The sequence below is a fragment of the Lunatimonas salinarum genome (assembly GCF_017811155.1).
Taxonomy (GTDB): Bacteria; Bacteroidota; Bacteroidia; order Cytophagales; family Cyclobacteriaceae; genus Lunatimonas; species Lunatimonas salinarum.
Genome location: NZ_JACVCV010000001.1, coordinates 115,343 through 173,013 on the forward strand (window position 1 = coordinate 115,343; position 57,671 = coordinate 173,013).

The following is a 57,671-nucleotide window of genomic DNA, read 5'->3' on the forward strand; positions in this document are numbered from 1 at the left end:
TCAGCTGGGCGTTCGCGTAAGGTGGCTACCCACCGACCCTCTCCCCCATCGCCCATTTCAGTTCCTTTGTCATAAATTGCATCAAAGTCCTTTCTAATCCCATCACCCAAATGCCATTTTCCCGCTTGGGCCGTATAATAACCAGCACTATCTAAACGCCGCACAAAAGTGACAATTTGCTCAGGCAATGGTGTATGAAGTTCTGCCGCGCCGGTGTTGTGTGGATACCTACCGGAAATAATGCTCGCTCTACTGGGACTACAGGAACTTGTGGTTAGATAAAAGTGATCAAATACCAGCCCCTCCTTAGCTAACCGGTCTATCGTAGGGCTTTTAACCAATGGATGCCCATAGCAGCCCAGGTCATCCCAGCCTATATCATCCGCAATAATCAACACAAAATTCGGCCTATCCGCAACCGTTACAGGAATTGCAGGTGCACTGATGTTTTCCAACAGTAAAAATAGGACCGAAAAAAGGTAGCTACCCATTTTACTCACTAATTGGGTTGGGTTCAAAATCAGTTTCATTCACCCATCCTGCGCGTAATTTTTCGCCCTGACGAAACCTTTCATAAAAGTTAGCTGTGGCTGACTCGGCATAGGGGTATTCATCAAAAACATGGCCCTTTCCAAACATTCTTGGGTCGTTTTCCGCCCTCAATTGATCAAAAAGTTGCGCTTTCAACGTTTCCTTCAGGGATTGATATGCTGGGTTTTCTGCAAGATTGTTGACACATTGCGGATCAGAAGCGCGAAGATACAGCTCCTCCTGCGGCCGTTTGCCAAAAGATTGGTACCAATACTCTTTACTTTGATTGGCCCGCATACGCTCCAAGATGACCGTTTTAGTCGGACTTCCATCCGTATTCAGGTAGCCCGTTTCCGGATTTCCGGCCGGCCAACGGTCTGTTTCAAAGTTGTGCAAATACAGGTATTGCTCGGTCACAATGCCGCGCACCGGATAGCCCTGATCGCGGGGTCTACCCACATCATGGCGTTCCTGACCAATGATTACCCTGTCCCGGTCTGTCGAAACCAATCCTTCTTTCTCAGAAAAAAGGATATCTGTGAAACTCCTCCCAGTAATCGGCTCCATTCCGTCTGCGTGATCGACACCGGCCAGTTCCAATATCGTTGGTGCGATGTCTATAAAGCTGATAAAATCATCTACCACCCGACCAGGGTTCCTAATGCCTTTTGGCCACATGACCGCAAAAGGCATGTGATGCGACATTTCATAGGGATTCCCCTTTACTCTAGGAAAAGGCATCCCATTGTCAGAGGTGATGATAATGACCGTCCGATCCAGCTCTCCACGCTCTTCCAGTATAGCAATGATTTGTTCTAGGTGCTTGTCAAAATACTCTATCTCAAAAGCGTAATCCAGCATGTCATGCCGAACGGTATCGATATCCGGCCAAAAGGACGGCACCTGGTCCAAATCTGAGAGCTGCTTCCCCCCTTTTTCCACGCCCGACTGATAGGCGTAGGCCCGATGGGGCTCTGTGGATCCATACCAGAAAAAGAATGGCTTGCCTGGCTCTATTTCTTTTAGGAAATCCTCGAAATTGGCTGTATAATCATTCTTACTAATGAAAGCGGTTGGTGATTCCAATTTTCTACGTTGATACCCTTTACCCGTCAAAAGCCGGGGCACTCCATCCCGCATACCAGGATTGCCCGGAGCCCAACCTTTGCCGGTAAACCCTGTATGATACCCATGGTCACCGAGAGCCTCGATGAAGGAGCCGAACTTCTGGGGAAAAAACGGTACATGGTTGGCTGCTTCTTCCAGCTGCCAGGAATTTCTACCGGTAAGAATAGAGGACCTGGAAGGTGCGCACTTCGCATTCGGAGTGTAGGCCCTTGTAAATAAAATCCCTTCCCTTGCCACCCTGTCAAAAGCTGGAGTGACCACCCATTCAGTACCATAAGCCCCCATATGAGGGAAGGAAGCGTCATCTGCGATGGCAAATACAAAGTTAGGAGCCAATTCCGCCTCCTGCTCCGTCGTTCCAGAACAAGCAAGAAAAAAAGCCGCACCCAAGACGGCAAGAAGCAGGGAATAAGGATGGGGCTTATGCATACGTAGGTTACATTGGTTTTTTTAGCGAACTAAAGACTGGAGACGCAGCGAAAACCGGTATGCTCCAAGCCTGTATCAGGCGAGGATTTCATCTTGGCACTCACCCGATACCCTTCACAATAGGATACGTTGCAGAGAAAAGAGCCTCCTTTGACCACCCGCTTGGGCACGGTAGGTTCCATCGGGTCAAAGCTGCTCTTGGGACCTTGAGGATTAACCAATAAAGGATCCGAAATACTCCCATAGTAATCTTCGTGGTACCAATCGGCCGTCCATTCCCAAACATTACCTGCCATATCATATAGTCCGTACGGATTTGGTTCAAAAGACTTCACAGGCGCCAAACCCAAAAAACCGTCGGCTCCGGTATCCTTTAATGGAAATTCACCCTGCCAGATATTTGCCCTGAACCCATTGCTTTCCACAGGAGCAGCCCCCCATGGAAAGGACTCCTTTGACAGTCCACCTCTTGCGGCAAATTCCCATTCGGCTTCCGTGGGGAGCCGTTTTCCAGCCCATTCGGCGTAAGCCACTGCATCGTCCCATGCGATATGTACCACTGGATAGTCTTCTTTTCCAACAATGGTACTCCCTGGCCCTTGAGGGTGTCGCCAATTGGCCCCTTCTGTCCATGACCACCATTGGGCTGCATTGTTCATGGATACTCGCTGACTAGGTGGGTTGAAAGTCAATGAAGCAGCCACTAGGACTTCCTCAGGTGGTTTTGGTGTACCCGGAGGTAATTGCTTTTTAATTTCTTCCCAATCTGGCTTTTTCTCCGCAACTGTCACGTAGCCGGTGGCTTCCACGAATTCAGCAAATTGCCGGTTCGTGACCTCGGTTAAGTCCATCCAAAAACCATCTACTTTAACCTTATGCGCAGGCAGTTCGTCCTTCCTGCCTCGTCCGTCATGAGCACCCATTAGGTATTCTCCCCCTTCTATCCATATCATACCCTCGTGACTTACGTCCCCGGGGGAGTCTGGGGCACTAGCTGCGGAAGCAGTATTGGGGACAGAAAATCTGCCCGGTATATTATCGTGGCAGGAGGTTAAATCCTCCCCAATTACTTGATTAGATTCATTTTTCTCGCTTCCACAGGCTACCCATATCCAACAGATAAAGCAGCAAAGGAAACCACGGTTGACATTCATTCGCATGGAATAGTATTTCAGTTTTTGTTTCGAATTTAAATAACTCATCTCAATTAGTCTATGGAATCCCTGTTTTTTTGAATAATGAAATCGGAGAAAGAAGTTGGAGTAAGGTTCATTGAGGTTGTTATCTGCCTATACCATCTTTCTATACATCGTTATAGAAACGAAGAAAGACCAGCTTCATTGGTCTTCCAAATTGATACAAGCATACCTTTAAATATATATTCATAATTGTCAACATCATATGAAATTACTAGGAATAGTCTATTTAATTAATAATAAAAATCTATAAATACCAAATAATCAGAAAAGCCTATTCCAGCTGGATCGCACTTTTTGTTTGCTACTATTGTAAATCCTCCGTCACCGCTACCGCTATTTTCGAATCGGCCGTGCCATAGTAGAGATACCAGCGACCCTGATAGGGTACCATGCCCTCGATAAAACACACCCTGTTGATCTGACCATTGATTTCATAGTCTTCCTCAGGGGTGAGAAAATACGCTTCGCTACGGTCTATCACCTTATCAGGTGCTGTCAAATCAAACAAGGCCTGCCCTGCCGAATAGGTGCCTGGGGATAGATTTGGATCGCCACCCTCGTCTAGATTCATCCCGTTGTACAGAAGTAAAATACCGGCATCACGAATCAATGCATAGGGACCAGGTTCCACCAAACGACTGTCAAAATAGCCTGGACGGGGTTTTAAAACGGACTTCAGCTCCCCATCTTCTAATAAAGGCTCCCAATTGACCAAATCCAGCGATTTGGCCAGAAAGAGATCCGTATCCCCAAAGTACATCCAGTAATACCCATTGATTTTTTCGGCAATGATCTCTTCCCCCACCTGTCTAGCCACAATCGCACCGGACTTACTCCAGGTATCGGCAAAATCACCGATAAGTACACGCCCATATTTGTCCCACTTATGCAGGTCAGCAGACATGGCCAACATCAATCTCGCCGTCGTTCCATCATAGGAGGTGTACGTCATGAAATATTGACCGTCCGGCCCCTTTACGATACGAGGATCTTCCACACCCCCGTCCCACTCCAACTGTTTTAAACTATCATTTTCGGGATAAAATACCGGCTCGGGAAATTTCTCAAATCGTAAACCGTCACCGCTCGTTGCCAGACCGATACGGGAAGTCCCATTGTTTGACCCAATCAAATCCTCTGCACGAAACAGCAAAATTACCTTACCGTCCATCACTACCGCTGCCGGATTGAAAACGTCCTTCTCTTCCCACGCTACTTCCTCATCCAAAACCGGACAGACGAAAGTCAGCTTACCCGGTAATAATATGGGGTTGAGACTGTCAATTTTGACAAACGGTCCAAGTTGCCATTCACCTGGATCAATATGGGATTCTACTTGCTTTGACCCGGAACAACCGATAACGGCTACCGCAATAAAGAAGACCAAAGGTGGGTAATGGGCCCTAGAGAATCTAAAATAGGCGGAGAGATTGCGGTATATCATAGGAAACAAGGCTTGTAAGCAAAGGCTAATCTTCCAAAATTACCATTTCCACCCTTCTATTCAAAGTGCGACCTTCCTCACTTTGATTGTCGGCAAGGGGCTTGCTACCTCCATAACCGGCCACACGGATCCGGTCAAAGGCGATCCCATTTGCAACAAGTTGATCTCTGATACTACTAGCCCTATCCAAAGACAGCTTTTTGTTGAGTTCCACATTGCCAAAGCTATCCGTATGCCCCTCCAGGGAAATCTTCAACGTCGGATTTTGCGTAAGAAAGATCGTAATCACTTCTACCGCTTCGGCTGACTCGGAATCCAAAAAACGTACTCCGCCACGTTGAAACTGAATATTATCCAGAATCAGCCGATTTCCTGTTTGCGCAGGAATCAAATTTGGCATATCCCATTCACTTCCTGTGTTCTTCAGTTTTCCGGGCAAGTAGCCCTCTACCAATAGAACGGCCTGGCTAAGGTCCCCTTGGAATTGCGAGGACGGACTATCGATACCAAGATTTGCTATTCGACCACCACCCATAACAAGCAATTGGAAATTTGGGTAGACCTGGCCTATTCGCTGCTTCAAAGATACCCCGTCGGGCAAGTTTTTGGGCATGACATCCCTTTGCTCCTTATTTATGGGCTCTTCTTCATTTGCTACCACCATCGTATCCTTCTCAAAAAGCTGTTGTTGGACGGGCTGTGAACCCACTTCTGTAGCCTGCCCGATCGCCAACAAGAGATTGGCCTCCAATTGTTCGTCAATTAAAGCCTGTAGCCCATCGCCGATTTGAAAAATGTCGCCGTATCCCTCACTACTGCTGGTACTGGTCAGGTAAGACGTACCATTCCCAGAATCGGTAAAATAGGAAAGGGTAACCCCGAAGGTTTGCAGCTGAGCTACCGGCGAGGGATCGGTCCATCTCACAAATGAGTCGTCTAGGCGAATGGAAAAATAAATCTTTTGAAGGCTTTTTTCACCGTGCCCGTTAGATGAAAAATACAGCACACGCTGATCGGCACTCAAAAACGGTGTAAGCTCCTGATAAGCCGTATTGACCTCTGGACCCAAGTGCAGAAGCCGAGACCATGCTCCTGATTTGGTTTTTCGGGTGATGTACAAGTCTTCGTTTCCATAGGAATCAAAGGACTCCATGGACAGCACGAGGGTACTTCCGTCCGTACTTAAGCGTCCTGTTACTTGCTGTCCGGTAGGTCTGAAACCCGGAATTTCCACCCTTTTGGAGTCTCCCCAGCTACCATCTACCCACCGGTACAGGTAAATGCCTGGGGAATAGCGGTGTATACCGTGATAAACGTAAAGTTCATCTGATTGTGAAAACCCAAGCACTGCATCCATCCCATCCAAGGATAATTCCTGGTTACGACTGGCCACTTGGTATTCCCCAGAAGCACGCATTTTGCTTACCCAAATATCCCCTAAGTTTGCAGAACCCGGCGTATTTTCCGGGTGAAATGCCCGGGTAAAATACAAATCACCGGACGGAGAAAGAACAGGGTGAATTTCGTCGTAGGGTGAGTTGGCGCCGGTTATTGGAGTCATTTTTTGCGCCAGGATATTGGTGAAGACAAAAAAAGCAAAGACTATCGCTAGTTTTGCTTTTTTTAAATGCTGTATTCTGGATAAACTCATTTACTTTCCTAAAATTATCGCAAAAATCAAAGGGGCCACAATGGTGGCATCTGATTCGATGATATATTTGGGTGTATCCAATCCTAGTTTTCCCCAGGTAATCTTTTCATTGGGTACGGCACCTGAGTAGGAACCATAGGAAGTGGTAGAATCCGAAATCTGGCAGAAATATCCCCAAAGAGGCACATTATCCCGCTGAAGATCCTGATGCAGCATGGGCACCACGCAGATGGGGAAATCTCCCGCTATACCTCCTCCAATCTGAAAGAAGCCAACCGTGCTATCCTCTTGCGCATTTTCCGTATACCATTCTGCCAGAAACATCATGTATTCAATACCACTCCGAACGGTATGCACATGATGGATATCCTTGGAGATACAGTGGCCCGCATACATGTTTCCCAAGGTGGAATCCTCCCATCCGGGTACAATGATAGGCAGGTTCTTTTTAGCCGCTTCCAGTAGCCAGCTGTTTTTTGGATCAATCTGGAAAGAAGCATCGAGTTTTCCTGAAAGAAGGATCTTATAAAAAAATTCATGCGGAAAATAGCGTTCTCCGGCCTTATCCGCCTTTTGCCATTCCTCTAAAATTACATGCTCAATGCGTCGCATGGCCTCCATCTCTGGAATACAAGTATCGGTCACCCGGTTCATGTGGCGTTCGAGAAGCGCTTGCTCTTGTTCCGGAGACAAATCCCGGTATCCTGGAATTCGTTCGTAATAATCATGCGCTACAAGATTAAACACGTCTTCTTCCAAATTGGCACCCGTACAAGTGATAATCTGCACCTTGTCCTCGCGGATCATTTCTGCCAAAGAAATGCCAAGCTCTGCGGTAGACATGGCACCGGCTAGGGTGATCATCATTTTTCCGTTTCCGTCTAGGTGAGCGCGGTATCCTTCTGCCGCGTCAATGAGCGCCGCCGCATTAAAATGTCTGTAATGGTGCTTTAAAAACGTTGTAATCTCCATGGTCTCTTTAGTTGTTTCAATTGTTGTCACAAAAATACTCAGGCAGGCACTAACAAAAAAGCCCGGCGTTCCCGGGCTCTTTCCTAGTAACAAGGCAATTAATTAGCTTCCGGCTCCGCAGGCGCTGCCTCGGTGGCAGCTGGGGCAGGAGTGGCAGTAGCTGCGTCAGATTTGCTTTTGAAGTCGTCGTTTATTCCTTTGATTACCGATTCGGTCACATCCAATGCTTTATCCGCGTACCAGACACCCCCTCCACGCGTATAAGAAAGGATCATCTCCAAATCATTCTCCTTGGCGTATTTTGCCAAATACTCCTGTATCATGTCGTACACCTCATTGTAAAGACGTGTTTCGTCTGCAGACAGTTCCTGCATCAAGTTATCCCTAAAAGTAACCAAGTTTCTTTCTTTGGTTACCAACTCCTCTTCCTTCGCCCTCGCTTGGTTAATGGTCATTGTATTGGCAGATTGCTGAAAGTTGGTTACCTCACGCTCAAACCCTCTCGCCCTGGATGCCAGTTCCTCCTCAAATTTTTTGCCCTTATCGGAAATCTCCTTGGACTTGTTTATAAAAAAATCAAATTTATTGATCACACTGTCCGTATGAACGTAGGCGACGTTCAAATCCGTCATATTTATTTCTCCTGTTGACCCTTCTCCGGAGTCGCCGGAAGGAGCACTTGAATTGCAGCCTCCCATTAAAAGGCCTGCAAGGGATAGGATCCCTACTGCGTTGATGATTCTTTTCACTTGTTTTTACTTTTTTACGATTCGGGGCAAATATAAACAATCTTGGCTATCTACAAATTTAAAATTCGGGATAAACTGTTAAAATGCTTCCAAGCTTGTCTTGAAACCGACCTTTAAACCAAAAAAAAAGGATTCATTCTATTACCGTTAGTATCACTAGAAAAAAATTTCCTGCGCCAAGCGAAAGGTGTTTGCATGCGCTTCTACGATATCCCGAATACGTTCTGAATAACCTCCACCCATGCAGCACATAATGGGGATATGGTTTGTTTTTGCCAGTTGCAGTACCATCCGGTCTCTTTCCATACAGCCCTGCAATGAAAGGCCCAATCGGCCCAATTTATCCGTCTTCAGCACGTCTACACCACTCTGATAGATCATAAATTCAGGCTGAAAACTATCTATTAACGGCAACATATACTTCCTTAGCCTTTTGAGGTATTGGGCATCTTCTATACCATCCGGCAAACCAACATCCAAGTCTGAGACTTCTTTGTGCATCGGGTAATTGGATTCGCCATGCATGCTAAATGTAAACACCTCCTTCACATCCGTGAAGATTTCGGCGGTACCGTTTCCCTGATGCACATCTAAATCTACGATCAAAACCCTCGAAACCGACTTTGATTGCAGCAGGTAGTTGGCTGTAATGGCTATATCGTTTAACAAGCAAAAGCCCTCTCCCCTGTCCGAAAATGCGTGATGGGTGCCCCCGGCGACGTTCATTGCGATCCCATGTTCCAATGCATAGACTGCAGCTTGCACAGAACCATCCATGATATGAATTTCGCGATCCACGAGGGCTTTGCTCATTGGAAATCCGGTCCTACGTATCTCTGCCTTGGAAAGCTCAAGGGCAAAAAGTCGCTCTACGTAGTCACTACGATGGGAAGCCAATACCCACTCCATGCCCAATCTTCCCGGTTGAAAAAAATTCGAGGAAGTGACCGTACCCTCGTAAACAAGCTGCTCTGGAAGCAACTCATATTTTTCCATCGGGAAGCGGTGTCCTTTCGGTAAGGGATGCGCATAACAATCTGACCAAGCTATTTTCAACATGAGGATACCTTTTGACAAACAAACCTAGGATGCCCGCATTTGTTGGAAAAAAAGGGCAAATCAATCCTCCTCGGCCTCTTCTTCCTCTTCCGACTGGAATGAATAAAAGGTTTCGTCTAAAGTAATCGTATCGTTATTAAAATCTCGGACAAAATCAGCAATAACCGTCTCATCGATAGCCTCTATGTTGAGAGCTGCATCCAACCCTATCCCAAAATCATGGTGCGTATCCAAGTCGACAAATTCCTGTACTTTGACAGTCTCGTCCTCTTCCATCTCCATGATCATTTCTGTGATGAACCAGCCAATCTCTTCCTCCTCGTTCTTTAGGGGCTTGAGGTTCCCATTTTCATCCTCTTCGTAATGAATACCTTTGAAGTTGGGGAATTTTTTGGCGGCCTCGTGCTCGGCTATTTCGTACAATTCGCTTGCGTGATGAAGCCTAAGCGTATAGAGCGCTGCATCGTAAATTACTTCCTTGCCTTCGTATACGCCCAGGAAATAAAAATTTACAAACTCTTCTGAGTTATCTTCACTTGGTACTATCTTGAACGTCTTACCTGCGGACGTTAGTTCTTCTTTAAGGACTGCAATGGTTTCTGGGTCAAATCCTTTGTTTACTGCTTGCATGCTGGGGCCTTCGTTTAGCTAAAAGAAAAAGGGACTGAAAGGTTGAAAACACAAATCATCTAGTTTATTCAGCCCTATGGGTGTATAATTTAGTAACTTTTATCATTTGATGAAATGGAATCGCCGAAAAAAGACAACGAATTAATAAAAAAAATAATTTCGAGATGCGAAGGAATAAATCTGGATTTTAAACAAAGCATTAGTAATCAGCTAAAAATTGCCAAGACCATCGTCGCCTTTGCCAATACCATCGGAGGGACAATCGTGGTAGGCGTCTCTGATCAACGAAAAATTACCGGCATAGACCCGGAGGAAGAAAAGTTTATGCTCGACGCTGCGATTGCGCATTACTGCACGCCGCCTATCAACTACCACTTCCAAACCTATGAAATCTCCCAGTGGGGGGATGAAATGCTGGAGGAGGAAAAGTACATTCTGCTGTTGCACATTCCCGAAAGCTTAGCCAAGCCACATTACGTGGTGGACGCCGAAGGCAAGCGTACCTATTACCTGCGAAAGGAAGACCGAAGTGTGCCGGTAACGCCAGAAGGCTAAGGGAAATGAACTTGATTTAGTGGGATTAGGCTCCGCTCAGCCTTCGGAATTGGGGCCTTGAGCCTGGTCGAAGGGACGGTTCTTGCCGCTATCTGCCGAAGTGCTGCGAGTCCATCGCCTTGAATAGCTGACCCAAACTATTCAAGACGTTTTCAACCACTTCCTCATTTTCTACCGGTAATTTGAAAAAGGTTTGACCCGTTTCTTCATTCCTTTCGGTAAACGTCTGGGCAAGTTTTTTTGTCGTAGCAGGGTCTGCAAATGCCTTTGCCAACTGCGTCATCCAGTCAGGTGCGCCACTTCCCTGCACTGGTATTTCCTCAGGAGCACTTTTTTTCGAAGTCCTTGGTTTTTCCTCATCAAACAGCCCCATTTGTCTGCCATCAAACCCAAGATCACCGGGAGTATCCTGCGATTTCTGGTAGGTTTCCTTTATTTCCTCGGAGTCATTCAGTTCCGGTGAAAAAGTCTCCTTAGGGATCTCATCTACCACAGATTCCACACTATTCATGAACTGGCGGAACCTGTCCTCCTGCATCATAATCGCATCGTCTCCCCCATCTAGTACCCCTTCGGCCATTGTGGATTTAAACTTCAACACATCCAACATGCGGTGCTCTATTGTGCCATTTGAGACAAGGTTGATGATATTGACTTTCCTTTTTTGCCCCAGGCGGAAAATTCGTGCTATCCGCTGTTCCAAAACGGCCGGATTCCACGGAATATCCAGGTTAATCAAGTAAGCGGCAGATTGAAGGTTCAGGCCAACCCCTCCGGCATCAGTACTGAGAAACACCCTGGATTCGGGATCTTTTATAAAATTGTCCAAAAGGCTTTTTCGATCTTGGGAAGGAATACCACCGTGAAGATTTTCAAACCGGACACCCAAACCCTCCAGTTCCTTGGCAACCAGCCTCGTCATCCGCTCCCACTGACTAAAGATGACAACCTTCTCTCCGGGCATTTCAAATATTTCATCCAAAATCCCCATGAGTTCCGAAATCTTGGTATCGTGCCGGGTCTTTTGATCCAAGACGAAGGTGCTATCACAAACCATACGCATCATGTTGAGATTGATCATCAGCATTTGCCGATCCTTTTCCGGAAGAAACCCAATCTTTCGCCACCTATTCACCAACCGGCAAACGGTATCATAACATTCGTTGTGGACGGCTTGCTGTTCGTCGGTCATCGGTACGAAGAGGTTTTTGTCCTGCCGAAGGGGTAATTGGCTAAGTACCTTTTTCTTCGTTCTCCGTATCATCAAATCCCCCAAGATCTCACCGACTTTATTCAGATCCTTGTATCCAATTACCTTCGTAGTCACCGTATCAGTAACCTGGTGGTTGTATAGAAATCGAAATAGCGCACCCAATCGAAAAGGATCAATAAATTGCACAATGGAATAGAGCTCTTCCAGTTTGTTTTCAAGGGGGGTGCCCGTGAGGACTATGGCGTACTCAGAAGATAACCTCTTGATATTTTGTGAAATTTTAGTCTTCCAATTCTTTATCCGTTGGGCTTCATCGAGAATAATCAGATCAAAACCAGCGGCATTGAGCTCCTCTAAATCATAGCCGACAAGGTGGTGGCTTACGATATGATACAGGGCATTTTCGTTTGTGTACTGTTCCAAGCGTTTAAGCCTATTCCCTTCTATGACCTGTACTGCACTATCGGTGAACTTTTCAATTTCAGACTTCCATTGGTACTTCAGCGAAGTAGGACAAACTATCAATACGTTCTGAACATGAAACTCCTTATGAAATACCTCGGCCGCAGCAATGGCCTGTATCGTTTTACCGAGTCCCATCTCATCGGCGATCAACACCCTACCAGCTTCTAACGCAAAGCAAACCCCTTCCCGTTGATAGGGATGCAGTGTGGCCTTGATGTATTTAGCAAGCATACCTTGATCAATCGCCTCCTTTTGGCTGGCCAGCCAAGCCTTTCTTCTGGCCCTTTCCCGCAACGCAATGATATGCGACATGGCATCCTCGTAGCAGCGAAAGTCTGGATCCAATCGTTTGACCTCCTGAAGAAATACATCAAGTGCATGCAGCCTTGCCAATTTTACACGTCCGTCCGGGTAAAAATACGCTTTGCTTAAGGCGTTGATTTTTTGAAAATTAAATGACCCAATCCGAAGCATGACGGTCCTTCCCTCAGTGCCGTATTTCAGAAAAACGGAGCTATAGGGTGGCTCAAATTGCGCTGTTTTATAACGTCTTTTGAGATCTTTCTTCTTGGATATCTGCAGGATAACTGCCTCTATATGTTTGCACGTACCCAATCCATTGGTTTTAAAATCATAACAGGCACAGAAATTATTGTTTTGGCCAGCGTTCACCTGATCGGGATTGCTGCGGATTGCAACTTTGTAACTGGTACCTGAATCGAGGTTTTTTACCTCATAATCCGAAAAGACCGGATCCGAACCTAGATTGGCAATCTCAAAGGATTGCATGCCGGCATACTGCTTTCGCAACCCTATCTGCCACTGTTCTAGGGTGAGATCCTCAGGCTTGCGGTGATAGGGAATGGACGGCCTTTTCTTCTTTCGGTTTGTTGCAGAATTTTTGGACTTCAATTTGGATGAGTTGGCCATTGGTTAGGGTGAAATTAGTAGCAGAAAATCGATCAGCTAAAGCTAAGTAATAGTTTTTGTAAGCGCAACGCAATCTAACAATCCCCAAAAAAACACCCAAAACCTGCCTTTTAGGCTCAACGTCTTAAGCGACCCTCACCCAAGGAGATACCAAGTATTGAATTTACCAAGGAAAGAATCAAACTGAATAGCAGGGCCCACCAAAAACTGTCTACCGTAAACCCCCTGACAATGGAGGCCGCAATCAATACCAAAACGGCATTAATCACCAGCAAAAACAGCCCCAGAGTAACCAAGGTAATCGGAATGGTCAGGAAAATCAGAATCGGCTTAATCGTCATGTTCAACAAAGCCAACAAAGCCGCAATGATTATGCCGGTCAAAAAATCATCCACCTCTATCCCCGGTAAAATATAAGCGGTAAAAATGACGGCGAGACCGGCCACTACCAGCTGAAAGAGAATCCCAAGTATTTCCTTTGGCTTACCCATACGATTGACAGATTTTGGATGTAGATAATTTTCTTTGGTTGTGGGAGCAATGGCTCCCCTCAACCTCTAAAATATGAGATATATCACTTTATACGAAAAAAACCTTGAGTTTTTTCTTCTGGAATGCTCAAAGGGCTTAACTTTACAGAGTTTATTAATAACCGTAATAATTTAGTAAAGTGATTCTAGTCGTTCTATTTCTCCTTCATTGGTATTTCTCTCTCTTTTGTCAAAGTTTCTTTCTCCACCGATACGCCGCCCATCAGATGTTTCTGATGAACAAATACTGGGAGCGATTTTTTTACGTATTTACCTGGATCTGCCAAGGTTCTTCGTACCTTTCGCCTCGCGCATATGCCATACTCCACCGTATGCACCACGCCTACAGCGATACACCCAAAGACCCTCACAGCCCGCATCACACCGAAAATTTATTTACGATGATGTGGAAGACAAAGAAAATATACAACGACCACTTTACTTTCCGCGTCAAGCCAGAAGAACGGTTTTCAAAAGATGTTCCGGACTGGAATAAGTTTGATCTCTTTGCCGATACCATGGTGGTTCGTGTAGGATGGGCACTAGTCTATGTGCTTATTTATGTGCTGAGCATTAGCGTATTTGAGCTTGCAGGCACTCACTGGTGGATGTATTTCTTGCTCCCATTGCATTTTATGATGGGGCCTGTCCACGGTGCGATAGTTAATTGGAGCGGGCACAAGTACGGCTATGCGAACTTTGACAACAACGACAAATCCAAAAATTCCCTGTTTCTCGATTTTCTAATGCTCGGTGAATTATTTCAAAACAATCACCACAAACTTCCCAAAAGACCAAACTTTGCGGTTAAGTGGTATGAATTTGACCCAACCTATCCGATTGTCAAGCTGCTGCATGCTTCTGGTATCATAAAATTAAAGACAGCCTAACATCTAGGCCGACAAAATAAACCACCAAATCGGTGGTTTATTTATTTATAGGGATTATTGATTTAAAAATCACTCACTTTTTAGCATTTCACTGTATTTATTGATAAATATAGTCTATTTTTGAACCAACAAAAGTCCGGTATGTAACCTTCGATAAAGTACGCTGTCGTTGTTTTGTACTCACCGCCTATCGGTAGAGTTCCCAACTTGTAACCACTGAAAAACACCTAAACCACAAACAAAGATGAAAGAGCTAACTAGAGCAGAAGAACAGGTGATGCAGATCCTATGGGAAGTCGAAAAAGGATTTGTCAAAGATTTGCTTGCCAAAATGAAGGAACCAAAACCAGCCTACAACACGGTTTCCACCATTATCCGCATTCTGGAAAAAAAAGGCTTTGTAAGCCATACCGCTTACGGTAAGTCGCACGAATACTTTCCAATTGTATCGAAAGATGAATATCGGCGGTTTTCTATTGAAAATTTACTTTCAGGCTATTTCAACGGCTCGTTTGCCAAGCTGGCATCCTTTTTTGCCAAAGATGGCAACATGGATTCGCTCGAGATGGAGCGGCTTCTAAAGGAAGTCAAAGGAGAAGTTTTAGAAAGTGAAAAGTAACCTATCATCCACATCTTTTATCAGATAGTATGTTAGTCTAGGAAGATAATCGAACAAAAAAGGCCGTCGTGATCGATGGCCTTTTTTTCTTGAAGCGCATGCATCGCTTAAACCAAAAGCTCCTTTACGACCCTTCCCGCGACATCTGTCAATCTAAATCGTCTGCCTAGGTGCTTATAGACAAGCTTTTCATGATCTAGACCCAGCTGATGCAATACCGTAGCCTGAAAATCGTGGACATGAACCGGGTCTTTCACGATATTATAACCGAAGTCATCCGTTTCGCCAAAGACAAATCCAGGCTTGACGCCTCCACCTGCCATCCAGATGGAAAAACACCTAGGGTGATGATCTCTTCCATAATTTTCTTTGGTTAATTTCCCCTGCGAGTAATTGGTCCTACCAAACTCCCCCCCCCAGATCACCAAGGTCTCATCCAATAAACCACGCTGCTTTAAATCTGTAACCAGCGCGGCGGTTGCTTGATCGGTGTCTTTGGCCTGTGCCTTCATTTCCTTAGGCAGGTTACCATGCTGATCCCATCCTTGATGATAAAGCTGTACAAAACGGACTCCGTTCTCCGAAAGCTTTCTGGCAAGTAGGCAGTTTGCGGCATAGGTTCCCGGCTTACGGCTATCTTCGCCATATAAGTCAAAAATCATATCCGGCTCCGTGGATAGGTCTGTGGCTTCTGGTACAGCGGTTTGCATACGGTAGGCCATTTCATACTGTGCGATTTTCGCGTGGATTTCCGGGTCCCCCAAGCGTTCGAAAGAAAGGTGATTCAATTCCGCTAGACGATCCAGCATCTTACGCCTTTGCGCACCCGTCATCCCCTCTTGATTGCTAAGGTATAAAACGGGATCTTCACCACTGCTAAACTGCACACCTTGATGGATGGACTCTAGAAAGCCATTGCTCCATAACTTGGAATAAACGCCCTGACCATTTCCGCTCCCTTTGGAAAGCAATACGGTAAATGCAGGAAGGTTGCTGTTTTCACTCCCCAAACCATAACTAAGCCAAGCCCCTATGCTGGGACGATTGCCCTGTTGGGCACCTGTCTGAAAAAACGTCAGTGCGGGGTCATGGTTGATTGCCTCCGTATGCATAGATTTAACGATGCAAAGGTCATCCACGATTTTGGCCGTATGGGGGAATAGCTCGCTGACCCAAGCCCTAGCCTGGCCGTATTGTTGAAAATCAAATAACGAACCGACCAAGGGAAACGAAGTCTGACTGGAGGTCATTCCAGTAAGCCGTTGGCCTTGACGAATGGAATCCGGCAGTTCCTCTCCCCACATTTCCCGAAGCTTTGGCTTAAAGTCAAAGCTCTCCAACTGGGAAGGCGCTCCGTTCTGAAAAAGGTAGATCACCCGCTTGGCCTTGGGTGCAAAATGGGGAATCCCGGCAAGGAGATCCTCTTGTTGCCTTTCCGAACTGCCGTTTAAAAGGTCTGGAATCAGCAGTGAACCCAAAGCAACCGAGCCAAGGCCAAGGCTTAACTTGGAAAGAAAATGCCTTCGGTTGGTATTCAAGCCATGTTCAATAATTTCTTTTTCCTTAGTCATGATTTTGTAATCGCTTCTTCTAAATTATAAATTAAGCAAATCACCTGCATCAGCGCCGCTTGATCTACGTGATCTAGGGAGCCGTTTTGGGGAAATTCTCCCACATTCAGTATTTTTTGGGCTACCTCTGAATGATCGCGAAAATAGGTAAGCTGCTCTTCGTGGTAAGCTTCCAAAACCTTACGCTCACTATCGGATGGATGTCGGTTTACAATTAGCCGAAACGCCATTGCGAGCTTATCGGTACTACCAACTGTGGAGTCGCCCAGTAGGTTTGCCGCCAGTACCCTTGCACCTTCCAATACCATGGGATCATTCATCATCACCAATGCTTGCAGTGGCGTATTGGTTGTGGTTCGCTCGGGTTCGCATACGTCCCTGTTGCTAGCATCAAAAATGATCATACTTGGGGGAGGCAAGGTTCGTTTGATAAAGGTATACAACCCCCTGCGGTAAAGCTTATCTCCCTTATCTTGAATATAGGTACCCAAGAGACCAACCTTTGCACCCGTAGAAGCTGCCGCTTCCCAAAGTCCCTCCGGTTGATAAGGCTTTACACTGGGACCACCGATTTCCCCATTCAGTAAACCGCTGCTGGCCATCACCAAATCTTTGACAAACTCGGCCTTGATCCGTTCTCTCGGAGCACGGGTATACCATCGATTGGCGGGATCGGCATATAAGTCACTTTCATTTACCTCGGAAGACTGCCGATAGGTGGCGGTATGAACCAACTGCGTGACCAAACGTTTGATATCCCATCCATTTTCCACAAAGTCTGCGGCGAGCCAATCTAGCAATTCGGGATGCGTAGGTAATTTTCCCTGCATTCCAAAATCCCCCACTGTTTCTACCAAGCCTTTCCCAAAAATCTCCGCCCAAATGCGATTGACAAATACCCGTGCGGTCAGCGGATTATTAGGGTCAGTAAGCCATTTGGCAAGTCCGAGACGATTACGGGGATACCGATCCGAAAACGCCAAAATTGCAGCAGGCGTCCCGGGTTCCACCCGCTCACCGGGCGCATCGTAAACTCCTCGTTCCAATACATGCGTATTCCTAACGCTATCCCTCTCCCCCATGACCGACACAATAAGTCCGAGGGTATTTTTTTTGTTCACAAAAGATAAGATTCCGTCAATATCCTCATCGGTGATGTCGATTTTGGGGTGCTTTGCGTAAGTATCCGGCCCCCCAATATTGGATTCATGGCCCACCTCCCGAATATTATTGAAAAAGGCATATAGTTGAAAATACTCCTTTTGCGAAATGGGATCATACTTGTGGTCATGACATTGGGCGCATTCCATCGTTATGCCTATCATCGCTTTGCCAAACGTATTGGTCCGGTCTACCACATACTCCACCCGGTATTCCTCATCTATCACACCACCTTCCTCTGTAATTTTGTGGTTCCGATTGAATCCTGTTGCCAGAATTTGTTCCTTGGTCGGATTGGGGAGCAAATCTCCGGCAAGCTGCCAAGTCAAAAACTCATCATAAGGCAGGTTTTTATTAAACGCATGTATTACCCAATCTCTCCACGGCCACTGACTGCGATAATTATCGTCCTGATAGCCATGGGAATCAGCATACCGGGCGATATCCATCCAATGAACCGCCATGCGTTCTCCAAACCGATCGCTTGCCAACAACTCTTCAACCAACCGTGTATAGGCCTCCGGACGGTCATCAGCCAAAAATCGATCCTGCAGCTCCACGGAAGGTGGCAACCCCGTCAGATCAAACGACAATCGGCGAAGAATCATCTCTTTTGAGGCTTGTGCATTGGGCTTTAAACCACGTTGCTCTTGGGCTTCCTGTATGAAAAAATCAATTTCATTGTACGGCCAACTGCTTTCCTTCACGGTGGGAAGCGCTGCTTTGGCAGGAGATACAAAAGCCCAATGTGGCTCGTACCTTGCCCCCTGCTTGATCCACTTTTCAATAAGTGCCACTTCTCTATCGGATAGTGCCAGATTCGACGTTGGCGGGGGCATCTTCTCGAGGGGATCTGTCGAGACAATCCGATGGAACAGTTCCGAATCATCGGGGTTGCCCGCCACAATCGCATAACGGGAGGGATTGTCCTTAAGCACCTTGAAAGCATCGTCTTCGGTATCCAGCCTAAGGCCAGCCTCCCGCTTGTTCGCATCTGGACCATGGCAAGCGAAGCAATTGTCTGACAGGATCGGTCGGATATGTAGGTTATAGCTCACCTGATCGGGCATTCCGCTTTCCGCATTTTCCGGCCTTCCGCAGCCTTGCGCCAAAATAAAGGAAAATACGGCAAAAGCAGCGCTAGCATACAGCAACCTGCTTTTACGGAAATAATTCGGCAAACGACTGATAGGACAAATCATCAATTACGATTTTGTAATGGTTTCCTCCATATTGTACAGGGTATGTATTACCTGCATGAGCGCAGCCATATCCTGCACAGGCAGATCGGTGGGAACAGGTGAATCCCCTACCTCAAGCATCTTGGAAGCCATTGTGTTATCTTCTTCGTAGGCATGTAACAGTTCCCTGTGAAAATCGACCAATATCCCTAATTCACGATCATCGGGAAATCGCCCTACAATCCGGGCATAGGCCTCTCTAAGAGCCCTTTCGGTTTCCATCCCTTCCCTGAGAAGTGTTGCTGCAAGTACCCTAGAAGCCTCCAGTACCGTCGGGTCGTTTAACATCAACAAAGCCTGTAGGGGCGTATTGGTTCGCGTGCGTTCTACTTCACATACATCTCGATTGCTGGCATCAAACAGGATCATTGAAGGTGGGGGAACGGTTCTCTTGATGAAGGTATACAACCCTCTTCGATATAAACTTTTTAAGGAGTCTTGTCTATAGGATGCCAAATTACCCCTACCCGAAGTAGCAAGTTCCCATAACCCCGGCGGTTGGTAGGGTTTCACACTTGGGCCACCAATTTCCGGTACCAACAAGCCACTACTTGCCAATACCACATCCCGAATGTGCTCGGCAGGAAGACGCATTCTCGGAAATCGGGATACGAGTTTATTGTCGGGATCCCTACGCAACTTTTCTTCTGTAACGTAAGAGCTTTGACGATAGGTAGCCGACGTCACCAATGTCTTCACCAATGCCTTAATATCCCACCCGGACTCCATAAAATCTACAGCCAGCCAATCCAATAGCTCAGGATGTGTGGGCAAAGACCCTTGCATGCCAAAATCACCCGGGGTATCCACGATTCCTTCGCCAAAAAACTGCATCCATAACCGGTTTACAAATACCCTGGCAGTTAGTGGATTTTGTCTGTCGAATAACCACTTTGCCAATCCCAATCGATTGGCCGGATAGGTTTCTCCAAAAGATAAAACAGCGGACGGTGTACCAGGCTCCACGCGCTCTCCATGCGCTTCGTAGTCACCCCTTTCCAATACAAACGTTTCTCTCAAAGTATCCAAATCGCCCATAACGGAAACGCGTAAAAAACCCGTCTCTGACTCTAGGGCTCGGAAATTGGCCCCTGATTTTACATCCCCTATCAGGGATACTGCCAACGTGGTGGAGTCTGGTCTGTTGACAAAGGAAAGTATGTCCGATATATCCTCTTCCGTTATTTCCATCATGGGATGTTTGGCAGGACTTTTTCTGGAAAATCCCGGACTGGACTCCTCGATGCCGTATTCGGCCACCTGATTGAAAAAGGCGTAGAGCTGAAAGTACTCCTTTTGGGATATGGGATCGTATTTGTGGTCATGGCACTGGGCACATTCCAAGGTAAGGCCTAAAAATGCCTTTCCGACCGTATTTGCCCTATCGACCACATATTCCACACGGTATTCTTCGTCAATGGCGCCAGATTCCTCGGTGATTTTATGATTTCGATTAAAAGCTGACGCTAAAAGCGTTTCTTTATTTGCGTTAGGTAATAAATCACCAGCCAACTGCCAAGTGACAAAGGCTTCATAGGATAGGTTGTTATTAAAAGCATGAATTACCCAATCTCTCCAAGGCCACTGTGTGCGGTAATAATCATCTTGGTAACCATGTGAATCTGCATACCGGGCCAAATCCATCCATTGAACGGCCATCCGTTCACCGTAGGCTTTTTGGGCGAGCAAACGGTCTACTACCCTTTCGTAATGCTCCGGGGATGGATCTGCTATAAATGCGCTCAATTCTTCAACTGTAGGTGGCAACCCTGTCAAATCCAGTGTAATCCGACGTAATAGCTGCGCCGGATCGGATTCCGGGTTTGGATTAAGTCCTTCTCGCTCCTGTCTTTCCAGAATAAAGTAGTCAATTGGAAGCTTTGGCCATGAGGAGGCGGATACCTTTGGCAATTCAGCTTTAACTGGTGGAATGAACGCCCAATGTGGTTCGTATTTCGCTCCCTGCTGTATCCACCTTTCAATCAACTTTATTTCCCGTTCTGTCAAGGTTAAGTTGGTAGCAGGTGGGGGCATTACTTCTTGCGGATCTGTATCAATAATCCGCTGAAAAGCTATAGAGGACCTAGGATCACCCGGCACCCAAGCGTGACTCCCGGGACTATCCTTAAGCGCCCAAAAAGCCTCCTCCTCAGAGTCCAGACGCAAACCAGCTTCTCGCTTATTGGCATCCGGACCATGGCAGGCAAAGCAGTTCTCGGACAAGATAGGGCGAATATGGAGATTATAGCTGATAATCTCGGGTACATCCCCTTCTGAACGGTAAGGTGCTTCTTTCCCACAGCCGGAAAGGACGAGCAAACTACCAAAAACGGCAGCTGGAAAAACCCTTAAAACTTCCATTAGCATGTATATGTCACATCAATCACAAGATTTTAAAGATAAACATTTATCTTCTATTTTCCACTGATTATGGGATATGCGGTTTTCAATCTAAATCTTCACCATAGATACTAGCCCAACCTTTTTCGGATAGGTACCAAAGATAGCCGTCTTTGACCGTTAGGGGTGACTCAATATTGTTGTGATACAATTGTCCCGTACCTAGACCCTGTGGCATCGATGAGGCGTACGTGGCAGCAAATTGTGCAATGGCGTTTAAGCCGATGCTACTTTCCAATGCGGAGGTCATCCACCAACCAATCCCTGCTTCTCCTGCCAAACGTATCCAATCTGCTGTTGCCCGTATACCCCCAAGAAGGGTTGGCTTCAGAATTATGTAGGCAGGCTTTATAAGGTTCAAGAGAGCTTTTCTTTCGCCGGAATCCCCTATTCCGATCAGCTCCTCATCCAGTGCAATGGGAACGGGCGAGATTGTGCAAAGGCGCTCCAACTCACTCCATTGCCCCGCCTGAATCGGCTGCTCGATACTGTGAATAGCCAATTTTGACAATTTTTCCAGCTTTGCCGGAGCCTCAGCGGGAGAGAACGCCCCGTTCGCATCGACACGCAGCGTAATTTCCTTGCTGCCGTATCGCTGCCGCACTTTTTTGAGCAAGGCGTACTCGGTATCAAAATCTATTGCCCCAATCTTCATCTTGATACATGAAAATCCGGCAGCGATCTTTTCGTCTATTTGCCGTTGCATAAAATCCTCCGTACCCATCCAAACCAACCCATTGATGGGTATGGGGATATGTTCGTCATAAAAGCTATTGGGAAGAATTCGACGCTTTCCACCGTGAATCAGATCCAAAAGGGCCGTCTCCAACGCAAACCGGATACTTGGAAGCCGCTCGTCTACCAAATCAGCCACTTCGGCCATCAGCGTTTCCGGATCGGTGGAAAAAGTCACCTGCCCCAAACTATCACATACTTGCCGAAGGCATTCCTTAAAATCCATCCGATCATCCAAACTAAGTCCTACCAAAGGCCCGGCCTCTCCTATCCCAACCCAATTTGGGTAGCTAAGGGACCGAACGTGCAAAAGGTAGTTGTGTTTTTCCCTCAATACCCCTCTGGAAGTGCCTGCATCAAATTTAAACTTCAGGGTCAAGGGCGTACATGCCGCAGAAACCTGTATTCTTTCGATCTTATGATTCATTTATCTATTGAAAAACTATCCGGCAGCTATTTCTCAAATACAGGCAAAACCCAAACCGATAAAACCTGTATATTTGCCATCTATTTATCAAAACTAAGGATTTATTCCCATTGTTTACCCAAGCCCTTACCATGTCCAACGAATCCAATTTGAAAAAGTCAGATTTCTGGTATGAACTTCCGGAGAGTCGGATCGCTAAATTTCCTCTTCCCCAGCGAGACACTTCCAAGTTACTATGGTATAAAGACAAAGAAACTCGACACTATCGGTTCCACGACCTCCCATCTTTGATTCCGGCAGATTCCCTATTGGTGTTTAATAATACCAGAGTCATACCTGCTAGGCTGTTTTTTCAACGTGAAACGGGGGCATGGATTGAAATATTCCTCCTTAATCCCATTGCACCCTGCACGGTAATTCAGCCGGTAATGGAAGCGACCAAATCAACGACTTGGGAAACCATGGTGGGCAATCTGAAGCGCTGGAAGCCGGGAGAGGTATTGAAAAGCGAGGTCAATTTGGCGGGACGTATCATTAATCTAACCGCCACCTTAGTGGATAGAGAAAATCGTCGCGTAAAGCTTGACTGGGATCAGGGTGTTCCATTTGCCACCTTGGTAGAGGCTATCGGGAAATTACCGCTTCCGCCCTATTTAAATAGAGAACCTACGGAAGAGGACAGGGAAAGATATCAAACCGTGTACTCTGAGGTGAAAGGAGCAGTCGCTGCTCCGACAGCTGGACTTCATTTTACGCCTCAAATCCTAGATAAACTAAAAAATCAAGGAGTTACGTTGGAATATCTGACCCTGCATGTAAGTGCTGGCACATTTCAGCCCATCGCAGCGGAAAACCTAAAAGAACACGCCATGCATGGCGAACAAATGGTCTTTTCCCGTGAGAATCTCGACACTTTGGTAAAAGCTAAGGGAAAAATCATCGCCGTGGGAACTACCTCTATCCGGTCTCTGGAAAGCCTATACTGGTTTGGTGTGAAGTTGATGAAGGAAGGAGATACATCTTTCGTCATTCCCCAAACCTACCCATATGAACATCAAGATGAGCTACCATCGTATAAAGAGGTATTTGAGTTTGTCCAAGACTGGATGTATACACACAAGATTCAACGACTTGAGGGCGAAACTTCCCTGTATATCTATCCCGACTACCAGTTCAGAGTAGTGTCCGGACTGATAACAAACTTTCATCAGCCCGGATCTACCCTTATTTTACTAGTAGCCGCATTTACCGGTGGCGATTGGAAAAATATCTACAGACAAGCAATGGAAAACGATTACCGATTTCTAAGCTATGGAGACAGTAGCTTATTGTGGATAGCTAATTTTGGCGGAAGTGAATAATCGTTCCGGTATTAGTCGCCGCTGCCAAGTTTTTGAATGCCGTTAATCAATGCTTGGTAATACGTCCTTCCGACTGGAACTTTTTCATTTGCCACACATAATTCCTTGGGAGATATAGTGGCTATCTGCTCCAAGTTAACGATGTAAGACTTATGGATTCGAATAAACAGTTCCTCAGGCAAGATTTCTTCAAATTCTTTGAGAATATTACGCAAAGAGTACGTTTTTTTAGCGGTCACTAAAGTGGTGTAGTTGCCATCTCCCTTGAGGTACACGATATCGGGATAAGCAACTTTGGTAAGGCAACCCTTGTCTCTGATAAATATCGCATTTTTTATCAAGAGATCCTTGGTGTTGAGATGCATGCCGTTGGTACCATTAGTCGCAATAACCTTCAGTGTTTCGTTGATTTTCATATGGTTGCTCATTAAGGTAAATCAGTAACATAACCACCGCATTACGGGATTGTTTTCGCGATATTAAAATTTCGGATATCCTTGTAAAAGAAAAACAAAACAGCCAAATATTGGACTATGATCACCCAGGATAATTCCGTCACGGGTACGCTTTGGTAGGCGGCATAGGAAAGAAATATACAAGCTGACCATACATGCATGACTTTATAGTTCGTAAATACACTTATCCCTAAGGGAAGAATGATATACCAAGGGTGTACCACCGCATGCAGTAAAAGGTAAATCAGGTAACTAATAACAGTTAACTTATAGATATTCAGTTTAATACGAAACGAAACCCCTAAAAAAAGAATAATCAATCCCGCTACGGCTGACAGTGCGGGAGTAACGTATCGAATCGGGTTATAACCTAACCAGTATATAGAAAAATCTCTAATCAGATAATAGATCGAAGCGTTGAATTCAAATTTTCCATAATAAAGCCTAAAGCTTGAAAAAAAAGATTCTTGAAATGGATAAATAGGAAACATACAACACCCCAATATCAACAATAATCCGAACACATAACTGAATAGTCCTGCATAGGAGCTATTCTTGGCAAGAAGCATTGGGGCAAGCAGCAAAGGCGTCAGCTTTATCGATATCGCAAACCCAAACCAGCTACCTGACAAGAAGGGTCTTCGATTAAAAAACCACAAAGAAATTAGGAGACTAAGCAACATCAGACCCTCGAAGTGCAGGTTTCCGGCTATCTCTAAAATAACCAATGGGTTCAGTAAATAGAGCAGTAACCTCTTGGGGGAAAGCCCAAGTTGACCAAGAAGTCTTGACATCATCCATGCTATCAATCCCTCCGAAAGTATTAACATGACCCGTAAACATATCAAAGCTTCAAATACACTCGAATTCCCAACAAGAACCGAAAAAGCAAAAATCAACTGATTTACAGGAGGGTAAATACTGAAGTAATCCGGTGAATTTAATAAGGGAAATAAGGTGGTTAAAAAGTGGATATCACTAAATTCCTCTTGGGCAATAAGTGTCTCTGGGGTAAATTCATAAGGACTGATGCCATGCAAAGCAAGGTATCCATCCCAAAGAAAACGAGCAAAATCTTCCGAAAGTGCCGGCCAAGACCCCAACAATAGAACTCTGGCCAAAAAACCAAGGGCGACAAAATACCGAATCGATCCGATGTCGGATTGTGCCAGGCGGTATAAAATCAAAAAAGAACCGAAGCTAAGGCCATAAAGAAACAAAAGATGCAACGTCTGATCTCTCTGTATTCCGTAACCCAATACCCCAATACACCCCAAAAACACTAAAGAGGTGGCTAAAAAGCGCATAGAAATGCCTTTCATAATGCCAGAAGCTTCCCTCTTAAACAACAAAGATCCTTGGATTTATTCCTATTTCGATAGTTCACCTGAGGCACTGCCTTTCTTTTTCCCTCCGTTTTCCCTTCCGATCCACCTCTCAAAACTTTCACATTATCAAAAGAAATGATTTTACGTGGAAAATCGCTTACAAAACTGCAAACCCCTCCAACCCTGTGAGACCAATAACCGCTCCATTCGAGCTCATCAAATCGACCGAGTTGGTTTCTATTAAAAACTCCAAAAAATGGGATACCCATCACCTGGAAAAGTAACATCTTTATCCCGCAATGGATATCCCAATAGTTCATAAGAGCGTAGATTGTTCCGGTAAATCAGAACCTTCGTCTTGCTGCAACGCTTTTTTCACGACGTCATGCGGGTATTTAAGTGCGAGTTCCCTTATATCGTACGTAAACCGACTGTAAGCTTCCTCCCAGAGTCTTCGCTCTTCTTCAGTATAGTCATAAAATCCCTTGCCGTTAAAAACCCCATTTCCTCCCTCTTCCACTATTTTACTGATCAGCGCATTGGGCGCCTGAGCGTTACTCAAAGTCGGAAAAAGCTCCTTCATCACCGTGTAGTATGCACCAATTCCGGTAAAATCCATCCACCGAAATACGCCAACCATGGGAATAAAATATCCGGCTACATTTCTACAGGCCCGATCCACATCTTCTACCGTCGCATAATCTTCCTGGACCAAGTGAAGCGCCTCCCGGTACATCGCATACATGAGTCGGTTCCCGATAAAACCTCGAATATCCTTTTTGACAAGTACGGGCTCTTTGTCCCACTTCTCAGCCAGTTTGTACAGATAATCCGCAATTGACCGGTCACTTTGTTCACCACAAATGATCTCTAAAAACCGAGTAGTATGGGCTGGCTGCATCCAATGGAGCCCAAAAAAACGCTGCGGGAAGGATACAAATCGCTGAAGATCAGAAATAGGAATTGCAGAAGTGTTGGAAGAAATTATGGTATCGGTACCAACCACTTTATCTATTTTGTTAAATACCTGCCGTTTTATATCCAAGTCCTCCTTCACCGATTCAATCACGATCTTAGCCGGACCTAGGGTGTCAAAATCGTCGCTTAACGTCAGCCGGGCAAGATAGGCCTCGGGCTTTTCCGATACCAATCCCTTCTGCCAAGCAATATCCAAGTACTCGCGGATACGTTGGAAGCTGATTACTACATTTTCAGATACTGGCTCTACTCCGATCACCGGATGGCCCGAGATGAGCATGCATACTGTAATACTGCTCCCCATTAGCCCAAGACCCACCATACCTACCGGTATCTCTCCGGGCTCCATCGAATAGTTCATTTATAAATCCATTATTTTTTCCAACCTCTAGCTCCAGACAAAAAACTAGTCCAACTTAACTACTTGACCTGATCTAACCGATTCGTCGCAAGCAAAAGCAATACGAAGACTGTTAACCGCATCCGTCATATGATCGGAAAGATCGATATTTTCCCGGATAGCCCGTAAAAAATATTCCTGTTCACGCTTACAAAGTTCGTTGTGATCGGGTTCATCTGTGAGGTCAATCCACTGGTCTTCTTTCGCAAACTTTTCATCTGAGTTCAGATCCCCACTATGAACCAGCAGCGACTCTGTCTTGGTATGTGCCTCAATACTGTCGGATTTACCTGATCCCCCGGCATCCTTGGCTACAATGGAAACTGACCCCAAAGGCCCGAATACGTCTTTGATAAAAAACGCCGTCTCACTTACCATGGGGCCCCATCCGGCCTCATACCAACCTACTGAACCGTCCTCAAATCGGATCTGCAGATTTCCATAATTATAATTACCAGCGGGGATCTCTTCCGTTAAACGAGCACCTATGGCATACACCTGCATGGGTTTGGAGCGCGTCATCTGACACATAACATCGATGTAGTGTACACCACAATCCACAATAGGACTAAGCGACTTCATGAGATTACGGTGGAGGGTCCACATGCTTCCCTCGCTTTGTTGGTTAAGGTTCATCCGCATAACCAAAGGTTTGCCCAATTTGTGGCTCTCAGCAATAAATCGCTCCCAAGAAGGGTGATGTCTTAGTATATAGCCCACTACCAGTTTTTTTCCATGCCTATTTGCAGCATCTACCACTCGCTGTGCTCCTTCCACTGTATCCGCCAATGGCTTTTCAACGAAAACATCACATCCATGTTCTATGGCATAAACAGCATAAGCCTCATGAGTATCAGGGTAAGTAGATATACTCACTGCATCGGGTTTGGTAATCTCCATTGCTTGGTAATAATCGTCGAAGAGTGGGTAAGCACCTCCTAGCTTCTCATTTAATACCTGCTTTGACTTACCCCCTGAAACCAATCCAATAATCTCAAAATCAGGAAGTTGATGATAGGCTAATGCATGGGAAGAACCCATATTTCCACAGCCAACTACTAAAATTCTTACGGTTTTTTTGCTTTGGGTCATAAACGATCTCATTTAAAATTTGCGCTACCAATCGCCCACATTTTCGCTTTCTAGCGTTTAAATTTAAAAAAAATGACGCTTCTTCACCATCAAAGAGAAACTAATTTAAAAATCTATTTTTTTCCACTTTCGCCATCACACTATTCAAATCGATATAGTGCCACCGATATAAGGTAGAACGGAGTTTAACAAAAAAATAAATTTTCAGATCAATCACACAATATATCCGAATATGTAATAGTAAAACATATGGCTATCGACTAGGAAAAGGATCTAATTTTGAAAACGCTATTGTTTGTTAAAATCAATTTTATAAATTTGTATAATCAATCTTAATTTACGTTATTATTATGGGAAATATTAAAGAGTTTGTTAAAGAGTACAGCCAATTATTGGCCAACGAGTCACCTTTTGTTTATGAAGATGAAGATGGAAAGCGATATAAGTCGGTAGAAGAGGCTTATAAAAGCGGAAAAAAAGTAGCTATCAAAAACTCAAATGATTCAGCTATTGAATATTTGAAGGGATTGGGGATTGAATCTAAAGCAGATGTTTCCAAGTTTTTTGAACTGCTTAGCCACATTTTTGGAATGGATATCGGTAAGAAGAGCGGTACTCGAACTAGAAGAACTTATTCCAACGAGGAGAAAGCTGCATTGATGGACGCTTGGCACAAGGCTGATGCTGCAAATATGAGCAAAGTGGACTTTTGCAAAGAGAACGATATCACCTATCAGACTCTGATGAAATGGCTGAGAGAAGCTAAAGGGTAAACATCATGGCCGATCATTGTATCGGCCTTTTTTTATCTATCTTTTTTCGCTATTTTTCGTTTCTATGCTGATTTCAAAAAGACCCCTTATATTCTGGTTGATTGCCCTTGTGTTGGCGCAAGGATGCCAAAGGGAAAAAACAGACTGGGTATCCGAGTATGCTGCCAATAAAGAAGTGGCAGATTATATGTTGCAATTTCAGGGACGAGGGGCAGTTACCGACCCCAATTCCGCGCCTTCATCTCCCGAAGATGCGCTTTCTCTTTTTAAGACTGCCGCCGATCTGGAAATCTCTTTGGTTTTGGCAGAACCTGATATCGTGCAGCCGGTCGAATTGAATTTTGACCACAAAGGACGACTGTGGGTAGTTCAATATAACCAATACCCCTACCCCAAAGGACTAAAGGTGACCTCTATCGACAACCACACGCGCGTGACCTTTGACAAAACTCCTGACGCCCCCCCAAAAGGAGTAACAGGTGCAGATAAAATCACTTTTTTTGAAGATACCGACGGGGACGGCATTTTTGATAAAACTACCGATGCCATTACTGGGTTGAATATCGCAACCTCTGCCTTAATAGGCAGGCAAAAAATCTGGGTCCTAACACCTCCCTATCTGCTCTCCTATCCTGATACTGACGACAACGGTATTCCGGACGGTGACCCGACGGTACATGCTTCAGGATTTGGATTGGAGGATACACATGCTGTTGCAAATAGCTTGACATGGGGACCTGATGGTTGGATTTATGGTGTGCAGGGAAGCACTACAACCGCCAATATCACTACCAATAGAAATAAAAATGTGCGCTTTCTGGGGCAGGCTGTTTGGAGATTTCATCCTGAAAGCGACATGTTTGAATTGTTTGCCGAAGGTGGGGGCAACAACCCATTTAACTTGGAGTTTGACGCAAAGGGAAGAATATTTTCGGGTTCTAATGGTTCAGATAGGGGCCCCTATTACAAGCAGGGTGGATATTACATCAAGAGCTGGGGCAAACACGGTCCGTTAACCAATCCCTACGCCTTTGGTTTTTTACCGAATATGCCTTTGGATGGCGAAAAGAAACGTTTTACCCACGGCATGATAAGGTACGAAGGGGATTTACTTCCCGAGCGATATAAAGGCAAGTTATTGGCATTGAATCCGCTGCATAATTATGTTCAGTTGACCCGTTTGGAGCCCTTTGGCTCTTCCTTTCAGGCGATCGACGAAGAGATTTCCCTGGCAGCCTCGGACAAGTGGTTCAGGCCCATAGATATCAAAACCGGGCCCGATGGGGCTGTTTATATTACCGATTGGTATGACAGCCGCCTGACCCATGTGGATCCTAGAGATACCTGGCATAAAAGTAGTGGAAGGATATACCGTATAAGTTCGAAAGGACAAAAACACGGGTACACCACAGGAGATCTAAGTCAGCTTAGTACCGAAGCGCTCGTTAAGTTGCTTTCCCATAAAAATAAGTGGTACCGGCAGCAGGCGTTGCGCATCTTTGGAGACCGAAAGGACACGGCCGCCATCATTCCCTTGCAAAACCTTGTGAAGATTTCCAGCGGTCAGCTGGCGCTGGAAGCTTTGTGGGCACTTCATTTATCTGGAGGATTGCAGGAACCTCAGGCCATTGAAGCGCTGTCCCATCATGATCCTTACGTCCGAATGTGGACCGTACGTTTATTGGGGGATCGGGTAGTCATTAGCGATGTATTAGCACGCAAGATCGCAAATATAGCGCTCTCCGAAGTTGAGCCGGAGGTATTAAGTCAACTAGCATCCACTGCCAAGAGGCTTCCTCCCGAACATGCCCTGCCCATCATTGAGCAGCTTATGGCGCGTAAAGACTTGGAAGATGATCCCGATATTCCGCTCCAGATCTGGTGGGCAATCGAAGACAAAGCCAATGAAGACAGGGAGGGAGTATTGGCGCTTTTCAGAAATAATGCTGCTTGGCAGATGCCCCTGGTCAGCTCTACGATCGTCAGTAGACTGGCACAGCGGTGGACGATGTCTGGTACCCCCCCGGATCTACAGGCCTGCGAACAGCTCCTGCAGTTCGCTGCAAACGCGGATTCAGAAGCACGGGTAGTCGATGGGATTATGGAGGGGCTACGGGGAAACACCGCATTGCATCTTCCGGAAAAATTGCAGAGCCGCGTCAATCAAATCATGCGCACAGCCGGGGATGCGCCCCTCACGCTTGCGATCAGACAGGGGGATGCCGACGCGTTAAAGGAAGCAAAACGCATCCTCGAAAGTACTGAAGCTCCCTTATCCCTTCGTCTTTCCTATATCGGCCTGATGGGGGAAATCCAAGCGCCTGAAATGGAGCCCGTATTGTTAACTATTATCCAAAAAGATCCGTCTTCGGCTGTCAAACAAGCTGCGATACAAGCATGTGAATCATACGACAACCCTGTGATTGAAAAAACAATGGCCGAAATATACCCTTCCATCCGGGCTGATTCCTACGTGAGGGAGGCAGCTATTCACTTATTTTCGGTGCGTATAGAATGGGCAATGGCGTTTTTCAGCCAAATAGCGGAAAGCCGTACCATCCATGCTACGGATGTTCCCCATTTATTGGCAAGAAAATTTTTGCTGCTGGAAAATGAGGAAATAACCGAACAGGTGAAAAAATACTGGCCTACAAGTATACCCTGGACTGCGGAGAAGAAAAAGACCGAGATCCATCGGCTAGGAAGTGTATTATCAAGAAATGGCGGAGACCCATCCGCTGGAAAAATGGTCTACCGAAACAACTGTCTTTCCTGCCACCGATTCAAGGATGAGGGTGGGATCATAGGACCTGACCTCAGCGGATATGATCTTTCCAACAAAGACTACTTATTGTTGCATCTAGTGGACCCTAACGCAGATATACGAGAGGGTTATGAAACCTATCAATTCCAAACAACGGATGGTAGAATTCTTGAAGGAAGAATTACCAAACAGGAAGGAAACACCATTTATCTGCAACCCACATACGGTGGAAAGGGTATTGTATTGCCGGAAACAAAAATCAAATCAAGCAGCATCGTGCAGTGGTCGAGCATGCCTGAAGGCATATTGGAAAGCCTCAGTTCACAAGAAATTCAGGACTTGGTGGCTTATCTTGAAAGATAAGCCACTTTTTACGATCTTTCTCCCAATAAAGGAGAAGGAATCGGTTGTGTCCTTCGCTTTAATCCGAATCCTTCAATCGCATACTTTCTTAGGTGTTGCTCCATCTCATCCACTTCATCGGTCAATAGAAAAAGGTCAACATCCTGTTTGCTGATAGTACCCACCTCTGCCATATGCAAAATGTGTTGATAAATGTGTCGGTGAAATTGAGTCCCCATTAGAACAATCGGAAAACGTTTAATGACTTCTGTCTGTATTAAGGTAAGGGCTTCGAAAAATTCATCCAGCGTACCGAATCCACCCGGAAAAACTACAAAGCCAAAGCTGTATTTGGATAATAACACCTTACGGACAAAAAAGTACTTGAAATTCATATAGCGGTCTAAGTATTTGTTCGGAAACTGTTCAAATGGCAGCACAATATTGCATCCGACCGATTTTCCGCCCACATTTTTTGCCCCACGATTGGCGGCTTCCATAATGCCCGGTCCTCCTCCTGTCATTACAGTAAACCCAAGCCGACTCACGCGTTCCCCTACGTTGATGCCCATCTGATAGTAATCATCTTTTTCTTCAAAGCGGGCGGATCCGAACACCGTAATACAGGGTCCTACGAAATGCAGGGTCCTAAAGCCCCGCACAAATTCAATCAAAACTTTCAAGCTGAACTTTAGCTCTTTAATCCTACTTTGAGGCCCCGCAAAAAATGCCTCCTCCTCGGGATTTACCAACGGTATTATACTTTCTTCCTGCTTTTTTATCATATCTGCTCCAAATTTAATCGTTTACTTCAAATCGTTTCAAAAATTGGCGTTTTTTATAAACGCATAAATGACGATGTGGTTATTTTAGGCAGTAGATTTCCTCCCAGTTTTGTGTCCGAAAATACCCGCCACCTTTGATGATTAGTCACATCAGGAATGACTATAAAGAAAATCACCTCTTTTTAGGGACGTGATTGATTGAATGGTATGAAAAAGAGTTAACAATTGAATTTAAGTATATTTGAAGCAAATCAAAGATCCGGCATCCGTATGTATCCAACAAACTACAGTCTATCAAGGGCAATCCGCATGTTACTGGTCATATTTGTTATTCCTCTATTCGTAAAGGCACAGGAGCCGCCAAAAATCCTCATCGCCTATTTTTCTTCTACCGGAAATACGCAATCCATGGCCGTGGCCGTAGCCAAAGGAGCCAGCAATTTCGGTGGGGTTACCGTTCAGGTAAAGGAAATCGCATCAGTGACCGATGAGGATCTAATAAGTGCCCAAGCCATTATCTTAGGTTCGCCCGTATATAATGCCAACGTACCCCCAAAAGTACAGGAATTCATCAACTCTTGGCCATTTGAAAACAGACCCTTTTTCAATAAACTGGGAGCTGTTTTTGTCACAGGTGGTGGATTCTCCATCGGGGAGGAAGCCGTGATGTTCAGCCTTATCCGAGCGATGATGATCCATGGGATGGTCATCTTGGGAGGAACCGAGGTAGAAGCGGCCTTTGGTGCCTCTGCCATAACGGGCGAAGGGCCCTATGCAGCGACGGAGGTTCAAGAGGTTTTTTTACAAAAAGCAGAAGGTCTGGGACATAGAGTGGCCCAATGGGCTAGCCGACTTGACAAGCCAACTACTCCCTGACCGGTTTGGCTCCAAGCCTTTCAACCCCTGCCCATATAAGGCATTTGATTGGCCATAATGGTCATAAAGGGGACATTTGTGTCTGCTGGTAAACTCGCCATATAAGCAACCGCCCGCCCTACATCGGCCATATCCATTGTCGCTTCCGGCTTAACCGAACCATCGGCCTGTAACACTCCTGCCGACATTTTCTCCGTCATTGCGGTAGCTGCATTGCCCACATCGATCTGACCACAGGTAATCCCAAACTGCCTACCATCCAGAGAGGTAGCTTTGGTGAGTCCCGTTACCGCATGTTTCGTAGCCGTATAGGGAACCGACAAAGGTCTGGGAACATGCGCGGAAATGGAACCGTTATTGATAATTCGGCCCCCTTTCGGATCCTGCTTTTTCATGAGGCGAAATGCCTCTTGCGTACAAAGAAATGCTCCCGTCAAATTGGTATCAACCACCCGCTGCCATTCAGCCAATGACAGATCCTCCAAGGGCATGTACGGTGCATTTACTCCGGCATTGTTAAAAAGAAGATCCAATCTTCCAAAAGTCATCTCAACCTTCAGAAAAAGGGCCTTGACGTCTGTCAGAGACGTAATATCCGAAGCCACTACCAACGTCTCCGCCCCCAAACAGCGCGTAGCCGTTTCGATTAGATTTGCTTCCCTTCTCCCGGCAAGAACCAGGCTCCAACCAGCTTCACTCAAGGCGATGCATACAGCCCTACCTATGCCCGAACCAGCACCGGTCACTAAGGCCACTTTTTTTGTTTGAATCATTTTTGCTTCTTAAAAACCAGAAATAGTCTCCTCTTCGATGTAATTACGGATGATCTCCTCCGTGGAGGTATCTTTTACAAAACCAAGCTCCAATGCTCTCTTAGGATCAAAATTGGGTGGCCATGTCAATACAATCCCCTGCAAAAATGCATCCGGCTCGTAAACCGCCCGTTCGGCGATCTCGGTGCCGGCCACGTTTCTCAGGCTCGATAATAAATCTCCCACAGAGGCCGTAATTCCCGGAAGCGTAATGATTCGGTCATCCCCTAGACAATCGCTCGATAAATTGGCTGCGTGAATAAAATTCTGAACCACCCTTTTTGGAGACAAAAGCCAAAAAGCTGAATCCTCCGATACCGGATAAGTGGCAGACACCCCATTCAAAGGCTCCCGGATGATACCACTCAAAAATGAGGAAGTAGCCGCATTAGGTTTGCCGGGCCTCACAGTGATCGTCGGCAACCGGAGCGTTCGGCCGTCGACGAATCCGCGGCGGGAATAATCATTTATCAGCAATTCAACTATGGCCTTTTGGGTACCATAAGAACTTCTCGGCTTGGGCGCTGTCGTATCCGCCACGACCTGTGTTACGTCTCCGCCAAAAACACCACAAGAGCTCGCAAAGATTAGTCTTGGTTGGTGAGCCAATTGCCTACAGATTTCCAATAGCTGAAGGGATCCATGCAGGTTTACTTTCATGCCAAGATCAAAATTTTTCTCGGCCTCCCCACTTACCACGGCTGCCAAATGAAAAACCAGTTCCGGCCTTTGCTCCAGCACTGGACGGATGACACTCTCTTCGCTGAAATCCCCGACGACAAAGTCAAAATGCTCCACATGGAGCAACTCCTCGGGAAACGCTCTATCCATCAGGGTGATTTTGGAAATTTCCCCCTGTGCCAAGGAGCCTACTTTTACCAATTCTCGGGCCAATCGGCTTCCTACAAAGCCTCCACCTCCAATGACTACTGCATGCATATCGTTTAGTTAATTGAGTTTATGGTTCATTTAAATTACGCAAACGGAAATAGCCAGGCCATCAACATCACCTGCAAAAGTCCCGCCACACCGATTAACCCCAAGAGAACCGTCCACGTCTTAAGGGTCTCCTTCTCCGAAAAACCGCTCATCCGTGCCACCACCCAAAAGGCACTGTCATTCATCCAGGACAGAAACACCGAGCCAAACCCCATAGCCAAAAGCAAATAGATGGGATGGAATTCCATTTCCGGACCCACTTGCATGATTCCGGCCATAATGGACGAAGCAGCAATCATGGCTACGGTTCCCGAACCCTGCGCTGTCTTGAAAATCGCTGCAATCAGCCAAGCCAACGGAATATAGTGAATATGGAAATCCTCGGCAAGCAATTTGATCCCATCGCCAATGCCCGTATGACCGATCATGGCTCCGTAGGCTCCTCCTGCACTTGTTATCAAAATAATCATGCCCCCTATTTCCAAAGGCTTATTGACTTTTTGCCAAAGCTGCGATTTGCTCAAACCCTGTTGCCTTGCCCATAACAAGACGGCAATAGCAGCTCCCAAGGCCATGGCCGTATTTTTATTCCCCAAAAACGCCACCCAGCCAGGAATCTTTTCTAGAAGCACGAAAACCACTGAGGAAAGCGCAATCAAACCAACCGGTATTATAATGGGGGAAAGTGAAAAGAAGGTGCCCGGGAGGGAATTTTGCGTCGTTTCATAGGACCTTTGGAGGCGAATGGGTAATGGCATGTGCTCATTTATCTTCCTGCCGACTATCCACACCAAGGCAGCCGGTATTATACCCGCAGCCAAGCCCACCAAGATAACCAAGCCTAGGTCTAAGGAGAGCGTTTCAGCCATGATAAGTGGTCCCGGAGTGGGAGGTACTATGCTGTGATTAATCACCGCACCACCACCTATTGCCAGAACATACCATACATAGTCTTTTCCGGTTTTACGGGCAAGCGCAATGCCCAAAGGAATCAGCAGAAAAAAAACGGTATCGAAAAAAACAGGAATGGCTAGAATAAAGCCACTCAATAGCAGCGCAAACGCAGCCCGTGATTCTCCCAAATAATGAAGTAGATCATTCACTATTCGCTCTGCTGCTCCACTTTCCAACATGGCAGCTCCAATGATGGCGGCAAGCGCTATTACCCAGGCGATTTTTCCAGCCATTACTCCAAATTCGATCATAGGCAATTCAAGTGCCGTATTGATCCAGCTTTGACCAGGAAGTAAGGCAAGGCCCGGCGTAAACATCCCTACATAAAGTGCCGCCAAAATCAAAGAGAAGAAAGGATGCACCTTCAGTCTTCCGATCAGCAGCATAACCAAAAGCATACTGGACAAAAGAAGGAAGAATGGCCAATAGACAGAATGTACAATCAAATTCATTACCTAAAGAAAGAACAAAATCTACTAAAGACCAAAAAAAACCAATATCTGCATAGCCCCGTTGGGCCTGAGTTTAGTTTCCGGTTGGCAGCATATTCCGAATACCAGAAATCCGCCAGTTCCCCTCGCGGAAAACGGCGATAAACGTGCTCCACATTTTGCGGGGATCTCCTCCACTGACTGGCTCGATTGTGTAGCGCGCATCTACCAACGCCACCTTCTCATCCAATAACCTGATTCGCTCTACAGATAAAGTACGTTTGCCTTCGTTAATCGATGAGCTTCGTTGCATGCCGTCTACTGCCACCCGTAATCCCAGCCTCCACTCTCCTGAGGAAACGAGCTGGTCAATATCTTCGGTAAGAATCGACTTGAGTAGCAGCGTATCCTGGTTCTCTCTAGCTTTTGAATAAAGGTCAATTAACTGCATGAGCTCTGTAGCAACCGCCGGTGGTACGGATGCCTCCTGTGCCTGTACCGGAATCAGCCAAGCAGTTTGGATGACACCCATCACTATCCAAAAGTATTTTTTGATCATCTTATAGGTTATTTTGTCAATCGCTTCCGAACACCCTTCCTAGCATACCGCCTACTTACTGCTTGGCATCCCCCGGTTTGGCCTGATAAAGCTCCAACCCAATAGAGGTTCTCGGTCTAAAACCCTTCCAAGTCCCTTCCAACGAATCTTCTGTAAGATCCAAATATTCGGACAACTCACTTTCTCCCTTTAAATGCACTCCCAGAAAGGCCGTAACAAAGTGTTGATTGATATTGTTAATCCTTCGTTCATCCCAAACCGGCTCTGCGTACCGCATGAATTCTTCCGGGTTAATCCCTTCGCCATTGGCTACAGCTGGCGGTGGATTGGGAGCCACATTGTGCCGTGCTTGCTGATAAACCAACAAGTACTTCTGAGCTCCCGTTATTCTTTCGTAAATCGCCCGAACACCATCCTCATAACCAGATATATCGTCTTGATCACCCGCTACTATAAATGTAGGAACATGAATCCCTTTGAGCCCTTCTTGGTCCCAAGCACCGCGTTGCATGCCCCAAGGAGCAAAAGCCACAATTGCCTTTATCCGAGGGTCAGCCAGGGAAACGTAACCCTCCGCTCCGGAAACCCTGTTGTCCATCAATTTACTTCCCTCTGTTAACTGCGTAAAGGCACGGCCCCAAGTGGCACTATATCCTGCACCTGCGGCATTAAGAACGCCGTAGCCGCCCATCGAATAACCGACCAAGGCCGTAGTGTTGGGATCTACCAATCCAGCAAGAAAGCTATCCGCCGTATGATCTGATAGCTTTGTAATTTGATCCAAGACAAACAAATCATCCAACGCCCGGTAATACAGTGTACTGGCAAACTTGCCTGGCTGCCGAAAAGTAGATTCAGGATGGTCAATGGCTACCACCACGTATCCTTTTGAGGCAAGGTTTTCCGTCAGATAAGACATCAAATACCTCGACCCAAGGTACCCGTGGGATACAATAACCAATGGGTAAGGACCCTCTGATACCGCAGGAAGTGCGTCCCGGGTGGCCCGTCCAAGGAATGAAAAGGGAATCAACGGCCGGTTTGGATCACCGTTTACCCCCATTACTTCATCGTAAGAAGTGGTACCGGAACCGGACATACTGGGATACCAAACTTCCACAGTAATTTTTCGGTCGTATTTCGGTTGGCCATCGGCAGTAGCTTGTTGTACATCTACTTGATCGGGATTTGTCCACTCCAAGGTACGTACGCCTACAGAGAAGTTACCACGATGGGCCAATTCCGGTGCATCGGGCAACGCATCCCCATATAAAAAATCGGATTGTTGCCCATATGATGCTATGCACACTGCTAGCACAAACAGCAAGAACAAAAATCTCGTCAGTCCGTTAGTAGTCATAAAACTTTTTTCGTTGATCCAATCACTCATAGTAGCAAAGTAAAACAAATTATTCTAAAAAATGCGAAACATCCCAACCAATGCCCCCCTGCAAGACCGATTGGTTGCAGTTTTTATAAAGCACCCCACTTTCGCTCAAATCATCCCAGTTAGGGCAAAGATTAGCGAAAAAAATCGTTTTAGTCCTGTCTAAAATAAAAGATTTAAAAATATGTTTGTCAAATAGTTAAAATGATTTATTTAAACCATATTATCGGTATTTGTATACCTTTACTCTTCTTTTATTTAACCAGCTCAAATCTAGCGGCTCAACAGCCCTTTCAATCATCCTCCACCCCGGAAAAAGCGGGTTACAAATTACGCTGGTCCGATGAATTTGAAGTCAATGGCAAACCCGACGCCGACCATTGGTCTTATGAAACTGGCTTCGTTCGAAACCGGGAACATCAGTGGTATCAGCAAGACAATGTAGAAATCAAGGACGGCAAACTGGTCATCACCGGCAAGCGGGAATGGATAAAGAACCCGGGATACGTTCCCTCCGATTCCGACTGGCGACTGAGCCGCCAATATGCGGAATATACCTCCTCAAGCTTGCATACCCGCACCAAGGTTGAATTTCAATATGGCTGGGTAGAAGTGAGGGCTAAAATCGACACCTCCGCTGGTCTGTGGCCCGCGATCTGGACACTTGGGAAAGACCGCAGCTGGCCGGCGAATGGCGAGATTGACATCATGGAATATTACTTGGTAGGTGGCGAACCCACTATGCTCGCCAATGCCGCTTGGGCGCACCCTGACCAAAGGGCAGCCTGGGACGAGGTGAAGTTACCGCTTAGCGAAATAATCGCCGGGGACGTAGACTGGACCAATCGCTACCACACTTGGGAAATGGATTGGACAGCGGAATATATCCGTATTTATTTGGATGGTAGACTCCTTAACGAAATAGATCTAAACGAAACAGTCAACCCGGATGGATTCAATCCATTCAGGCAGCCCCATTATCTGCTACTCAACTTGGCGATCGGAGAAAACGGCGGAGATCCTTCCGATACCGAGTTTCCACGGCATTTCGAAATAGACTATGTTAGGATTTATCAAAAGACGCCTTAGCGAGGTTTATCCGCTGGTTTTACCCATCAAATAATTTGTCCAAAATTCCCATGCTAAGTGCGCATCTTTTTGGATATTGCAAAGGTCAAAGACAGCGAATTAGCTCATGCTAAACCGATGAGGCATAATGCGCTGAGCAAAAGTATGCTGTCAGCCCAAAAGAAACCAACCATTCAATATGTTTAAAGTCATCCCTCGGGGACCGCTGTTAAGTTATTTCGTTGTGTTCCTATTCTTAGCCTTTTCTGGAAAGGCTCCCGCACAATCTGAAAAATTAGCCTTTGAACTCCAAAGGGGAGACCGGGTAATCCTTCTTGGAAATGCGCTGGCGGAAAACGAACAATTCTACAATTATTTTGAATTTGGCCTTTCCCGGCATTGGCCCGAACGCAGCATTACGTTCCGCAACCTAGGTTGGTCGGGGGATAATGTACATGGGGACGCCCGGAGTTACTACACGTCTCCGCCGACCTCATTTGAACTATTGATTAGCCAAATTAAGGAGGCCAATCCAACACATGTATTCCTTGCCTACGGTTCAGTGGAAGCCTTTGAAGGAATTGCCGGGCTAAAAGCCTTTGAAGATGGGCTGGAAAAACTTATGGCCATATTCCAAGAACTAAATAGCCAGGTTATTTTTCTTTCGCCTACCCCTCAGTTCGGTGGCGCTTCCGAGGAGTTCCTCAAGCAACGAAACGAGGAACTAACCCGTTATGCCGAGCAGCTAGCCCGGGTTGCGCAAAAGCATGGCAGCATCTACATTGATCTATTAAAGCCTCTTTCCGACATAGGTGCTTCCCTTTCAGATGATGGTGTTCACTTGAATGAATCCGGCTACTATCACATGAGTGAAGTGATAGAAAAGGCGCTGGGACTTATTCATAGCAACGGAGATATCCACATCGGTGCAGACGGAAAAGTGGAAAGCCAATTCAAGGTGCAGGTGGATCGCTGGGATCCCAAAAGCGGGCATTTGGCATTGCGGGTAGATGAACCCATCTTGAAAAAACCAATGCCTGCCGATGATACCTCGGGAGCTATCCTTCCACCGATTATGAGCATTAAGGGTCTAAAGAAGGGCTATTATACTCTCACCGCAAATGGTAAAACCGTGGCATCCGCATCCGCATCCACTTGGTCAGCGGGTGTTCCCATCGTACAAGGCGTCACCTGGTCTCAATCCGAACAGCTGCGTCAGTTATTGAATAAGAAAGATGAGGTCTTTTTCTTCAAATACCGTCCTCTTAACCGCACGTACATTATTGGGTTTCGAGAATACGAACAGGGCAGACACTTAAAAGACCTAGAGGACTTTAACGTGGTACTGACTTGGTTACAGGGTCAGATTACAGCGGCAAAACAGCCAAAGCAAATTCTGTATGAACTAAAGTCGGGAAACTGAAAGAAGCAAAGAGTTGACCATTGGTTAAGTTGCTTAATCAATGGTAAAATTCCCTTTGCTATAAACCTAGAAATCGAGCATCTGGAAAACGCTTTACCCTAAAAAGTAAAGTGTTTACTCGCAACGCACGGTTACATCCCTGAAAACACCGGGGTATTTATCCAAAAATAAACACCAGCTAGATGAACAACCTTACTTCATCCTATAAAGATTTTACAAACAGCACCTACTTTCCGGTATTCCGTTGGAAGTGGTTTTTATGTCAATGCTGCGCGTTGATTAGCTTGCCCTATCTTTCTGGCAATGCCCAAAACAGCCTTAGAGACATTCCTTCACCGGACGTAGAGGAACAACTCCAGTCCTTTCAGATTGCGGATGGCTTTGAAGTCAACCTATTCGCTGCGGATCCCATGGTGATCAAGCCCATTCAGATGAACTGGGACGAGCAAGGAAGATTATGGGTGGTAAGCAGCACGGTGTATCCGCACTTGAAGCCAGGAGAAACGGCCAATGACCGAATCTATGTATTGGAGGATAGCAACGGGGATGGACAGGCTGACAAATCGACGATATTTGCCGAGGGACTGATCGCCCCAACCGGTATATTACCCGGAGACGGAGGGGTATATGTGGCCAATTCAACAGAGATTCTCCACCTAAAGGACACTAACGGAGACGGGAGGGCAGACGTCAGAAGACGGGTGCTGACAGGATTCGGTACCGGTGACACCCACCACCTGATTCATACGTTTCGTTGGGGACCAGACGGACTGATGTATTTCAATCAGTCTATCTACATTTATAGTCACGTGGAAACTCCATGGGGGGTACGCCGTCTGGAAGGCGGAGGGGTTTGGCAGTTCAACCCCAAGACCATGGAGTTGAATGTGTATGCGAAGGGGCTAATTAACCCTTGGGGATTGCAGTTTGACCGTTGGGGGCAATCTTTTTTGACGGATGGTGCCGGAGGAGAAGGCATCAATTTTGCCTTTCCAGAGGCCACCTTCGTGACCGCACCGAGCGCTGAACGTATCGTCAGAGGCCTAAACCCCGGACAGCCAAAGCATAGTGGTTTGGACGTAGTATCCGGCAGGCATCTGCCAGAATCCTGGGAGGGAAGCTTGATTACAAATGATTTCCGGGCCAACCGGATCAATCGGTTCGTGTTGGAGGACCAGGGCAGCGGGTTTGTATCCAAGCAGGTGGATGACCTGCTATGGACAGACCACATTGGATTTCGGCCGGTTGATATTTTAGTGGGTCCTGATGGGGCGATCTATGTGGCCGATTGGTACAATCCTATCATTCAGCACGGTGAAGTGGATTTCCACGACCCACGCCGGGATCAGCAGCACGGCCGGATCTGGCGAATCACCGCAAAGGGAAGGGACACACTACCACTGATGAATCTGACAGCTTTATCGACTACTCAGCTCTTAGACGCTCTAAAAGCACCTGAAGCTTGGACCAGAACCATGGCCAAACAGGTACTTAAAAACCGGGAAGGTGTGGAAGAGGCGCTGGCGAAGTGGGTAGATGGCCTAGATGCAAAGGAAGAAGGTTACGAACACTGTCTATTGGAGGCGTTGTGGTTATCCCAAAGTAGAGGCACTGTCAATATGCCCCTTTTGAGCCGCTTACTCGTAGCAGAACAGGAAGGGGCTAGGTCCGCAGCTGTGAGAGTGCTGAGCGCCTGGAACCGACAAATCCCCAATGTCATGAATCTATTGGAGCGGGCCGTACAGGATTCACATCCCCGGGTACGCTTGGAAGTTGTTTCAGCCCTTGGACTAATTCGCCAACCAGAGGCCGCACAGCTGGCCCTCTCGGTACTGGATTTACCTGTAGACGAATACCTGGATTTTGCTTTGTGGAATACCATACGGCTACTGGAAGGTGCTTGGATGCCCAAGTTTGCTCAAGATGGCCAATATTTGGGGGATGCGAAACGTACTTCATATGCTTTAAAATCTGTCAAAAATCCGAAAGCCATAAGCCACCTCACAAATCTCTATGTGTCCGATCAAGTTCCCAAATCTTATCAAAACGATGTATTGAACGCTATATCCCGGCATGGCGGTACGGCTGAACTAAACGAACTTTTTGAAAAAACCCTTGCAGAACGGACTGCTCCTGCTAAAACAGCCGCAAGGCTCGCCGCGTTAAAGCAGGCCGCCAATCAACGAAAACTGTCCCCTGAAAACCAACCCGGCAGAATCGGCACCTTGGTAGAACATGATGATCCGGAAATTTCCACCCTCGCCTTGCAGTTGGCAGGGCTATGGAACCGAACCGAACTAACCATGAGACTGGTATCCCTGATCGAATCCGGGGATCGAGAAGTAAAAACCGCAGCGCTGGGAACACTTGCCATGATGAGTGATCCAAAGGGTCACCGCCTGTTATTCGACATGGCCGAAAAAGGCAAAACAGCAGAGATTCGGATCCTGGCCACCGCCCAATTGGTGCAGGTAAACCCGGCCCAAGCCGCAGAATTAACGGTTGGTCTGCTTGGATCCCAACCGGCAGACCGAGATGCCGCAGACCTATTCCGTGCGTTTATGAGAGAGGACGACTACGTTGCTGCCTTAACCGCACAGCTCGAAAAACAACGTATTCCGGCAGAAATGGCCAAACTGGGTAGGCAATCCATGAGGCAAATCAGCTGGTTTCGCCAAAATAATCACGTGAGTCAAGCGCTAAGAAAGGCCTTGGAGGAATCCGGCGGGGTGCTGCCTCCTGAAAGAATGCCGCAGCAACTGAGCGACAGTCAAGTCTATGCATTGGTTCAACAGGTAAAAAATACTGCGGATCCTGAGGTGGGCGAGGCCATTTACCGAAAAGCCGCGTTGGCATGTCAGACTTGCCATGCAATAGGTGGTGCCGGCGGGCTGATAGGTCCCGATCTTAGTTCCCTCGGAACCAGCTCCCCGATAGACAATATCATCAAGTCAATTGTGGATCCCACAGAGTCTATTAAAGAAGGTTACGAACTGCAAAAGATCACCAAAAGTGACGGTTCGGTTGTGATGGGTTACCTAGTAAGTGACGGAGGTAGTGAGATAGTGCTCAGAAACGTAGCGGGCATGGAAGAAAGCATCCCAAAAACCTTAGTGAGTGCCCATGAAAGCGTTCCTGGATCCCTCATGCCCCCAGGGCTAACCGCCAGTTTGGAACGGAAGGAATTTATCGACCTAATAGGCTACCTTTCCAAGCTCGGCGAATCCGGCAATTACCGAGTTCCTAACGAACGGTTGGTTAGGCGCTGGAGAACTGCCTCTAGCCAGCCTGAGCTCATTCGGCGTTGGGAATCTGAAGGATTGGAAGCGCTAATCTCCGGTGATTTCCGATTCCGGATGAGTCCCAACTACAGTAAAGTGGCCGGAGATTTGCCTTTGGATGAAGTGCCACTAATAGAATTGAGGGATGGTAAGCAGCAAAGCATGGTGCAATTTGAGATTGAAGTACTTACCGAAGGTGAGGTTAGCTTCAAAGTGAACCTTGCAAAAGGCTTCTCCATTTGGGCGGCGAATAAGTCTGTACCCATTAAAGACCAAGTTGCCACCGTCAGGCTGCCACAGGGAAAGCATCAGATTACGATGGCCATAGACCGAGGAATTCACGCAGAAGGAAGCCTTAAGATACAGCTGCAAGAACCACCTAGTGGTGCCGCACAGACCCGCCTTACCATGGGAAGGTAAATGTAAATAGGTATGGTAAATGAGATGAATTAAGAAAAAAGGCCGTTCAAATTCCTACCTTTGCCACTCATTGTTAATATGAAAGCAACCATGCGTACGACAAAGCCTATTTTCTACCTATTCGTTACCCTTTTGTACTTGTTCGTGGCTGGATGTGGCCAATCAAATTCCAACGAGGCTACTGAAACCCCTCAAGACGAATGGCAAGTCTTGTTTAATGGCAGAGATTTGGAGGGGTGGATTCCCAAATTTCACCACCACGAGGTGGGAGAAAATTATGCGAATACCTTCCGGGTGGTCGACGAGGCGATTCAGGTAAACTACGACGACTACGATACGTTTGACGAACGCTATGGACACCTTTTTTACGAACAACCGTTTTCCAGCTTTCACCTTACGTTTGAATACCGATTTACAGATCAATGGATGGAAGATGCACCTAGCTACACTTTCCGAAACAGCGGGGTCATGTTTCATTCGCAGGCGCCCGAAACCATCCTAAAAGAACAGGACTGGCCTATCTCAGTTGAATACCAAATGCTGGCCGAAGAAAAGCCCGGCGTACCTCGCCCATCGGGAAATATGTGCTCACCCGGTACCGACGTATATTTTGAGGGAGAATTGGATCCCCGACACTGCATCAACTCCTCCTCTCCGACCTTTGCTTGGGACGAGTGGGTACGGGCTGATCTGATCGTTTACGGCGACTCCCTTGTAATTCACCAAATAAATGGGGAGACAGTTCTCAAGTATACCCGGCCTCAGGTTGGCGGAGGAGTAGCAAATCGCTATGACCCTTCCTTAAAAATAGACGGCACGCCGCTCACGCAAGGCTATATAGGGTTACAGGCAGAGGGTCAGGGGGTAGAATTCCGGGATCTTCGAATCAAAAAATTGTAGATTTTTTTCTCTTGCGATCTTATAGCATGAAATCGAGCACGACGCAAGCGACACACACTGGGATGACTATCCGCCATGCGAGATTTTCCATGTGACCTTTGAAAAATCAATTATAGACACATGAAAAATGCAGAAGCAGTTGAACTTCCAGCATATTTTCCCGTTAGATTTCTATAGTTATATCGTCTAACCAACATGACTAGATTTATTTTATCCACGTTTGTTTTTTTAATATGGGCTGAGGTCTCAAAAGCACAGCAAGTTCCACGCCAGTCAATATACTTGGAACTGGGAGGCGCAGGGTTGGCGTATTCGGTAAATTACGATTTCCGCTTCGACAAAGCAAATCAACAGTCGTGGGGCATGCGCATGGGTGCCGGTGGCTGGGCCACTAGAAGTGACTTTAGTTCCGAAAGCCTGCTTACCATACCTGTACAGGTCAATAGGTTATTTGGAAAAAGAAAGCATTTTTTTGAAATAGGTGGAGGAGCCACATTCATCCACTATAGGGATCGCGATACTTGGAATAATTCAAACTTTGAGTGGCGAAATTTCAATTTTATTCTCGATTCCGGCGACACGCCTGCCTTTATGGGTACCTTGAATATGGGCTATCGCAAGGTGCCGGAAAACGGTGGCTTTACCTTTCGCGCCAACCTAACGCCTATTTTTAATCACAACGGATTTTGGCCCCTGTTTGCTGGAATCAGTTTTGGATATGCATTTTAATTCTATATTTACATGAAATCGAGCCTCCTCTTTTGCCTGCTACTTTTGGGATCTATCCAACTAAATGCCCAGCAAGCCTCCGATCCCCACCAAGCCGTATATTTCGAAGTCGGCGGAGCAGGGTTGATCTACACGTTCAATTACGATTTCCGATTTGATAAGAGCCGACTGGATACATGGGGCATGAAGGTAGGTGCAGGTGGCTATTGGATTCAGGAATCCGGTTTTTTTTCCGTTCCCCTTGAGATAAACCGGCTGTTTGGGAAGGGTCCGCACTATTTCGAGATTGGGGCGGGTGTCACTTTCATGGCGTTTAAGTCAAATTACTACGTCTGGAATTGTGATGAATTTTCTTGTGAGGGCACGTACTACAGAGACAGAACAGAAATCATCTTGCCCATAAATGGATCGCCAAACGCCATGGGAACTTTGAATTTAGGCTACAGGCGCATTCCCGTTGGTGGAGGCATTTCCTGGAAGGTCAATCTCACGCCAATCTACAACCAGAATGGCTTTTGGCCCTTGTTTGCAGGAGCGGGAATCGGTTATGTATTTTGATGGTAATTACCTCCATCATCCCACCTTCTTATTGTGCCTGATTTGAATGGCTCTTTTCCGATGAGCATACCTGAACTACTTAATTAGACAGGGTAAACTGGGTGACTAGTTCTCCGAGGAGTTTTAGTTTTTGCTCTAGCCGTTCGTTCCAATCCAGCCCAAAGCTCAAACGCATGCAATGGTGAAACTGATCCTGTAGGGTAAACATCCGGCCTGGGGCAATACTGATTTTCTGTTCCATGGCTGACTCATATAGTTGGGCGGTGTTGATATGCTTAGGACATGCTATCCAAAGGACAAAACCTCCTTGAGGCCGGCTAACTTGGGTACCCTCCGGGAAATACGCTCCAATACTTCGGATAAACTGTTCCCTATTCGAAAAAAGCCGCTTTCTTAGTGATACTAAGTGCTTATCGTAGCCCCCATTGTCGATAAATTCTGCGACAGCTTCTTGCGTCAAGGTGGTGCTGGAAAGCGAATGAAAGGCCTTTTGTCGCAGCACCTGCCGCAGGTATTTACCCGGCGCAATCCAACCCACCCGATATCCCGGAGCCAGCGTCTTGGAAAACGATCCACACCAAAGCACCCAACCGTGCTGATCAAAGGCCTTACAAGGCTTTGGACGCTTTTCTCCGAAATAAACGTCCCCATACAGGTCATTTTCGATGAGTGGAACCTCATAGGCCGTGATCATCTCCACCAACTTCTTCTTTCGCTCCTCGGGCATACAGCTACCCAACGGGTTATTGAAATTAGTCACCAACAAAAGTGCATCCAAATTTGGAAGAATACCCTCCAACGCTTCCAGGTCAATTCCCTCCAGCGGATGGGTGGGCAGTTCTATGACCCTAAGCCCAAGGTGCTTGGCTAACTGTAGGATGCCATAATACACGGGACTCTCAACCGCAACCGAAAACCCAGGCTTTGTGATGGCCATCAGGGCAAAAGATATGGCATTCATCACTCCCGCAGTGATGACCAATTCATCCGAATCCAAATTACCCCCCCAAGTAAATGCACGCTTGGAAATCAAAGACCTGAGTCGCATATTACCCTGAATGTCGCTGTATCCGGTTCCACCCGATGGTAGGTTGAGCAGCGCCTTTGATAGGCATTTGCCTAATTTGGAAACCGGAAGGAATGACGGCGCGGGCACACTTAGGGAAAGCTGTGTAATGCGGGTATTTGTCAGCTGTTGAAAAACCTTTCCAATCAATCCGTCCGCCTCTTTATGAGAAGGCGACACAGAAGGTTGGCTTTTATCTGGAACCGGCAGTTCAAAACCCGTCACCTGCCCGACATAAAAACCAGATTGAGGCTTGGAAATGATCAGGGACCTGCTTTCCAAGGTCAGATATGCCTGTATTACCGTGTTTTTACTCACCCCGTACAAGGCGCTGACCTTCCGGATGGAAGGAAGCTTCTCCCCTTGCTTGAACAAGCCACCAGTTATCTGCTTTTCAAAAGCCGCTGCCAAGTTCAAATACAAATGTTGCTCCATGTTCCCTGAAAACTGTACCCTTCAAATATAGTAAAAAATGTATCTGTAACCCTTTACGAAAAGAATGTTCCTTTGTGTGGCGGTAAATATATTTCACAGATGGAACAAGAATCGTTCAGGTATCCTATTGGCAACTGTCAAATTCCCGAGCTCATTACGCCGGAGACTTTGCAAAATGCCATAGATGACATTCGCACCCTTCCTCAACGAGTGGAGGATATGCTTGGGAGTTTAGGGGAGTCCAAATGGGATATGCCGTATCGACAGGCTGGATGGACGGTTAGGCAGGTGGTCCATCATTTAGCAGACAGCCATATGAATGCACTGATGCGGCTGAAGCTGGCGCTAACGGAAAAGAACCCAACCATAAAGCCGTATTTGGAGGCTGCCTGGGCAGCACTTCCAGACTATCAGATGGGGCCTCAAGCATCGTTGGTCTTATTACAGGGAATTCATAGTCATTGGACCACTCTGCTGGAATCTATGAACCAAAACCAATGGAAACGAACCTTTTTCCACCCTGAAAATCGGCAAACTACCTCACTGATGGAACATACCCTGCTGTATCAATGGCACGGAAATCATCATCTCGCTCACCTCAAATTATTACAAAACCAGAAACCTATCCAATGAATCACCCTATGAAAGCGTCTCCGAGTATCCGTGCCGATTTTGATTTTAAGAATTTCACCTTTGGCATTCAGGCCACTGACCACATGCTTACAGCGGCTTATCGGAATGGAATGTGGCAGGATTACGAAATCCTGCCATTCGGAAACCTCAGCATCAACCCACTTTCCATGGCCCTTCACTATGGGCAAACGGTGTTTGAGGGCCTGAAAGCGTATCGCATGGAAGATGGTGCCGTCAATATTTTCCGTTTGTCAGATCATCATGATCGCATCAACCGATCTCTCTATCGAATGGCAATGCCTGCATTGCCAAAGGATCTCTTTGTGGGTGGCATGGAGGCACTTATCCGAACAGAAGAGTCCTGGATTATCAACGACCCCGATTACTCCTTGTACATTCGCCCCTGCGTGATTGCCACCGAAGCCCGACTAGGGGTAGATGCGTCCGAGGAGTATTTATTCATGATATTGCTCTCTCCCATGCGATCCTACTACAGCAAAAACCTAAAGGTCAAAGTCGAAACAGACTTTATTCGTGCGGCGAAAGGAGGTACTGGAGCCGCAAAAAACGGTGGAAATTATGGAGCTACCCTATTGCCCCAGCGGTTGGCAAAGGAAGCAGGTTTTGATCAAATCATTTGGTTAGACGCTACGGAACGCCGATTCATTGAAGAATCCGGCACCATGAACCTGATGGTTATTTTAGACGGGCTCAGCTTAATCACGCCACCCGCCGGTGAAACCGTTCTAAAAGGCATCACCAGGGACTCCATTCTTAAATTGGCTCCGTCTATTGGATTAGAAGTAAATGAGGCTCCCATTGAAATTGCCGATCTGATGCAATGGATTGAAGCGGGTCGTGACGTGGAAGTTTTTGGTGTAGGTACTGCAGCCATCATATCCCCCATAGAATCCATTTCTTACCAGGGTAACCTTGCCTACCCGAACACCCGGCCCGATTCCAAGATGGCTCAACTAAAAGCCCTGCTTCAAAGTATCCGTAGAGGAACCCACGGAGACAGGTTCGGCTGGAATCACCTCGTCTAACCCAACACTAGCGATCGAAAAAGCTTTATAATTTCTAAGAGTAATGGTACCTAGGAAAAGCCGCCGCTTAAGAACCAATTTGAGAACATGATAGGGTTAAGAACGGGTATTCACTAGTATCAAGTCCTCTCGTAGCTGTTTTATTTCAGGATCAAGGCTTTCTGAAATAGCCTGATAGTGTCTAATCAGTTCCTCAGAGACCTTCAAAATGGGTTGGTTCGGAAAGCCGTGATCCCTTAGGTGATGTACCAATTTCAACACCATAAATCCATCCATCCAACTCCAAAATTTCTTGGCAAATACCACGTGGGTCTTGGACTCCTTTCGGAATTGGCGTATTCTCTGACCAAATGAAAGCCGCTCCAATGGGTTTTGTAACGAGGCGGGAATTTGCAGTTGCTCACAGTCCTGTTGAAATAACTCCTCGACTCGATCAAAAAAAACCTTGAGCACCTGAAACACTTCCATGGAATACGTCTGCAAGTCCCGCTGTCCGGATTTCCATTCCAGTTGGGCCCTTCCGGTTCCAAAGGGTACCCGATCTGATATGCGGCAGGAAGGAAAAACGGTGGCAGGCAGATCTACATAACCTCCCAAGGGAAGGAGCTTATGCATAAAGTAAAAGTCTTCGCCGGCCTTTCGCTTGTTCATCCCACCTGACCGGGCATAGGAAGAAGCCCGCACCGCCATGCAGGAACCGACCGTATGCACCGCAAAAGGATATCCGGCCCACTTTAATCCCTGAATAAAGCATCGAAGATGAAGCTCATACGCAACGATTCCCTTCTGCAACAATGGGTCTGACTCATGCCTCCAATTATGGCTAAATTGAAAATGGGCGAGTTTTACCTGTTTTTGGGAAAATACCTTTTCCGCGGCTACCAAATAGTTGGATGAAACGAGACAATCGGAATCCAAGCACAGTATTGGACCATCTTCACCGGCCTGCACCCAGCGACGCAGTCCTTCGTCCATGGCAAGTTTTCTGGCTAACCCCGCCCCTGCCGTTTTATCTGGCAACCTTTCCTCGCCCATAATAAGTAGGTGGAGGTGTGAACTTGAATTGAATTTTTTCCAATGTTCCAGCTGCCGCAGAGATTCCTTATTGGCCTTTAGCACCTCTTCGGAAGCACTTTCAGGGGCATTTACGGCCACTATGACCTCCACGTCACCGGATGGGGGCACACAAGCCCGAAGCGAATTCAAGGTGGAAATGACATCCGGCTCTTTATAACAAGGAATCGCAATCACCAAACAAAGATTATCCGGGGGTTTTTGATTGAAATAAGCAGGCTTTGTCTCAAACCTACCCTCGTAGGTACACAGCATTTTTTCCATATACTGACCCAAAGTTAACGTTCCGATCACAGCGCTTGCGAAGATCCTAAATTACATCTATTAGCACAAGAAATCGCTCAAATCCACAAACAACAATTCCTGCCGCATAAAAGCAAAGTTTTAATACCTTTGAATTCCAAACAGAACCAAGAGGGCATCTCTAGGCGACTCCCTTTGGGCTGGAAAATGGCTTTCTGGAATACGTGATCCTTTTTGAACGTGTAAAAACAATGACAGATAAATGAAATACTCTATCGATTTAAAGGTTGATTCCTCCCAATCTTGGTTAGCCGCTGTCATGGCAGATTTCGATGCATTCTTGCAGGACCATGCAGATTGCGAACGCAAAGCTTCCGCCATGGCCACCTCCCTAATTGCCAAGTACCCTGACCGAGAAAAAATCATCCCAGACATGATTGAGACCGCCATCGAGGAACTCGAACATTTTCAACAGGTGTTTGAATTGATGCAGCGAAGGGGCGTTCCATTGAATGCCGACATGAAAGAAGACCCTTACATAAAGCAATTGATGCCCCTGACGCACGGTGGTACCCCTGAATCAAGATTTCTGTCCCGACTTTTACTCGGATCAATCGTCGAGTGCCGGGGATGCGAGCGGTTTAAGTTGGTCTCAGAGGCACAGGCAGACGAGGAACTCAAGCGGTTTTACAAAATGCTTTGGACTTCTGAGGCAAAGCATGGGAATATATTTGTAGAACTCGCTTTGGGGTATTTTGACGAAAAAACTGTTTACGGTCGGCTGCATGAGATGATGGAATTTGAAGGAGAGGTTATCAAAAATCTGCCCATTCGCGCAGCACTCCATTAACCTCAGGCCTAAGGTTAAATACAGCGATAGGGGCTAGCATACCGCAGTATACTAGCCCCTAAATATATACAAGACGCCGAGTAAATTAGCCTACCTTATAGGCTGTAACCAACCCGGTATTCCCGATGCATATGCCTTTCCGCCTCTGAATCGTTTACGAACTTCTCATTACTGGGATCCCATTTAATCGGTCTCTTCAATTCATACGCAATATTACCCAGTGTGCAGGTTACGCAGGTGCTGTGTCCTACTTCCACCGGGGCAATCGGATCTTTCCTTCTGCGTACCGAATCGATGAAATCGACATGATGAGCTCTGCTTCCCCCTCCTGACATATCCTTTTCGTCTTCCAAAACCGGATAAAGCGAGGGGTCGGACGCTTTGTAACTGCTACGGGTTACTTCAATCCAGCCATCAGAGCCAAAAAATTTACATCCACGAGATGCGTTTTCATCAAACGGCTGCTCTGTTACCACGATTCCATTAGCGTATTTAAACGTAAGGAATTCTGTATTATGATAGCCTGCGGGAATTATCTCTACAGGTCCGTTACGATCCATTCCGATGCCCCATTGTGCAATATCAAACATATGTGCACCCCAGTCGGTGGTAAGTCCTCCTCCGGTTTCCTTGTACCAGCGCCATGCCCCCCATAGCTTCTCGTTCTCTGGAGGGTTAATGCTGATAGGCGGATTAAGTTCATGATTATAGGGAATATCTGCCTTCAATGGGCCCAGCCACATTTCCCAATTCAATCCGGCAGGAACTTGTTCTGCTGGAAGGTCAAAAGGCTTCGGAGGCCCACCGGAACAAGCATAGACCTTCGATATTTTACCGATTCTGCCCTTCTGCACCATACGTACCGCATGTTGGAAATTGGCATAGGACCGCTGCATCGACCCCGTGGCCAGTACAATATTGTGTTGTCTTACCGCTTTTACCAATTCCTGACCCTCCCGAATCGTAAAGGTTAGCGGCTTCTCCAGATAGATATCCTTGCCCGCCTTACAGGCATCAATAGCGATAAGTGCATGCCAATGATCCGGAGTAGCGATCACCACCGCATCTATGTCCTTTCTGGCCAGTAGATCGTGATAGTTCTCATACACCTCTACCTGCACACTTTTACCCTGTTCTTTGTAATGGGCTTCTGCTCGACGTTTGAATCGCTCCCGCTTGATATCATAGACATCGCAGCCCGCAACGATTTCCACGTCAGGAATCGTTATAAAGCTGCCCATCATGCCATTGTTCTGCCGGCCTAACCCAATCAAACCCAAACGCAACGTTTGTTGGGCAGGTGCGTGGGCTTCGGATTCCCTTGCAACGGATAAACTCGGCAGAACCCCTGCCCCCGCAACACCAAGAAGACCCTTGCTCATGAAGTTTCTTCTAGAAAGTTGCTTTTTATTATTTTCACTCATTGTTTAACTTGGTTTATTGTTTTGATTTAATGGCAAAATAGGCAGTAATTGGCAAATTTCCTCGTAAGAAGGTTGGTAAGTAACGCAATTGACACAAAAAATCAAATTATCCAATCGATAGCAGACATTGGGTAATCGTCACACAATGAACAGATTATTCCAATCGCCAATCGCCATTTTCACGAAAACCGGATAGGCTTTGACGTTGAAAATCAATTATTGATATATGAAATACAACTTTTCGGATTCAGGAATGAAAAACAACACATATACACTTGATTATCAATTATTTAACAAACTATAAAATACGCCAAAAAAAATATTTATTGGGAAAAACTGAATGAAGTACATTTTTTAAGCGCTAAAATACTTTTTATATATTACCAATTATTTCAACAATTTAACACTAATAAAATCACTTTTATAATATAATTGTTTTGTTTATATTTGTTTAACAGAATTAGATAAAAAACCCGTCTTTTAAGATCGCAAAATTCAAAGAGGGATTCAGCAAAGTTTATTGTCTGTCAAAAAAGGGAGGTGTGAAATGGAACTTGGAGTTGTGATAATAGCCGGCATTGCATTGGGATTCGGATTGATCTATAAGTCCTTTATCCATGCGGTAGATGACCCAGAAACTTTTGACGTCGCTGCGATGAAAGAAAAGTTCAAGAAACCTGACGGTTGGAAAGTGGGCAAGCTTCCAGAAGACATGGAGAAGCCTGAAAAGCTGTCAAAAAAAAAACAACTTAGTCTTATCTTTTAATTCGGGAACCGTTAAAAGGCTTCTCCAATGAAGAAATAGACTCCTGAGCCTTCCTTTGTAAATGCCCAGTCCAACCTGGTATAAATATCTTTTTTGGGAAATAATAAAAATCTCAGCCCTGCTCCCCCAGACCAAACCCATTTGTCAATACTCAGGTGGTCCCAGGTGGGAAATACTTGCGAGGTGGAAGCAAATACTGCGGCCCCGAAGCGCTTGGTAAACCCTAGATTAATTGGTAGAAAGCGAAGCTCAATTTGGGAAGCTAGCTGATTTTTATCTCTGTAACGACCGGTATAGTACCCCCTCATCAGGCTCTCCCCTCCCATCAAGGACAATTGATTAAACGGAATATCACCCCACATAAACTGCCCATAAAGTTGGTAAGCAAAAACTGTTTTTGCAGATAAGGGCCGGTATATTCGCGTATCAAACAACAAGTTGTTGAAATTGAAGGCAGTATTTGAGAAGGGATTGTAAGTAAGAAGTGCAACCTCCGAAAAAGAACCTCTGCGAACATTGAGCACGTTATGCCTATCATCAAAAACCAAGCCTGCCCCGACTCCCAAGTTGGACGATCCCTCGGATCCTAGAGGCAATGTAAGCGACTCCGACGGCTTTGCAGGCAAAAAAGTGACATTACTGAGTCGTTGATAGTCCATTTCCAACCCAAAAAACAGATTTTTACGAACCTGTCTAAGTATACGTTCCTTGATTAAAACCTGATTCGCATCCACCCTCGCCACATATTCACTGGGGGCATTCGGACCAATGCCAAAGTACAGCAACGGAAACCGCTGGTACCTGATCCTTCCGAAAAGAAACCAATCATTACGTGGTGTGTACAAAGCATGGTCAAACCAGACACCATATTGACCCTCCAAGGTGTAAAAAGTAAACCCGTTTATTTCACTTAGTCGATTGGTAGTATCTCTATCCGCGTAGTACACGTACAAGGTGCTAAATCCCACCTCCCAATTGGTTTCTGGAGAAAAGGCTAGCGTGGGATACAACAAAAATTGTGGCCGGGATATATCGCTGGTGTCATTGAGAATTCCATTCAGGTAGCGCTTTACAAACCCTTGGGCTGAAAGGAACTGTGGACTACACAGTAACAAGAGGCAAGTAATGCCGGGCAGGACCGTAGTTATCTTTAAAATATGCATGCGAAAAGTCAAATCAGATATAACCAAAGAAACGACTGATCCTGTCTTAATGCTTTATCCACCGTGGCCGCAGTTTCATGATTAACCTTCATTGGCTTTTAACAAAAGATACCTGGGAAGGTAATGCAATCGATAGACGCCGCTAACAAGGTAGCAGTTCTCATAGTCATTTAGTTAGTCACGGAGCACTTTATCCGGGAGCTCTGCCAAACTTGCCAATACAAAATCTGGCTGGGCCTGTATCAGCTGTTCTTCGGTTTGTGCGCCGGAAAGCACCCCCACTGTAACCCCGCATCGTGCATTCTTGCCTTCTTCAATATCTATGCAGGAGTCACCCGCCTTAAGCACAAAGGCAGGATCTTCAATTCCTGTAAGCTTCATAGCCTGTAAAATCATATCTGGAGCGGGCCTGCCATTTACTACGTCATCCGCCGTGACCAGCCCATCAAAGTCAGCCTTCAATTTCCAGCCCATCTTTTCAAGTAGCGAAGAAGCCGTCTTACGGTCGTAACCTGTATTGAGAACCACAAACATTCCCGAGGCCCTGAGAAGCTCCATCGCTTCTTTCACCCCAGGAAAAGACTTTACATCCAACCTGTCGTAAGCGCGTTTCAATGCAGGCTTAAAATTGGCAAATGCCCGATTCGCCACCAGGTTGACCTCAGTAGCTTGCGTACATCCAATCAGTACATCTACAATCGCCTGATGCTTTTCCTTTCCCGCCCCATATTCCAATACCTGATCTAAAGACACGTCAAATCCTTGCTCATTTATCACCTGCTGCACGGTCTTATAGACCACATTCCCTTCGTCAACAGTCGTACCCGCCATATCGAATACGGCTAGTTTAATTTTCCCTTTCATGTGTTTATAATTTGCTCTTTAGCGATCAGATGGAATCCCTGCCTACCGGCAGGCAGGTCGCATGGTTTCCCCGATAGCTATCGGGGCATCCCAGCGTGTGACGGGTACGTCATGTTCGATTTCATGTGTCATGATTGCTTTTAAGCGGTCATTTTTAATTTTAACTTTATAAAAGCCAATCCAAGTTACCTCTAGCCGCTTTAATGCCCAAGTATGCGAAAATTAAGCGGGATTAACATCATTTTCAGTCAAAATTTTAAGGGGAAAAATGAAGACGAAATTTAATTCAGTACGATCAAAGGTCTGGAGGCTGTGATGACATTGCCGCGAGTATCGTATGCATATACGTAAATCCTGGATTTCTTTGCTGGTTTGGCAATTTCCACATACTTATCATTCAGCAGGCCTTGAATTACTGGATTTGAACGCTTCCATGTACCTTCCTCGTAAATCTCCCACTTGAAAGTAAGTGAATCCGTGTAGTTGTTCGTTACGGCAGCAGTCAGCCACAATGGATCCTCCTTCCGAACCCCCTGCCAGTTGCCAACGATGCTTAAATCTGGAAACGCAGCGTCTTCAACTTCTGTACCAAGCCATGCACTGGCCAAATAATGGTAGGCCGGCTTCGGATTTCCATTGAAATCCGTGATGCCAAACCATGTGGCCGTACCCTCAAACCGGTCCTGCCAGCTGAATGCAAATCCTCCCAGGTTGCGGCCTTTATTGGCTTCTATGTAATCCGACCACTGTTTATGGTAATACTGTGCTTTGGCAACCGACGATACCTCTACCAAGATACTGTCGTTCCAAAAATCACCGAGCTCTTTGTTCCAGTATCCTTTGGGTCCAAATTCCGTTACGGCATAAGGTCTTTCATTGTCAAAAGTCTCAAAAATCTGGGAGAGATCGCTGATGTTTTCTTCATAATAGGAGTTAATTCCAATGGCATCCAATGACGGAGCG

48 protein-coding genes (2 of these 48 running past the window's edge) are annotated in these 57,671 nt (G+C 46.2%); 17 read left to right on the forward strand and 31 right to left on the reverse strand.

Going from position 1 to position 57,671, the window contains the following annotated elements; all coding sequences use genetic code 11:
* The 9 genes from IAQ59_RS00485 to IAQ59_RS00525 form a co-directional block, all read right to left on the reverse strand.
* On the reverse strand, window positions 1–491 hold the 5' end (the start) of the coding sequence (locus tag IAQ59_RS00485; RefSeq protein ID WP_209328805.1) for a sulfatase family protein. The gene continues 961 nt to the left of window position 1, outside the view; the window shows 491 of its 1,452 coding nt (coding positions 1–491); its start codon is at window positions 489–491; its stop codon lies beyond the left edge, outside the window.
* 1 nt (window position 492) lies between these two features.
* Window positions 493–2,088, reverse strand: coding sequence for a sulfatase family protein (locus IAQ59_RS00490; protein ID WP_209328806.1), 1,596 nt, complete (start codon window positions 2,086–2,088; stop codon window positions 493–495).
* A gap of 29 nt (window positions 2,089–2,117) precedes the next feature.
* Window positions 2,118–3,248 carry a formylglycine-generating enzyme family protein gene (locus tag IAQ59_RS00495; protein WP_209328807.1) on the reverse strand — a complete coding sequence of 377 codons (1,131 nt, stop codon included), beginning with the start codon at window positions 3,246–3,248 and terminating at the stop codon, window positions 2,118–2,120.
* Between the two features lie 343 nt (window positions 3,249–3,591).
* Complete coding sequence (locus tag IAQ59_RS00500) at window positions 3,592–4,731, reverse strand: glycoside hydrolase family 130 protein (protein WP_209328808.1); 1,140 nt, start codon at window positions 4,729–4,731, stop codon at window positions 3,592–3,594.
* 25 nt (window positions 4,732–4,756) lie between these two features.
* Window positions 4,757–6,382: an OmpA family protein gene (locus tag IAQ59_RS00505; protein ID WP_209328809.1), complete on the reverse strand. Its 1,626-nt coding sequence runs from the start codon at window positions 6,380–6,382 to the stop codon at window positions 4,757–4,759.
* On the reverse strand, window positions 6,383–7,354 hold the full coding sequence (locus IAQ59_RS00510; protein ID WP_209328810.1) for a deoxyhypusine synthase family protein: 972 nt from the start codon (window positions 7,352–7,354) through the stop codon (window positions 6,383–6,385).
* A gap of 98 nt (window positions 7,355–7,452) precedes the next feature.
* Window positions 7,453–8,103, reverse strand: a complete 651-nt coding sequence (locus IAQ59_RS00515; protein ID WP_342450668.1) for an OmpH/Skp family outer membrane protein — start codon at window positions 8,101–8,103, stop codon at window positions 7,453–7,455.
* A gap of 156 nt (window positions 8,104–8,259) precedes the next feature.
* Entirely contained in the window at window positions 8,260–9,162 is a 903-nt protein-coding gene (locus IAQ59_RS00520; RefSeq protein WP_209328811.1) for a histone deacetylase family protein, read from the reverse strand.
* Between the two features lie 60 nt (window positions 9,163–9,222).
* Window positions 9,223–9,792 (reverse strand): hypothetical protein, encoded by a 570-nt coding sequence (locus tag IAQ59_RS00525; RefSeq protein WP_209328812.1) that lies wholly within the window; start codon window positions 9,790–9,792, stop codon window positions 9,223–9,225.
* A gap of 114 nt (window positions 9,793–9,906) precedes the next feature.
* Between IAQ59_RS00525 and IAQ59_RS00530 the strand changes: the two genes are divergently transcribed.
* The gene (locus IAQ59_RS00530) at window positions 9,907–10,347 is read left to right on the forward strand and encodes an AlbA family DNA-binding domain-containing protein (RefSeq protein WP_209328813.1); all 441 of its coding nucleotides are present in this window, start codon (window positions 9,907–9,909) and stop codon (window positions 10,345–10,347) included.
* Between the two features lie 88 nt (window positions 10,348–10,435).
* Here IAQ59_RS00530 and IAQ59_RS00535 read toward each other — a convergent pair whose 3' ends face one another.
* A complete protein-coding gene (locus tag IAQ59_RS00535; protein ID WP_209328814.1) occupies window positions 10,436–12,955 on the reverse strand; it encodes a DEAD/DEAH box helicase in 2,520 nt (839 codons plus the stop codon).
* Between the two features lie 116 nt (window positions 12,956–13,071).
* Window positions 13,072–13,446 carry a phage holin family protein gene (locus IAQ59_RS00540; RefSeq protein ID WP_209328815.1) on the reverse strand — a complete coding sequence of 125 codons (375 nt, stop codon included), beginning with the start codon at window positions 13,444–13,446 and terminating at the stop codon, window positions 13,072–13,074.
* Window positions 13,447–13,625: 179 nt separating this feature from the next.
* On the opposite strand from IAQ59_RS00540, the gene IAQ59_RS00545 reads away from it, so the two are divergent.
* Both IAQ59_RS00545 and IAQ59_RS00550 read left to right on the forward strand, forming a co-directional pair.
* The gene (locus IAQ59_RS00545) at window positions 13,626–14,375 is read left to right on the forward strand and encodes an acyl-CoA desaturase (protein ID WP_209328816.1); all 750 of its coding nucleotides are present in this window, start codon (window positions 13,626–13,628) and stop codon (window positions 14,373–14,375) included.
* A gap of 244 nt (window positions 14,376–14,619) precedes the next feature.
* Window positions 14,620–14,994, forward strand: coding sequence for a BlaI/MecI/CopY family transcriptional regulator (locus tag IAQ59_RS00550; protein ID WP_209328817.1), 375 nt, complete (start codon window positions 14,620–14,622; stop codon window positions 14,992–14,994).
* Window positions 14,995–15,101: 107 nt separating this feature from the next.
* Here IAQ59_RS00550 and IAQ59_RS00555 read toward each other — a convergent pair whose 3' ends face one another.
* The 4 genes from IAQ59_RS00555 to IAQ59_RS00570 form a co-directional block, all read right to left on the reverse strand.
* Window positions 15,102–16,565: a DUF1501 domain-containing protein gene (locus IAQ59_RS00555; RefSeq protein ID WP_209328818.1), complete on the reverse strand. Its 1,464-nt coding sequence runs from the start codon at window positions 16,563–16,565 to the stop codon at window positions 15,102–15,104.
* Window positions 16,562–18,928 carry a PSD1 and planctomycete cytochrome C domain-containing protein gene (locus IAQ59_RS00560; protein ID WP_209328819.1) on the reverse strand — a complete coding sequence of 789 codons (2,367 nt, stop codon included), beginning with the start codon at window positions 18,926–18,928 and terminating at the stop codon, window positions 16,562–16,564. Before IAQ59_RS00560 ends, IAQ59_RS00555 begins: the two co-directional genes overlap by 4 nt.
* A 3-nt stretch (window positions 18,929–18,931) precedes the next feature.
* Window positions 18,932–21,328 (reverse strand): PSD1 and planctomycete cytochrome C domain-containing protein, encoded by a 2,397-nt coding sequence (locus IAQ59_RS00565; protein WP_209328820.1) that lies wholly within the window; start codon window positions 21,326–21,328, stop codon window positions 18,932–18,934.
* An 85-nt stretch (window positions 21,329–21,413) separates the two neighbouring features.
* A complete protein-coding gene (locus tag IAQ59_RS00570) occupies window positions 21,414–22,529 on the reverse strand; it encodes an o-succinylbenzoate synthase (protein ID WP_209328821.1) in 1,116 nt (371 codons plus the stop codon).
* A 131-nt stretch (window positions 22,530–22,660) separates the two neighbouring features.
* Here IAQ59_RS00570 and IAQ59_RS00575 point away from each other — a divergent pair, with 131 nt between their 5' ends.
* Entirely contained in the window at window positions 22,661–23,890 is a 1,230-nt protein-coding gene (locus IAQ59_RS00575; RefSeq protein ID WP_209328822.1) for an S-adenosylmethionine:tRNA ribosyltransferase-isomerase, read from the forward strand.
* A gap of 11 nt (window positions 23,891–23,901) precedes the next feature.
* Here IAQ59_RS00575 and IAQ59_RS00580 read toward each other — a convergent pair whose 3' ends face one another.
* The 4 genes from IAQ59_RS00580 to IAQ59_RS00595 all read right to left on the reverse strand — a co-directional run bounded on the left by IAQ59_RS00580 (window position 23,902) and on the right by IAQ59_RS00595 (window position 28,143).
* A complete protein-coding gene (locus tag IAQ59_RS00580; RefSeq protein ID WP_209328823.1) occupies window positions 23,902–24,306 on the reverse strand; it encodes a LytR/AlgR family response regulator transcription factor in 405 nt (134 codons plus the stop codon).
* 41 nt (window positions 24,307–24,347) lie between these two features.
* Window positions 24,348–25,697, reverse strand: a complete 1,350-nt coding sequence (locus tag IAQ59_RS00585; RefSeq protein ID WP_209328824.1) for an MptA/MptB family glycosyltransferase — start codon at window positions 25,695–25,697, stop codon at window positions 24,348–24,350.
* 292 nt (window positions 25,698–25,989) lie between these two features.
* A complete protein-coding gene (locus IAQ59_RS00590; protein ID WP_245189332.1) occupies window positions 25,990–27,012 on the reverse strand; it encodes a 3-hydroxyacyl-CoA dehydrogenase family protein in 1,023 nt (340 codons plus the stop codon).
* A gap of 45 nt (window positions 27,013–27,057) precedes the next feature.
* Window positions 27,058–28,143, reverse strand: coding sequence for a Gfo/Idh/MocA family protein (locus tag IAQ59_RS00595; protein WP_209328825.1), 1,086 nt, complete (start codon window positions 28,141–28,143; stop codon window positions 27,058–27,060).
* Between the two features lie 350 nt (window positions 28,144–28,493).
* Between IAQ59_RS00595 and IAQ59_RS00600 the strand changes: the two genes are divergently transcribed.
* Window positions 28,494–28,916 carry a hypothetical protein gene (locus IAQ59_RS00600; protein ID WP_209328826.1) on the forward strand — a complete coding sequence of 141 codons (423 nt, stop codon included), beginning with the start codon at window positions 28,494–28,496 and terminating at the stop codon, window positions 28,914–28,916.
* 64 nt (window positions 28,917–28,980) lie between these two features.
* Window positions 28,981–32,043 (forward strand): DUF7133 domain-containing protein, encoded by a 3,063-nt coding sequence (locus tag IAQ59_RS00605; protein ID WP_209328827.1) that lies wholly within the window; start codon window positions 28,981–28,983, stop codon window positions 32,041–32,043.
* Between the two features lie 8 nt (window positions 32,044–32,051).
* Here the strand turns inward: IAQ59_RS00605 and IAQ59_RS00610 are convergent, their stop codons facing one another.
* Complete coding sequence (locus tag IAQ59_RS00610) at window positions 32,052–32,807, reverse strand: LOG family protein (RefSeq protein ID WP_209328828.1); 756 nt, start codon at window positions 32,805–32,807, stop codon at window positions 32,052–32,054.
* 309 nt (window positions 32,808–33,116) lie between these two features.
* On the opposite strand from IAQ59_RS00610, the gene IAQ59_RS00615 reads away from it, so the two are divergent.
* The gene (locus IAQ59_RS00615) at window positions 33,117–33,683 is read left to right on the forward strand and encodes a flavodoxin family protein (protein WP_245189333.1); all 567 of its coding nucleotides are present in this window, start codon (window positions 33,117–33,119) and stop codon (window positions 33,681–33,683) included.
* A 20-nt stretch (window positions 33,684–33,703) separates the two neighbouring features.
* Here the strand turns inward: IAQ59_RS00615 and IAQ59_RS00620 are convergent, their stop codons facing one another.
* From IAQ59_RS00620 to IAQ59_RS00640, 5 genes are all read right to left on the reverse strand, one after another.
* On the reverse strand, window positions 33,704–34,456 hold the full coding sequence (locus IAQ59_RS00620) for an SDR family oxidoreductase (protein ID WP_209328830.1): 753 nt from the start codon (window positions 34,454–34,456) through the stop codon (window positions 33,704–33,706).
* A gap of 9 nt (window positions 34,457–34,465) precedes the next feature.
* On the reverse strand, window positions 34,466–35,434 hold the full coding sequence (denD, locus tag IAQ59_RS00625) for a D-erythronate dehydrogenase (protein WP_209328831.1): 969 nt from the start codon (window positions 35,432–35,434) through the stop codon (window positions 34,466–34,468).
* Between the two features lie 35 nt (window positions 35,435–35,469).
* Window positions 35,470–36,840, reverse strand: coding sequence for a GntP family permease (locus IAQ59_RS00630; RefSeq protein ID WP_245189334.1), 1,371 nt, complete (start codon window positions 36,838–36,840; stop codon window positions 35,470–35,472).
* 73 nt (window positions 36,841–36,913) lie between these two features.
* The gene (locus IAQ59_RS00635) at window positions 36,914–37,378 is read right to left on the reverse strand and encodes a DUF4440 domain-containing protein (protein ID WP_209328832.1); all 465 of its coding nucleotides are present in this window, start codon (window positions 37,376–37,378) and stop codon (window positions 36,914–36,916) included.
* A 55-nt stretch (window positions 37,379–37,433) separates the two neighbouring features.
* Window positions 37,434–38,768, reverse strand: a complete 1,335-nt coding sequence (locus IAQ59_RS00640; protein WP_245189335.1) for an alpha/beta hydrolase family protein — start codon at window positions 38,766–38,768, stop codon at window positions 37,434–37,436.
* A gap of 201 nt (window positions 38,769–38,969) precedes the next feature.
* Between IAQ59_RS00640 and IAQ59_RS00645 the strand changes: the two genes are divergently transcribed.
* The 6 genes from IAQ59_RS00645 (at window position 38,970) to IAQ59_RS00670 (ending at window position 47,144) form a co-directional block, all read left to right on the forward strand.
* Window positions 38,970–39,854 (forward strand): glycoside hydrolase family 16 protein, encoded by an 885-nt coding sequence (locus tag IAQ59_RS00645; protein WP_209328833.1) that lies wholly within the window; start codon window positions 38,970–38,972, stop codon window positions 39,852–39,854.
* A gap of 178 nt (window positions 39,855–40,032) precedes the next feature.
* Window positions 40,033–41,256, forward strand: coding sequence for a GDSL-type esterase/lipase family protein (locus tag IAQ59_RS00650; protein WP_209328834.1), 1,224 nt, complete (start codon window positions 40,033–40,035; stop codon window positions 41,254–41,256).
* Between the two features lie 182 nt (window positions 41,257–41,438).
* Window positions 41,439–44,957 carry a PVC-type heme-binding CxxCH protein gene (locus IAQ59_RS00655; RefSeq protein ID WP_209328835.1) on the forward strand — a complete coding sequence of 1,173 codons (3,519 nt, stop codon included), beginning with the start codon at window positions 41,439–41,441 and terminating at the stop codon, window positions 44,955–44,957.
* 90 nt (window positions 44,958–45,047) lie between these two features.
* Window positions 45,048–45,857 carry a 3-keto-disaccharide hydrolase gene (locus IAQ59_RS00660; RefSeq protein WP_209328836.1) on the forward strand — a complete coding sequence of 270 codons (810 nt, stop codon included), beginning with the start codon at window positions 45,048–45,050 and terminating at the stop codon, window positions 45,855–45,857.
* A gap of 195 nt (window positions 45,858–46,052) precedes the next feature.
* A complete protein-coding gene (locus IAQ59_RS00665; protein WP_209328837.1) occupies window positions 46,053–46,586 on the forward strand; it encodes a hypothetical protein in 534 nt (177 codons plus the stop codon).
* A 12-nt stretch (window positions 46,587–46,598) separates the two neighbouring features.
* Entirely contained in the window at window positions 46,599–47,144 is a 546-nt protein-coding gene (locus tag IAQ59_RS00670) for a hypothetical protein (RefSeq protein ID WP_209328838.1), read from the forward strand.
* A 79-nt stretch (window positions 47,145–47,223) separates the two neighbouring features.
* Here the strand turns inward: IAQ59_RS00670 and IAQ59_RS00675 are convergent, their stop codons facing one another.
* Complete coding sequence (locus IAQ59_RS00675; RefSeq protein WP_209328839.1) at window positions 47,224–48,645, reverse strand: aminotransferase-like domain-containing protein; 1,422 nt, start codon at window positions 48,643–48,645, stop codon at window positions 47,224–47,226.
* 99 nt (window positions 48,646–48,744) lie between these two features.
* Between IAQ59_RS00675 and IAQ59_RS00680 the strand changes: the two genes are divergently transcribed.
* Both IAQ59_RS00680 and IAQ59_RS00685 read left to right on the forward strand, forming a co-directional pair.
* Window positions 48,745–49,278 carry a YfiT family bacillithiol transferase gene (locus IAQ59_RS00680; RefSeq protein WP_209328840.1) on the forward strand — a complete coding sequence of 178 codons (534 nt, stop codon included), beginning with the start codon at window positions 48,745–48,747 and terminating at the stop codon, window positions 49,276–49,278.
* A complete protein-coding gene (locus IAQ59_RS00685; RefSeq protein WP_245189336.1) occupies window positions 49,275–50,324 on the forward strand; it encodes a branched-chain amino acid aminotransferase in 1,050 nt (349 codons plus the stop codon). Before IAQ59_RS00680 ends, IAQ59_RS00685 begins: the two co-directional genes overlap by 4 nt.
* Window positions 50,325–50,420: 96 nt before the next feature.
* On the opposite strand, the gene IAQ59_RS00690 is transcribed toward IAQ59_RS00685, so the two are convergent.
* Window positions 50,421–51,662 (reverse strand): glycosyltransferase family 2 protein, encoded by a 1,242-nt coding sequence (locus tag IAQ59_RS00690; protein WP_209328841.1) that lies wholly within the window; start codon window positions 51,660–51,662, stop codon window positions 50,421–50,423.
* Between the two features lie 241 nt (window positions 51,663–51,903).
* On the opposite strand from IAQ59_RS00690, the gene IAQ59_RS00695 reads away from it, so the two are divergent.
* Window positions 51,904–52,491, forward strand: coding sequence for a MiaE family protein (locus tag IAQ59_RS00695; protein WP_209328842.1), 588 nt, complete (start codon window positions 51,904–51,906; stop codon window positions 52,489–52,491).
* A gap of 95 nt (window positions 52,492–52,586) precedes the next feature.
* On the opposite strand, the gene IAQ59_RS00700 is transcribed toward IAQ59_RS00695, so the two are convergent.
* Complete coding sequence (locus tag IAQ59_RS00700) at window positions 52,587–53,915, reverse strand: Gfo/Idh/MocA family protein (protein ID WP_209328843.1); 1,329 nt, start codon at window positions 53,913–53,915, stop codon at window positions 52,587–52,589.
* 547 nt (window positions 53,916–54,462) lie between these two features.
* Between IAQ59_RS00700 and IAQ59_RS00705 the strand changes: the two genes are divergently transcribed.
* Entirely contained in the window at window positions 54,463–54,681 is a 219-nt protein-coding gene (locus tag IAQ59_RS00705) for a hypothetical protein (RefSeq protein WP_209328844.1), read from the forward strand.
* 11 nt (window positions 54,682–54,692) lie between these two features.
* Here IAQ59_RS00705 and IAQ59_RS00710 read toward each other — a convergent pair whose 3' ends face one another.
* From IAQ59_RS00710 to IAQ59_RS00720, 3 genes are all read right to left on the reverse strand, one after another.
* A complete protein-coding gene (locus IAQ59_RS00710; RefSeq protein WP_209328845.1) occupies window positions 54,693–55,844 on the reverse strand; it encodes a BamA/TamA family outer membrane protein in 1,152 nt (383 codons plus the stop codon).
* Window positions 55,845–56,018: 174 nt separating this feature from the next.
* Window positions 56,019–56,708, reverse strand: coding sequence for a phosphonatase-like hydrolase (locus IAQ59_RS00715; RefSeq protein WP_209328846.1), 690 nt, complete (start codon window positions 56,706–56,708; stop codon window positions 56,019–56,021).
* 281 nt (window positions 56,709–56,989) lie between these two features.
* On the reverse strand, window positions 56,990–57,671 hold the 3' portion of the coding sequence (locus IAQ59_RS00720) for a glycosyltransferase (RefSeq protein WP_209328847.1). Its footprint extends 3,185 nt past the window's final position; 682 of the gene's 3,867 nt are visible here — the last part of the coding sequence; its start codon lies beyond the right edge, outside the window — the gene reads right to left on this strand; the stop codon is at window positions 56,990–56,992.

Bases quoted from the DNA above. Each gene is read 5' to 3' on its own strand.
- IAQ59_RS00490 (WP_209328806.1), bottom strand. From the start codon at position 2,088: ATGCATAAGCCCCATCCTTATTCCCTGCTTCTTGCCGTCTTGGGTGCG.
- IAQ59_RS00495 (WP_209328807.1), bottom strand. From the start codon at position 3,248: ATGCGAATGAATGTCAACCGTGGTTTCCTTTGCTGCTTTATCTGTTGG.
- IAQ59_RS00500 (WP_209328808.1), bottom strand. From the start codon at position 4,731: ATGATATACCGCAATCTCTCCGCCTATTTTAGATTCTCTAGGGCCCAT.
- IAQ59_RS00505 (WP_209328809.1), bottom strand. From the start codon at position 6,382: ATGAGTTTATCCAGAATACAGCATTTAAAAAAAGCAAAACTAGCGATA.
- IAQ59_RS00510 (WP_209328810.1), bottom strand. From the start codon at position 7,354: ATGGAGATTACAACGTTTTTAAAGCACCATTACAGACATTTTAATGCG.
- IAQ59_RS00520 (WP_209328811.1), bottom strand. From the start codon at position 9,162: ATGTTGAAAATAGCTTGGTCAGATTGTTATGCGCATCCCTTACCGAAA.
- IAQ59_RS00525 (WP_209328812.1), bottom strand. From the start codon at position 9,792: ATGCAAGCAGTAAACAAAGGATTTGACCCAGAAACCATTGCAGTCCTT.
- IAQ59_RS00530 (WP_209328813.1), top strand. From the start codon at position 9,907: ATGGAATCGCCGAAAAAAGACAACGAATTAATAAAAAAAATAATTTCG.
- IAQ59_RS00535 (WP_209328814.1), bottom strand. From the start codon at position 12,955: ATGGCCAACTCATCCAAATTGAAGTCCAAAAATTCTGCAACAAACCGA.
- IAQ59_RS00540 (WP_209328815.1), bottom strand. From the start codon at position 13,446: ATGGGTAAGCCAAAGGAAATACTTGGGATTCTCTTTCAGCTGGTAGTG.
- IAQ59_RS00550 (WP_209328817.1), top strand. From the start codon at position 14,620: ATGAAAGAGCTAACTAGAGCAGAAGAACAGGTGATGCAGATCCTATGG.
- IAQ59_RS00555 (WP_209328818.1), bottom strand. From the start codon at position 16,565: ATGACTAAGGAAAAAGAAATTATTGAACATGGCTTGAATACCAACCGA.
- IAQ59_RS00560 (WP_209328819.1), bottom strand. From the start codon at position 18,928: ATGATTTGTCCTATCAGTCGTTTGCCGAATTATTTCCGTAAAAGCAGG.
- IAQ59_RS00565 (WP_209328820.1), bottom strand. From the start codon at position 21,328: ATGGAAGTTTTAAGGGTTTTTCCAGCTGCCGTTTTTGGTAGTTTGCTC.
- IAQ59_RS00570 (WP_209328821.1), bottom strand. From the start codon at position 22,529: ATGAATCATAAGATCGAAAGAATACAGGTTTCTGCGGCATGTACGCCC.
- IAQ59_RS00575 (WP_209328822.1), top strand. From the start codon at position 22,661: ATGTCCAACGAATCCAATTTGAAAAAGTCAGATTTCTGGTATGAACTT.
- IAQ59_RS00580 (WP_209328823.1), bottom strand. From the start codon at position 24,306: ATGAAAATCAACGAAACACTGAAGGTTATTGCGACTAATGGTACCAAC.
- IAQ59_RS00590 (WP_245189332.1), bottom strand. From the start codon at position 27,012: ATGAACTATTCGATGGAGCCCGGAGAGATACCGGTAGGTATGGTGGGT.
- IAQ59_RS00595 (WP_209328825.1), bottom strand. From the start codon at position 28,143: ATGACCCAAAGCAAAAAAACCGTAAGAATTTTAGTAGTTGGCTGTGGA.
- IAQ59_RS00600 (WP_209328826.1), top strand. From the start codon at position 28,494: ATGGGAAATATTAAAGAGTTTGTTAAAGAGTACAGCCAATTATTGGCC.
- IAQ59_RS00605 (WP_209328827.1), top strand. From the start codon at position 28,981: ATGCTGATTTCAAAAAGACCCCTTATATTCTGGTTGATTGCCCTTGTG.
- IAQ59_RS00610 (WP_209328828.1), bottom strand. From the start codon at position 32,807: ATGATAAAAAAGCAGGAAGAAAGTATAATACCGTTGGTAAATCCCGAG.
- IAQ59_RS00615 (WP_245189333.1), top strand. From the start codon at position 33,117: ATGTTACTGGTCATATTTGTTATTCCTCTATTCGTAAAGGCACAGGAG.
- IAQ59_RS00620 (WP_209328830.1), bottom strand. From the start codon at position 34,456: ATGATTCAAACAAAAAAAGTGGCCTTAGTGACCGGTGCTGGTTCGGGC.
- denD (WP_209328831.1), bottom strand. From the start codon at position 35,434: ATGCATGCAGTAGTCATTGGAGGTGGAGGCTTTGTAGGAAGCCGATTG.
- IAQ59_RS00630 (WP_245189334.1), bottom strand. From the start codon at position 36,840: ATGAATTTGATTGTACATTCTGTCTATTGGCCATTCTTCCTTCTTTTG.
- IAQ59_RS00635 (WP_209328832.1), bottom strand. From the start codon at position 37,378: ATGATCAAAAAATACTTTTGGATAGTGATGGGTGTCATCCAAACTGCT.
- IAQ59_RS00640 (WP_245189335.1), bottom strand. From the start codon at position 38,768: ATGAGTGATTGGATCAACGAAAAAAGTTTTATGACTACTAACGGACTG.
- IAQ59_RS00645 (WP_209328833.1), top strand. From the start codon at position 38,970: ATGATTTATTTAAACCATATTATCGGTATTTGTATACCTTTACTCTTC.
- IAQ59_RS00650 (WP_209328834.1), top strand. From the start codon at position 40,033: ATGTTTAAAGTCATCCCTCGGGGACCGCTGTTAAGTTATTTCGTTGTG.
- IAQ59_RS00655 (WP_209328835.1), top strand. From the start codon at position 41,439: ATGAACAACCTTACTTCATCCTATAAAGATTTTACAAACAGCACCTAC.
- IAQ59_RS00660 (WP_209328836.1), top strand. From the start codon at position 45,048: ATGCGTACGACAAAGCCTATTTTCTACCTATTCGTTACCCTTTTGTAC.
- IAQ59_RS00665 (WP_209328837.1), top strand. From the start codon at position 46,053: ATGACTAGATTTATTTTATCCACGTTTGTTTTTTTAATATGGGCTGAG.
- IAQ59_RS00670 (WP_209328838.1), top strand. From the start codon at position 46,599: ATGAAATCGAGCCTCCTCTTTTGCCTGCTACTTTTGGGATCTATCCAA.
- IAQ59_RS00675 (WP_209328839.1), bottom strand. From the start codon at position 48,645: ATGGAGCAACATTTGTATTTGAACTTGGCAGCGGCTTTTGAAAAGCAG.
- IAQ59_RS00680 (WP_209328840.1), top strand. From the start codon at position 48,745: ATGGAACAAGAATCGTTCAGGTATCCTATTGGCAACTGTCAAATTCCC.
- IAQ59_RS00685 (WP_245189336.1), top strand. From the start codon at position 49,275: ATGAATCACCCTATGAAAGCGTCTCCGAGTATCCGTGCCGATTTTGAT.
- IAQ59_RS00690 (WP_209328841.1), bottom strand. From the start codon at position 51,662: ATGGAAAAAATGCTGTGTACCTACGAGGGTAGGTTTGAGACAAAGCCT.
- IAQ59_RS00695 (WP_209328842.1), top strand. From the start codon at position 51,904: ATGAAATACTCTATCGATTTAAAGGTTGATTCCTCCCAATCTTGGTTA.
- IAQ59_RS00700 (WP_209328843.1), bottom strand. From the start codon at position 53,915: ATGAGTGAAAATAATAAAAAGCAACTTTCTAGAAGAAACTTCATGAGC.
- IAQ59_RS00705 (WP_209328844.1), top strand. From the start codon at position 54,463: ATGGAACTTGGAGTTGTGATAATAGCCGGCATTGCATTGGGATTCGGA.
- IAQ59_RS00710 (WP_209328845.1), bottom strand. From the start codon at position 55,844: ATGCATATTTTAAAGATAACTACGGTCCTGCCCGGCATTACTTGCCTC.
- IAQ59_RS00715 (WP_209328846.1), bottom strand. From the start codon at position 56,708: ATGAAAGGGAAAATTAAACTAGCCGTATTCGATATGGCGGGTACGACT.